This window comes from Bacillus sp. PK3-067 (genome assembly GCF_056738645.1).
Genome location: NZ_CP096490.1, coordinates 3,852,943 through 3,910,613 on the forward strand (window position 1 = coordinate 3,852,943; position 57,671 = coordinate 3,910,613).

General features: G+C 37.4%; 56 protein-coding genes (1 of these 56 running past the window's edge). 1 reads left to right on the plus strand and 55 read right to left on the minus strand.

Translation table 11 applies throughout. From position 1 onward, the window contains the following. From M1D73_RS19695 to M1D73_RS19890, 40 genes are all read right to left on the minus strand, one after another. On the minus strand, positions 1-2,457 hold the 5' portion of the coding sequence (locus tag M1D73_RS19695; RefSeq protein ID WP_000060005.1) for a PolC-type DNA polymerase III. It extends 1,845 nt beyond the left edge of the window; 2,457 of the gene's 4,302 nt are visible here — the first part of the coding sequence; the start codon lies at positions 2,455-2,457; its stop codon lies beyond the left edge, outside the window. A 124-nt stretch (positions 2,458-2,581) separates the two neighbouring features. After that, positions 2,582-4,282, minus strand: coding sequence for a proline--tRNA ligase (locus M1D73_RS19700; protein ID WP_000814299.1), 1,701 nt, complete (start codon positions 4,280-4,282; stop codon positions 2,582-2,584). Positions 4,283-4,391: 109 nt separating this feature from the next. After that, on the minus strand, positions 4,392-5,648 hold the full coding sequence (gene rseP, locus M1D73_RS19705; RefSeq protein WP_001090243.1) for an RIP metalloprotease RseP: 1,257 nt from the start codon (positions 5,646-5,648) through the stop codon (positions 4,392-4,394). 17 nt (positions 5,649-5,665) lie between these two features. After that, positions 5,666-6,808, minus strand: a complete 1,143-nt coding sequence (gene dxr / locus M1D73_RS19710; protein ID WP_000790373.1) for a 1-deoxy-D-xylulose-5-phosphate reductoisomerase — start codon at positions 6,806-6,808, stop codon at positions 5,666-5,668. 23 nt (positions 6,809-6,831) lie between these two features. Beyond that, complete coding sequence (gene cdsA, locus M1D73_RS19715) at positions 6,832-7,623, minus strand: phosphatidate cytidylyltransferase (RefSeq protein ID WP_000813592.1); 792 nt, start codon at positions 7,621-7,623, stop codon at positions 6,832-6,834. A 17-nt stretch (positions 7,624-7,640) separates the two neighbouring features. Beyond that, positions 7,641-8,417: an isoprenyl transferase gene (gene uppS / locus M1D73_RS19720; protein WP_000971296.1), complete on the minus strand. Its 777-nt coding sequence runs from the start codon at positions 8,415-8,417 to the stop codon at positions 7,641-7,643. An 85-nt stretch (positions 8,418-8,502) separates the two neighbouring features. Then, a complete protein-coding gene (gene frr, locus M1D73_RS19725) occupies positions 8,503-9,060 on the minus strand; it encodes a ribosome recycling factor (protein ID WP_000531501.1) in 558 nt (185 codons plus the stop codon). Positions 9,061-9,062: 2 nt separating this feature from the next. Beyond that, a complete protein-coding gene (pyrH, locus tag M1D73_RS19730; protein ID WP_000042668.1) occupies positions 9,063-9,785 on the minus strand; it encodes a UMP kinase in 723 nt (240 codons plus the stop codon). 66 nt (positions 9,786-9,851) lie between these two features. Then, on the minus strand, positions 9,852-10,739 hold the full coding sequence (gene tsf / locus M1D73_RS19735) for a translation elongation factor Ts (protein WP_001018578.1): 888 nt from the start codon (positions 10,737-10,739) through the stop codon (positions 9,852-9,854). 103 nt (positions 10,740-10,842) lie between these two features. Next, positions 10,843-11,544: a 30S ribosomal protein S2 gene (gene rpsB / locus M1D73_RS19740; protein WP_000111485.1), complete on the minus strand. Its 702-nt coding sequence runs from the start codon at positions 11,542-11,544 to the stop codon at positions 10,843-10,845. Between the two features lie 348 nt (positions 11,545-11,892). Beyond that, positions 11,893-12,672, minus strand: a complete 780-nt coding sequence (gene codY, locus M1D73_RS19745) for a GTP-sensing pleiotropic transcriptional regulator CodY (protein WP_000421290.1) — start codon at positions 12,670-12,672, stop codon at positions 11,893-11,895. 77 nt (positions 12,673-12,749) lie between these two features. Then, complete coding sequence (gene hslU / locus M1D73_RS19750) at positions 12,750-14,141, minus strand: ATP-dependent protease ATPase subunit HslU (RefSeq protein ID WP_000550078.1); 1,392 nt, start codon at positions 14,139-14,141, stop codon at positions 12,750-12,752. 22 nt (positions 14,142-14,163) lie between these two features. Then, positions 14,164-14,706, minus strand: coding sequence for an ATP-dependent protease proteolytic subunit HslV (gene hslV, locus M1D73_RS19755; RefSeq protein ID WP_000526272.1), 543 nt, complete (start codon positions 14,704-14,706; stop codon positions 14,164-14,166). 42 nt (positions 14,707-14,748) lie between these two features. Beyond that, positions 14,749-15,648 (minus strand): tyrosine recombinase XerC, encoded by a 900-nt coding sequence (gene xerC / locus M1D73_RS19760; RefSeq protein ID WP_001101243.1) that lies wholly within the window; start codon positions 15,646-15,648, stop codon positions 14,749-14,751. Positions 15,649-15,713: 65 nt separating this feature from the next. Then, the gene (gene trmFO, locus M1D73_RS19765) at positions 15,714-17,018 is read right to left on the minus strand and encodes an FADH(2)-oxidizing methylenetetrahydrofolate--tRNA-(uracil(54)-C(5))-methyltransferase TrmFO (protein ID WP_000213003.1); all 1,305 of its coding nucleotides are present in this window, start codon (positions 17,016-17,018) and stop codon (positions 15,714-15,716) included. A 48-nt stretch (positions 17,019-17,066) separates the two neighbouring features. Beyond that, positions 17,067-19,145, minus strand: coding sequence for a type I DNA topoisomerase (topA, locus tag M1D73_RS19770; RefSeq protein WP_001286963.1), 2,079 nt, complete (start codon positions 19,143-19,145; stop codon positions 17,067-17,069). Between the two features lie 144 nt (positions 19,146-19,289). Beyond that, the gene (gene dprA / locus M1D73_RS19775; RefSeq protein ID WP_000818060.1) at positions 19,290-20,159 is read right to left on the minus strand and encodes a DNA-processing protein DprA; all 870 of its coding nucleotides are present in this window, start codon (positions 20,157-20,159) and stop codon (positions 19,290-19,292) included. Between the two features lie 88 nt (positions 20,160-20,247). After that, entirely contained in the window at positions 20,248-21,150 is a 903-nt protein-coding gene (sucD, locus tag M1D73_RS19780; protein WP_000115178.1) for a succinate--CoA ligase subunit alpha, read from the minus strand. Positions 21,151-21,169: 19 nt separating this feature from the next. Then, positions 21,170-22,330: an ADP-forming succinate--CoA ligase subunit beta gene (gene sucC / locus M1D73_RS19785; protein ID WP_001020791.1), complete on the minus strand. Its 1,161-nt coding sequence runs from the start codon at positions 22,328-22,330 to the stop codon at positions 21,170-21,172. 194 nt (positions 22,331-22,524) lie between these two features. After that, entirely contained in the window at positions 22,525-23,298 is a 774-nt protein-coding gene (locus tag M1D73_RS19790) for a ribonuclease HII (protein WP_001194265.1), read from the minus strand. A gap of 56 nt (positions 23,299-23,354) precedes the next feature. Then, complete coding sequence (ylqF, locus tag M1D73_RS19795; RefSeq protein WP_000236704.1) at positions 23,355-24,245, minus strand: ribosome biogenesis GTPase YlqF; 891 nt, start codon at positions 24,243-24,245, stop codon at positions 23,355-23,357. Between the two features lie 20 nt (positions 24,246-24,265). After that, positions 24,266-24,817: a signal peptidase I gene (gene lepB / locus M1D73_RS19800; RefSeq protein WP_000711853.1), complete on the minus strand. Its 552-nt coding sequence runs from the start codon at positions 24,815-24,817 to the stop codon at positions 24,266-24,268. 101 nt (positions 24,818-24,918) lie between these two features. Then, positions 24,919-25,263 carry a 50S ribosomal protein L19 gene (gene rplS, locus M1D73_RS19805; RefSeq protein WP_001186516.1) on the minus strand — a complete coding sequence of 115 codons (345 nt, stop codon included), beginning with the start codon at positions 25,261-25,263 and terminating at the stop codon, positions 24,919-24,921. Between the two features lie 146 nt (positions 25,264-25,409). Beyond that, entirely contained in the window at positions 25,410-26,144 is a 735-nt protein-coding gene (gene trmD / locus M1D73_RS19810) for a tRNA (guanosine(37)-N1)-methyltransferase TrmD (RefSeq protein WP_000686903.1), read from the minus strand. Next, on the minus strand, positions 26,144-26,659 hold the full coding sequence (rimM, locus tag M1D73_RS19815; protein WP_000170278.1) for a ribosome maturation factor RimM: 516 nt from the start codon (positions 26,657-26,659) through the stop codon (positions 26,144-26,146). The genes trmD and rimM overlap by 1 nt, the downstream gene beginning before the upstream one ends. 121 nt (positions 26,660-26,780) lie before the next feature. Then, positions 26,781-27,008, minus strand: a complete 228-nt coding sequence (locus M1D73_RS19820; protein ID WP_000737401.1) for a KH domain-containing protein — start codon at positions 27,006-27,008, stop codon at positions 26,781-26,783. 14 nt (positions 27,009-27,022) lie between these two features. Beyond that, positions 27,023-27,295 (minus strand): 30S ribosomal protein S16, encoded by a 273-nt coding sequence (gene rpsP, locus M1D73_RS19825; protein ID WP_000268750.1) that lies wholly within the window; start codon positions 27,293-27,295, stop codon positions 27,023-27,025. A 101-nt stretch (positions 27,296-27,396) separates the two neighbouring features. Beyond that, entirely contained in the window at positions 27,397-28,746 is a 1,350-nt protein-coding gene (gene ffh, locus M1D73_RS19830; protein ID WP_000863460.1) for a signal recognition particle protein, read from the minus strand. A 12-nt stretch (positions 28,747-28,758) separates the two neighbouring features. Continuing rightward, the gene (locus M1D73_RS19835; RefSeq protein ID WP_000891062.1) at positions 28,759-29,091 is read right to left on the minus strand and encodes a putative DNA-binding protein; all 333 of its coding nucleotides are present in this window, start codon (positions 29,089-29,091) and stop codon (positions 28,759-28,761) included. A gap of 133 nt (positions 29,092-29,224) precedes the next feature. Next, a complete protein-coding gene (gene ftsY, locus M1D73_RS19840) occupies positions 29,225-30,214 on the minus strand; it encodes a signal recognition particle-docking protein FtsY (protein ID WP_000007655.1) in 990 nt (329 codons plus the stop codon). A 15-nt stretch (positions 30,215-30,229) separates the two neighbouring features. Beyond that, positions 30,230-33,799 (minus strand): chromosome segregation protein SMC, encoded by a 3,570-nt coding sequence (smc, locus tag M1D73_RS19845; protein WP_121868057.1) that lies wholly within the window; start codon positions 33,797-33,799, stop codon positions 30,230-30,232. Between the two features lie 146 nt (positions 33,800-33,945). Next, entirely contained in the window at positions 33,946-34,683 is a 738-nt protein-coding gene (gene rncS, locus M1D73_RS19850; RefSeq protein WP_001146875.1) for a ribonuclease III, read from the minus strand. A 58-nt stretch (positions 34,684-34,741) separates the two neighbouring features. After that, entirely contained in the window at positions 34,742-34,975 is a 234-nt protein-coding gene (acpP, locus tag M1D73_RS19855) for an acyl carrier protein (RefSeq protein WP_000786062.1), read from the minus strand. Positions 34,976-35,044: 69 nt separating this feature from the next. After that, positions 35,045-35,785: a 3-oxoacyl-[acyl-carrier-protein] reductase gene (fabG, locus tag M1D73_RS19860; protein ID WP_000911773.1), complete on the minus strand. Its 741-nt coding sequence runs from the start codon at positions 35,783-35,785 to the stop codon at positions 35,045-35,047. Then, entirely contained in the window at positions 35,785-36,729 is a 945-nt protein-coding gene (gene fabD, locus M1D73_RS19865) for an ACP S-malonyltransferase (protein WP_000515899.1), read from the minus strand. The genes fabG and fabD overlap by 1 nt, the downstream gene beginning before the upstream one ends. 14 nt (positions 36,730-36,743) lie before the next feature. Then, positions 36,744-37,736: a phosphate acyltransferase PlsX gene (plsX, locus tag M1D73_RS19870; protein WP_000684100.1), complete on the minus strand. Its 993-nt coding sequence runs from the start codon at positions 37,734-37,736 to the stop codon at positions 36,744-36,746. Continuing rightward, a complete protein-coding gene (gene fapR, locus M1D73_RS19875; protein ID WP_000747348.1) occupies positions 37,733-38,326 on the minus strand; it encodes a transcription factor FapR in 594 nt (197 codons plus the stop codon). Before fapR ends, plsX begins: the two co-directional genes overlap by 4 nt. Before the next feature lie 88 nt (positions 38,327-38,414). Then, positions 38,415-40,463, minus strand: a complete 2,049-nt coding sequence (gene recG, locus M1D73_RS19880; protein ID WP_001000816.1) for an ATP-dependent DNA helicase RecG — start codon at positions 40,461-40,463, stop codon at positions 38,415-38,417. A gap of 290 nt (positions 40,464-40,753) precedes the next feature. Beyond that, a complete protein-coding gene (locus tag M1D73_RS19885; protein ID WP_000027129.1) occupies positions 40,754-42,430 on the minus strand; it encodes a DAK2 domain-containing protein in 1,677 nt (558 codons plus the stop codon). Positions 42,431-42,452: 22 nt separating this feature from the next. Continuing rightward, on the minus strand, positions 42,453-42,815 hold the full coding sequence (locus M1D73_RS19890; RefSeq protein ID WP_000021109.1) for an Asp23/Gls24 family envelope stress response protein: 363 nt from the start codon (positions 42,813-42,815) through the stop codon (positions 42,453-42,455). Positions 42,816-43,191: 376 nt separating this feature from the next. Between M1D73_RS19890 and rpmB the strand changes: the two genes are divergently transcribed. Next, positions 43,192-43,380: a 50S ribosomal protein L28 gene (gene rpmB / locus M1D73_RS19895; protein ID WP_000124776.1), complete on the plus strand. Its 189-nt coding sequence runs from the start codon at positions 43,192-43,194 to the stop codon at positions 43,378-43,380. A gap of 73 nt (positions 43,381-43,453) precedes the next feature. On the opposite strand, the gene spoVM is transcribed toward rpmB, so the two are convergent. The 15 genes from spoVM to remA form a co-directional block, all read right to left on the minus strand. Continuing rightward, positions 43,454-43,534 carry a stage V sporulation protein SpoVM gene (gene spoVM / locus M1D73_RS19900; protein ID WP_001213599.1) on the minus strand — a complete coding sequence of 27 codons (81 nt, stop codon included), beginning with the start codon at positions 43,532-43,534 and terminating at the stop codon, positions 43,454-43,456. A gap of 66 nt (positions 43,535-43,600) precedes the next feature. Further along, the gene (locus tag M1D73_RS19905; protein ID WP_002026234.1) at positions 43,601-44,281 is read right to left on the minus strand and encodes a thiamine diphosphokinase; all 681 of its coding nucleotides are present in this window, start codon (positions 44,279-44,281) and stop codon (positions 43,601-43,603) included. A 68-nt stretch (positions 44,282-44,349) separates the two neighbouring features. Beyond that, positions 44,350-44,994, minus strand: a complete 645-nt coding sequence (gene rpe, locus M1D73_RS19910) for a ribulose-phosphate 3-epimerase (RefSeq protein WP_071741402.1) — start codon at positions 44,992-44,994, stop codon at positions 44,350-44,352. A 2-nt stretch (positions 44,995-44,996) separates the two neighbouring features. Next, positions 44,997-45,878 (minus strand): ribosome small subunit-dependent GTPase A, encoded by an 882-nt coding sequence (rsgA, locus tag M1D73_RS19915; RefSeq protein ID WP_065212078.1) that lies wholly within the window; start codon positions 45,876-45,878, stop codon positions 44,997-44,999. Between the two features lie 246 nt (positions 45,879-46,124). Further along, on the minus strand, positions 46,125-48,098 hold the full coding sequence (pknB, locus tag M1D73_RS19920) for a Stk1 family PASTA domain-containing Ser/Thr kinase (RefSeq protein WP_000904747.1): 1,974 nt from the start codon (positions 48,096-48,098) through the stop codon (positions 46,125-46,127). 8 nt (positions 48,099-48,106) lie between these two features. Continuing rightward, positions 48,107-48,859: a Stp1/IreP family PP2C-type Ser/Thr phosphatase gene (locus M1D73_RS19925; protein WP_000648703.1), complete on the minus strand. Its 753-nt coding sequence runs from the start codon at positions 48,857-48,859 to the stop codon at positions 48,107-48,109. A 4-nt stretch (positions 48,860-48,863) separates the two neighbouring features. Then, positions 48,864-49,952 (minus strand): dual-specificity RNA methyltransferase RlmN, encoded by a 1,089-nt coding sequence (gene rlmN, locus M1D73_RS19930; protein WP_000450540.1) that lies wholly within the window; start codon positions 49,950-49,952, stop codon positions 48,864-48,866. A 4-nt stretch (positions 49,953-49,956) separates the two neighbouring features. Further along, entirely contained in the window at positions 49,957-51,291 is a 1,335-nt protein-coding gene (gene rsmB / locus M1D73_RS19935; RefSeq protein ID WP_001249666.1) for a 16S rRNA (cytosine(967)-C(5))-methyltransferase RsmB, read from the minus strand. Continuing rightward, the gene (gene fmt, locus M1D73_RS19940) at positions 51,288-52,232 is read right to left on the minus strand and encodes a methionyl-tRNA formyltransferase (RefSeq protein ID WP_000598804.1); all 945 of its coding nucleotides are present in this window, start codon (positions 52,230-52,232) and stop codon (positions 51,288-51,290) included. Before fmt ends, rsmB begins: the two co-directional genes overlap by 4 nt. A gap of 23 nt (positions 52,233-52,255) precedes the next feature. Further along, a complete protein-coding gene (gene def / locus M1D73_RS19945) occupies positions 52,256-52,726 on the minus strand; it encodes a peptide deformylase (protein ID WP_000279455.1) in 471 nt (156 codons plus the stop codon). An 11-nt stretch (positions 52,727-52,737) separates the two neighbouring features. Continuing rightward, a complete protein-coding gene (priA, locus tag M1D73_RS19950; protein WP_121868058.1) occupies positions 52,738-55,143 on the minus strand; it encodes a primosomal protein N' in 2,406 nt (801 codons plus the stop codon). Then, positions 55,140-56,345 carry a bifunctional phosphopantothenoylcysteine decarboxylase/phosphopantothenate--cysteine ligase CoaBC gene (gene coaBC, locus M1D73_RS19955; protein WP_000911750.1) on the minus strand — a complete coding sequence of 402 codons (1,206 nt, stop codon included), beginning with the start codon at positions 56,343-56,345 and terminating at the stop codon, positions 55,140-55,142. Before coaBC ends, priA begins: the two co-directional genes overlap by 4 nt. 172 nt (positions 56,346-56,517) lie before the next feature. Then, entirely contained in the window at positions 56,518-56,730 is a 213-nt protein-coding gene (rpoZ, locus tag M1D73_RS19960; protein ID WP_000933960.1) for a DNA-directed RNA polymerase subunit omega, read from the minus strand. A gap of 2 nt (positions 56,731-56,732) precedes the next feature. After that, entirely contained in the window at positions 56,733-57,350 is a 618-nt protein-coding gene (gene gmk, locus M1D73_RS19965; protein WP_001257741.1) for a guanylate kinase, read from the minus strand. A gap of 13 nt (positions 57,351-57,363) precedes the next feature. Beyond that, the gene (gene remA, locus M1D73_RS19970; protein WP_001251456.1) at positions 57,364-57,627 is read right to left on the minus strand and encodes an extracellular matrix/biofilm regulator RemA; all 264 of its coding nucleotides are present in this window, start codon (positions 57,625-57,627) and stop codon (positions 57,364-57,366) included. Between the last annotated feature and the right edge of the window lie 44 nt (positions 57,628-57,671).

A 57,671-nucleotide genomic window follows, 5' to 3' on the forward strand; every position in this document is an offset into this window, starting at 1 on the left:
ATCAGCACCTTCAATTTTCGGTGTGTATAGATCGTCTTTTACTGGATGCACATCACCAATTAATGACGCAATCTTTTGTGTATTTGTTACAACAACTTCTTTCGCTTTATCTTCACCTAAGAATGAAAAACATTCTAACATTTCATCAGTTGTACGGAAATGTACTGGCGGTAATGAATGTCGATTTAACGGATTGGCTCCGCCCTGCGAACTGACTAAAATTTTACGATACATTGCATCCTCAGGGTCTAAATAATGCACGTTTCCTGTAGCAACAACTGGTTTATCTAACGTCTCACCTAGTTTTACTAAGTTAGAAATAATTGTTTTTAATTGACCTTCGTCTCGAACAAGTTCACGTTCTACTAAATGACGCAACACCTCTGGAGGCATTACTTCAATGTAATCATAGAACTGGGCAATTTCTTCTACCTCTTCAGGTGCCTTTTGCATCATTGCCTCGAAAACTTCACCTTTATCACAAGCCGTTCCTACTAAAATTCCTTCACGGTATTTTTTTAATAGTGACCTCGGCACACGTGGTACACGGTAAAAGTAATTAAGGTGAGAATATGAAACAAGTTTATATAAATTTTTCAATCCAACATCTGATGTGGCAAGTAACGTCATATGACTTGGACGGCCACGCTTATACGCATCCCCTTGTCCCATGCTATCATTTAATTGATCGTGATATTCAAATCCCTTTTCAATTACGTCTTTCAACATTTTCACAAGTAAATATCCCGTCGCTTCTGTATCATAAATCGCACGGTGATGTTGTGTTAATTCAATATCAAGTTTTTTACACATCGTATTTAATCGATGATTTTTCATTTCTGGGAATAAGAATCGTGCAAGTTCTAACGTATCAATAACGGGGTTATTCGTTTTTTCTAGTCCAGCCTTTTTAAAACCTACGTTAATAAAGCCCATATCAAAGCTCGCATTATGGGCAACAAGTGTATGGTCGCCCATCCATTCCTCAAACTTTTTAAACACCTCGTCCACTTCAGGTGCATCAGTTAACATATCATCTGTAATACCTGTTAATTCAATGATCGTCGCCGATAATGGTTGATGCGGATTTGCAAAAGATTCAAAGCGGTCAATAATTTCGCCACCCTTTACTTTTACAGCAGCCAACTCAATAACTGTATCGTATACAGCTGATAAACCTGTCGTCTCAACGTCGAAAACAACATACGTTTCCTCTGCAAGTAAACGATGCGCTTCGTTATATGCTATCGGTACACCATCATTAACTAAATTTGCTTCTACACCATATATAACTTTAACTCCAGCCTTCTTCCCCGCAGAATACGCCTCTGGGAAAGACTGAGCCACGGCATGGTCTGTAACCGCAATAGCCTCATGTCCCCATTTACCAGCTTGAGCAACAAGCTTAGAAACTGGAGTGACAGCGTCCATTTGACTCATCGGAGTATGGAGATGCAGCTCTACTCGTTTTTCGCCTTCTGGTGCTTTATCTTTACGAGACGGTCCTGTGATTTCATTAATATCATTTGCAATCATTACTAAATCTCGAACGAATGTATCGTTTTGAACAGAACCACGCGCTTTCACCCACATTCCTTTTTTCAAGGATTGCAGCATTGGAATATCTTCTTTGTCACGCGAGAACATTTTGATCATAATAGAATCCGTATAATCCGTTATTTTTAAAGTTAATAACGTACGTCCACTACGAAGCTCTTTTGTTTCTACATGGAAGACATATCCTTGAACCGTTTTTCTTCTTTCTTCATCTTGAATTTCTCGCATCGGTGTAATCTCTTCATCTGGCTTAATAAGATACCCGAGTGTAATCGGTCCTTCATACACAACGCTGCTTTCTTCAGCTTGCTTCTTCGCCATTTCTTCCATAGCTTGTATAACACGCTCGCGGTCTTCTTGCTGCGTTTGTTCACGAAACTTTTGCATTTCTTCTGTATTTTGCTGTATATGTGTGTCTAACTGAAAACGCGGGAATCCAAAAACTTCGTATTGATCCCCTACTGGTTTCGCAACGTTTTTCTTTAAAGCAGTAGACTCCAACTCGTTATTCACATTTATTAGCAACTTCACTCCATTCACCTGTGGAAGCTGCTTCTTTAAGTATGCGAACATAGGTGAAAATGTAATTCGTTCCGTACAAAGCGGCCAATACGCCCTCACTTCTTCTTCTGTAAATTGTTTATTCTCTGTTTCTAATGCAAATGTTGTTCTTGCAATATGAGAAAATGATTGCTTAAGCTTTGTTTCTAGCAATTCATATAATTCTGTAGGCAAAATACGTGGCACTTGTAAATCAAAATGCCAACTTTTATTCGCTTTATCAATAACGAGCCTTTCAATACCACCGCCTTGTAAATATTGATTTATAAGGTCGTCTGGTATTTGCAACTGCTGGAGCAAAATTTGAAATCGCTCTTGTTGTTCATTTGTTAAAGACATAAGCACTCTCCTTCCATTTGCTATTATAAATTGAAACGTACCACAAAGAAAGATTTCTCACCTCTTCTTTTACAAAATACGTTTACAAAGAAAGAGAAGGTACCCCATTACGAGGTACCTCTTCTTATTTTAAAATATTTGCAATATATGTCTGAAGTTCTTCTACTTTTACTTCTTCAGACTCACCTGTAGCACGTACTTTCACTTCTACAATACCTTCGTCTGCTTTTTTACCAACTGTAACACGAACTGGAAGACCAAATAAATCTGCATCTGCAAATTTAACACCTGCACGTTCTGCACGATCGTCTAATAACACTTCATAGCCTTGTTCTTGTAATGAGTTGTAGATATTTTCACCCATTTCACGTTGTGCATCCGATTTCATATTTACTGGAATTACATGCACATGGAACGGTGCTACAGCTTTTGGCCAAACTAAGCCGTTCTCATCGTTAAACTGCTCTGCAATTGCTGCCACTGTACGAGATACCCCGATACCGTAACAACCCATAATAAGTGGTTGTGTTTTTCCGTTTTCATCCAGGAATGTTGCGTTCATTGCTTCACTATAACGAGTTCCTAATTTGAATACATGACCAACTTCAATTCCGCGTGCAAAAAGAATTGTTCCGTTTCCATCTGGAGATTGGTCTCCTTCTTGGATGAAGCGTAAATCTGTATATTGACTTACTTTAAAGTCACGTTCTGGATTTACATTTACATAATGGAATCCTTCTTCATTCGCTCCTGAACATCCGTTAACAATTGATGCTACAGCATGATCAGCAATAATTTCGATATCACCTGTTACATTAATCGGTCCTAATGAACCAACTTCACAATTTAATAATGCTTTTACTTCTTCATGAGAAGCAAGCTCAACAACTGAAGCGCCGTATACATTTTTCACTTTCACATCGTTTACTTCGTGATCACCACGAACAAGTACCACTACTAATTTCTCATCTACTTTAAACACCATAGACTTAATGCACTTGTCAGCTGCAATGTTTAAGAATGCGGATACTTCTTCAATTGCTTTTTGGTCTGGTGTTGCTACTTTTTCAAGTGCTTTTTCTGCTTCGTCACTCTTCGTATACGTAGCTACAACAGGAGCCATTTCGATGTTTGCTGCATAATCAGATGTGTCAGAGTATGCAATTGTATCTTCACCAACATCAGATAATACCATAAATTCATGTGTATCTTTTCCGCCCATTGCTCCAGAATCAGCAATAACTGCACGGAAATTCAAGCCACAGCGAGCAAAAATGTTAGAGTATGCTTTATATAAACGATCGTATACTTCATCTAAGCTCTCTTGTGTAGCATGGAAAGAGTATGCATCTTTCATTAGAAACTCTCTTCCACGTAATAAGCCGAAACGAGGTCTTTGCTCATCACGAAATTTTGTTTGAATTTGGTATAATGTTAACGGTAATTTTTTATATGATTTCACTTCATCACGCACAAGATCCGTAATTACTTCCTCATGTGTCGCTCCTAATGCGAATTCACGAGCATTACGATCTTTCATACGCATTAATTCAGATCCGTAAGAATACCAACGACCTGATTCTTGCCATAATTCCGCAGCTTGCATAGCTGGCATTAATAATTCTACAGCTCCTGCGCGCTCCATTTCTTCTCGAACGATACGTTCTACTTTGTGTAATACTTTTAATCCAAATGGTAGAAAGCTATAAATACCAGAAGCATTTTGACGCATAAAACCTGCACGAAGTAATAGCTGATGACTCTTAATTTCAGCATCAGCTGGAACTTCACGTAATGTAGGACTGAATACCATACTTTGTTTCATTTATTTGCACCTCTTCATTTTACTCTTACACGCAGTAAAACCCCTCACCTCGAGTTAGGTGAGGGATTTTATTCTACGAGCTCTATTTCATTATAAGTTTCACTTTATTTTACAAGAAAAACTTACGAATGTCATTCCAAGTTACAACTAACATAAGTAACATTAATAATGCAAAACCAATAAAGTGAACCATTCCTTCTTTTTGGCGATCAATTGGTTTCCCTCGTAACGCTTCAATTAAGAAGAAGAATAAACGGCCACCATCTAAAGCAGGAACTGGTAATAAATTAAATAAACCAAGATTAATGCTTAGAACTGCAGCTAAACTTAGTACACGCGTAAACCCATAATCTACAACTTGATCTGTTAGATTATAAATTCCTACTGGACCTGATAACTCATTAATAGAAAATTGACCAGTTACTAATTTAACAAGAGATTCAAAAATTAGTTTCGTCCATTGGTACGTTTGTTCAAATCCTGATTTAATAGAACCCATTACTGTTTTCTCTACAGGAGAATACACACCGATTCTACCAACTTCGTCTTTTCCTTCTTTATCGAGTGTTGGCGTTACTTTCACATTAAACTGTTCATTATCACGCTTTACTTGTAACGTAATTTCTTTATTTGGGTTTTCACGTACAATAGTAACAACATCTTTCCATGTACTTGTGTTTTTCCCATCAATAGCTTGAATTGTATCATTCTCTTTCAATCCAGCTTGCTGTGCTGCACTGTTATCCATCACTTTTCCGACCATTGGTTTGTCAATAGGAACCCCTTGTACAAATCCAAGAATCACAAAAATAACAAATGCTAAAATGAAGTTCATTGCAGGACCCGCAAAGATTGTTAAAGCGCGTTGCCCTAGTTTTTTCGAGCCAAATTGTCTATTATACGGAGCAATTTGAATTTCTTCCCCCGCAGTAATAATACGAGCCTTTTCATTCACTCGGAATGTTTGAAGCTCTTCCTCGTACTCTTCATAGCCCGAAATTGTTAAATTATGCTCCAAATCAGCTTGTTCGACTTCAATAACACGAACATTTGGATACTTTTCATATCCATCAAAAACTAATTTCACAACTTCGTCTTTTTCATTTAATACAAGGCCAACCTTTTTCCCAGGCTTTAACTCAACTGTGTCCGCATCCTCGCCGGCCATTCTTACATAGCCACCAAGGGGCAGTAATCGAATCGTATACACCGTTTCATTCTTTTCAAATGAGAATATTTTCGGACCAAAACCAATCGCAAACTCGCGGCATAAAATACCTGCTCTTTTTGCGAAATATAGATGCCCTAGCTCATGGAAAAATACGAGTGCACCGAAAATTAATATAAAGGCAATCGCTGTATTCAATTCCATAACCACCTTTGCTAAATTTGTTCCATCACAAACCGTCTTGTGGCCGCATCAATTTCCAAAATTTCCTCTAAGCTCGGTCGTGCAATGACATTGTGATGGTTCATTGCTTTTTCAATGAGGTCTTCCACTGTTAAGAAACCAATTCTCTTTTGTAAAAAGGCTTCAACCGCTACTTCATTCGCTGCGTTCATTACAGCTGGCATACTTCCACCTGCTTTTCCAGCTTCATACGCAAAACGTAAACAACGGAATCGTTCTTGGTCCATTTTCTCAAAATGCAACGTCCCTATTTCCCATAAGTTTAACTGTTTTGTGTCTGAAAGAGGCAATCTATCAGGATATGTAAGTGCGTATTGAATTGGTACTCGCATATCAGGTGAACCAAGCTGCGCCATTACACTACGATCTTCAAATTCAACCATAGAATGGATAATACTTTCTTTATGTAAAACAACATCGATTTGCTCATAAGGGATACCAAAAAGCCAATGTGCTTCAATTACTTCTAGTCCCTTATTCATCATTGTAGCAGAATCAATTGTAATTTTCGAACCCATTGACCAGTTTGGATGTCGAAGCGCATCTTCTACGGTCACATGATGCAATTCATCCCTCGTTTTATCACGGAAACTTCCACCAGAAGCCGTTATAATAAGACGAGAAATTCTTTTTTCATTTTCACCATTCAAGCACTGAAAAATAGCCGAATGTTCACTATCTACTGGAAGTAACGAAACATTATGTTTTCGTGCTGCTTCCATTACAAGATGTCCTGCAGTTACTAACGTTTCTTTATTTGCAATTCCAATTGTTTTTTTCGCCTCAATTGCACGAAGTGTTGGTAACAACCCTACGCTACCTACAACAGCATTTACTACAATCTCCGCATCTGGATGTAATGCTACTTCTAAAAGTCCTTCACTACCATATACAATTTTTGTATTACCAGAAACAGATTGTAATTTTAAAACATCTTCCTCTCTTTGCACAGAGACGATTTGCGGAGAAAATTCTTGAATTACCTTTACTGCGTAGTCAATATTTTTCCCTACAGAAAAAGCAACGAGACGGAATTGGTCTGGGTGCGAGCGTAATACATCTAAAGTTTGTGTACCAATTGATCCGCTTGCACCTAATAAACTAATGTTTTTCATGACTCCAACCCCTCGTTCATTTATTAATTGTATTGTAATAAGAAGTAGAGAATTGGTAAAACGAATAACCAACTATCTGTTCGGTCTAATATACCACCATGCCCAGGTAAAATTGTACCTGAATCCTTTACGCCATAATGACGTTTAAAAGCAGATTGTACTAAATCACCAATTTGTCCAAAAATAGAAATGATAATTGTCAGCACAATTAAAATTACTACATTCGATTCGACTGGGAAGAACACGTTGTAAACAAGTGCCACAATAATTCCACAAACGATACCACCTAATGAACCTTCAATCGTTTTATTCGGACTAATTTCTGGCCACAATTTTCTCTTGCCCAATGCTTTTCCTACGAAATATGCGCCTGAATCAGTAGCCCATATAACAAATAATGCGCAAAATACATATTTAATTCCTAATATTCTCGTTTCATTTAAATATAAGAATCCCATTGCCACATATGTCGTTGCCATCAGTAAAAATGAAGCATTATCAAAAGTAAATGTATTCTTAGAAAGGACTGTATATGATAAAAGTAATAAAACAATCACAAATGTGATTTCCAATTTACCTAATCCAATCCATGTAAACAGTTCTGATGCACTACTTGGAATTAAAAGAATCCACAATAATACTGCAGCTAAAACTGTCGGTACTGAAATAAGCGTAAGCTTATTCATACGAATTAATTCATATAAACCTATAGAAGCAAGTGCATACACTAAAACCGTAAAAGGCACGCCACCGTATATTACGATGGGAATGAATAGCGCGGCAGCAACCACTCCAGTAATAATTCTCTGTTTCACTACCAAACCCTCTCTTTCTACACGCCTCCGAATCTGCGCCCTCTATGTTGAAAGTCAGTAATCGCATTTAGCAAATGTTCTTCTTTGAAGTCTGGCCAATACACGTCTGTAAACCAAAACTCCGAATATGCAATTTGCCATAACATGAAATTACTAATACGTAGCTCTCCGCTTGTTCGGATTAACAACTCTGGATCAGGTAAAGAACTCGTCATTAAGTAGGAGGAAAGCATTTCTTCACTTACCTCTTCAGAACGAATTTTTCCTTCCTCATTATCTTTCATCATATGTTGCACAGCAGAAACGATTTCATCTCGACTTCCATAGTTTAACGCGAAATTAAGAATTAATCCCGTATTCTCTTTCGTATCTTCCATGGCTTTCTCCATCGCTCTGCGTGTATGCGTAGGAAGACGATCTTTTTGCCCTATTACTCGGACTTGTACGTTTTCTTCAATCAATTCTGGTAAAAATGTACCTAGAAATTCTTCTGGAAGCTTCATTAAATAATCAACTTCCTTTTTCGGTCTTTTCCAGTTCTCAGTTGAAAAAGCATAGAGAGTTAACACTTTCACATTAAGTTTACTTGCAAATTTTGTAATTTTCTTTACAACTTGCATACCTTCATGATGTCCCGCAATACGAGGCATTGCTCTCCTCTTTGCCCATCTTCCATTCCCATCCATAATGATGGCAATATGTTCTGGGATATATCCTTTTTTCACTTCTTCAACGAGATGATCAAACGATGTGTCCTTTTTACCTTTAAAAAAAGGAAAGTTTTTAAACATCATTCATACCCTCCAGCAAGCAGACGTATGCCTAAAAGTGTAAAAAGACCCCCTTAAGAAGAGGGTCATATTTGCGAAGTTATCGCTATTACACTTCCATGATTTCTTTTTCTTTGTTTTTTGCGATTTCGTCAACTTTTGCAATATATTTATCTGTTTCTTTTTGGATATCTTCAGTATATCCTCTTAAATCATCTTCTGTAATCTCGCCAGCTTTTTCAAGCTTCTTAAGATCATCATTTCCGTCACGACGTACGTTACGAACAGCAACTTTTGCTTCTTCAGCATATTTTTTCACAACTTTTACAAGATCACGACGACGCTCTTCTGTTAGTGCAGGGAATGCAATACGAATTACAGTTCCATCATTAGAAGGGTTTAAGCCTAAATCTGCTTTTAAAATTGCTTTTTCAATATCACCGATAGAAGTTTTATCATAAGGTTGAATTACTAGTAAACGCGCTTCTGGAACTGTAATGTTCGCTAATTGCACAACTGGTGTTGGTGCACCATAGTAATCAACTTGTACCTTATCTAATACAGACGCGTTTGCACGACCAGCACGAACTGTTGCTAATTCACGAGAATAAGCAGCAACTGCTTTTTCCATTTTTTCATTTGAAGACTTCAATACTTGTTGTCCCATATTTATTTCCCCCTTACCACTGTTCCGATATTTTCGCCTAAAACGGCACGTTTAATATTACCTTTTTCCATAACTGAGAATACAATTAGTGGAATATCATTATCCATACATAGAGAAGAAGCTGTAGAATCCATTACACCTAAACCTTCTTTTAATACATCTAAGTAAGTAAGCGTTTCGTATTTTGTAGCCGTTGGATCAATAGATGGATCCGCATTATATACACCATCTACATTGTTTTTCGCCATTAAAATTACATCTGCTTCAATTTCTGCCGCACGTAATGCTGCTGTTGTATCTGTAGAGAAGTATGGATTACCTGTACCTGCTGCAAAAATAACAACACGTTTTTTCTCTAAGTGACGAACTGCTTTACGACGAATGTAAGGTTCTGCAACTTGACGCATCTCAATTGAAGTTTGTACACGAGTTTGAATTCCGATATTCTCCAAGCTATCTTGAAGAGCTAATGAATTCATAACTGTCGCTAACATGCCCATGTAATCTGCCCCTGCACGATCCATGCCCATTTCACTTCCAATTTTTCCACGCCAAATGTTACCGCCACCAACAACAACAGCAACCTCTACATCAAGTTCTGCAATTTCTTTTACTTGTTCCGCAACTGACTTAATAACAGTTGGGTTAATTCCAAATCCTTGCTCTCCAGCTAAAGCTTCTCCACTTAGCTTTAAAACGACACGATTATATTTCGGTTTACTCATAATGAACCTCCAATTGCTTACATCTTTATTTTAAAAAAGGGAACACAATGTGTTCCCTAATCTGTATTAGTTACTACCTTTTACTTGGTTCATTACTTCTTCAGCAAAGTTGTCTTCGCGTTTTTCGATACCTTCACCAACAGCATAGCGAACGAATCCTTTTAATGTTCCGCCTTTAGACTCAACGAACTGACGAACTTTCATATCAGGGTTTTTAACGAATGCTTGGTCAAGTAAGCAAATCTCTTCGAAGAATTTGCCTAGACGGCCTTCAACCATTTTCGCAACGATTTTCTCAGGCTTGCCTTCGTTTAATGCTTGTTGTGTTAATACTTGACGCTCATGCTCAACTTCTTCAGCTGTTACAGCATCGCGGTCGATGTATTTAGGGTTAACTGCAGCGATGTGCATTGCAACATCTTTAGCAGCAGCTTCATCAGTAGAACCTTCAAGAACTGTTAATACACCAATGCGTCCACCCATGTGTAGGTAAGCGCCGAATGCATCTGCATCAGTTTTTGATACGATTTCGAAACGACGAAGTGTAAGTTTTTCACCAATTTTAGCGATTGCTTCGTTGATGTGCTCTTCAACTTTTTTACCGTTTTCCATTGTTTGAGCCATAGCTTCTTCAACGTTAGCTGGTTTGTTAGTTAATAAGTGAGCAGCTAATTCTTTAATTAGTGTTTGGAAACCTTCGTTTTTCGCAACGAAATCAGTTTCAGAGTTTAATTCTAAGATTAAAGCGTCGTTACCGTTTGTTTCGATGAAAGTTAAACCTTCAGCAGCAATGCGGTCTGCTTTTTTAGCAGCTTTCGCAATACCTTTTTCACGTAAGAAGTCAATTGCCTTCTCCATGTCGCCGTTAGTTTCTGTTAAAGCTTTTTTGCAGTCCATCATACCTGCGCCAGTTTTTTCACGTAATTCTTTTACCATTTGAGCAGTGATTGCCATACTTTTCATCCTCCTAAAATATGTATTTATACCTTTTATAAAGGTGTTTATACCTTAAAAAAGGTGATAAAAGGCCGAACCCCTTATCACCTTTCCAACTTTGTTACGCAGTAACAGTTTCTTCACCTTGTTTTGCTTCAAGGATCGCGTCTGCCATTTTAGATGTAAGAAGTTTTACAGCACGAATTGCATCATCGTTTGCTGGGATAACGTGATCGATTTCGTCTGGATCACAGTTTGTATCAACGATACCGATGATTGGAATGTGTAATTTGCGTGCTTCAGCAACTGCAATACGCTCTTTACGAGGGTCTACTACGAATAATGCACTTGGAAGACCTTTCATATCTTTAATACCGCCTAAGAATTTCTCAAGACGCTCTAACTCTTTTTTAAGTTGAACAACTTCTTTCTTAGGAAGTACTTCGAAAGTACCATCTTCTTGCATTCTTTCGATGTCTTTAAGACGCTTGATACGCTTTTGGATTGTTTGGAAGTTTGTTAAAGTTCCACCTAACCAACGTTGGTTAACGAAGTACATACCAGCACGAGTTGCTTCTTCTTTAATAGCTTCTTGTGCTTGTTTTTTAGTACCTACGAATAAGATGTCTCCGCCTTCAGCAGCGATGTCGCGCATCGTTCTGTAAGCTTCCTCAACTTTTTTCACAGTTTTTTGTAAGTCGATGATGTAGATACCGTTACGCTCTGTGAAAATGTAACGCTTCATTTTTGGGTTCCAACGACGAGTTTGATGTCCGAAATGAACACCAGCTTCAAGCAATTGCTTCATAGAAATTACTGACATAATATAGTTCCTCCTAAATGGTTTTTGATATCCTCCGTTTACTTCATCTCTAAGCGAAACTACAAACGTAGCACCAACACTTAAATCAGTAAACGTGTGTACTTTGTACTGACACCACTGCTTACTATATCATACTGAAATATTACAATCAAGTCGAAAATGCGAACAATGTAAAACTTTCTTTGTTCATACTCGAATTCTAGTATTACCAACCTTCTTTTCTTTTAAGCAAAAAAGTAAATACAATTGATAGTTTTCCCAGAAAACACGCTTATGACACTTTTCACAAGCATCTTCTATCCATTGCACAAAAAAAACTCTCCTCAATTGAGGAGAGTTTTTTATAAATTAGTTTGTTTTTAATTTAGCAAGTTCTTGTAGAAACTTGTCGTTTAGCACTTTAATGTATGTTCCTTTCATACCTAAAGAGCGAGACTCAATAACACCAGCACTTTCTAATTTACGTAGTGCATTTACGATTACAGAGCGAGTAATTCCTACGCGATCAGCAATTTTACTTGCAACAAGTAAACCTTCTGTTCCATTTAATTCTTCGAAGATATGCTCAATTGCTTCTAACTCACTGTAAGATAATGAGCTGATTGCCATTTGAACAACAGCTTTACTACGCGCTTCCTCTTCGATTTCTTCTGCTTTTTCACGTAAGATTTCCATACCTACAACAGTTGAGCTGTACTCAGCAAGGATTAAATCATCATCTAAGAACTCTTGACCAAGACGAGCTAATACTAATGTACCTAGACGCTCACCGCCACCAACGATTGGTACGATTGTAGTTAAACCTTGACCGAATAATTCTCTGTTTTCTACTGGGAATGCTGTGTAAGCACTGTTCACATCTAAGTTTGAAGATGTTTCTGTAATGTTGAATAAGCTTTGTGTATATTCTTCTGGGAATTGACGTTCTGCAAGCATTTGCTTCATGCGTTCGTTTTCGATTTGTTGGTGAATTGCATAACCTAGTAATTTACCACGACGGCTAACTACGAATACGTTTGCTTCGATTACTTCACACATTGTGTCAGACATTTCTCTAAAGTTTACAGGCTTCCCTGCTGCGCTCTGTAATAACGCATTTAATTTTCTCGTTTTTGCTAATAATTCCATTTCAAAAGTTCCTCCTACATGTTACTCACATATTTTTTCATCACTTGGAAACTAGGGCGAGTCACCTGATGACACTATTACAAAATAAACTGGCTCACATCTTTATTTTTAGCAATTGTTGCTAATTTCTCCTCAACGTATTGAGGTGTTATCGTTATTTTCTCTAACGTAATTTCAGATGCTTCAAACGATAAATCTTCAAGGAGCTTCTCCATAATCGTATGAAGTCTTCTTGCTCCAATATTATCTGTATCCTGATTAACTTGATAAGCAATCTCAGCAATCTTACGAATAGCTTCGTCTGAAAATTCAATTTCTATACCTTCAGTCGCTAATAATGCCATATATTGTTTAATTAACGCATTGTCAGGCTCGATTAATATTTTAACAAAATCGTCTGTCGATAATTTTGTTAATTCTACTCGAATCGGAAATCTCCCTTGCAATTCCGGAATTAAATCCGACGGTTTAGACATATGGAACGCTCCAGCTGCAACGAATAAAATATAATCCGTTTTTACTGATCCGTATTTTGTCGCAACATTCGACCCTTCTACAATTGGCAGAATGTCACGTTGCACACCTTCACGTGATACATCTACGCTATTCGACTGCTTACCAGCAATTTTGTCAATTTCATCGATAAAAATAATCCCGAGCTGTTCAGCACGATAAACAGCCTCTTGTGTAACTTCATCCATATCAATTAAGCGCTGTGCCTCTTCATTTGTCAAGAGTTTTCTTGCTTCTTTTACAGAAAGTTTACGTTTTTTCGTTTTTTTCGGCATAAAACTTCCTAGCGCATCTTGGAAATTCATTCCCATTTGTTCCATGCCAGTTCCTTGTAACATATCAAACATGGAAGACTGTTGTTCAGTCACTTCAATCGATACAATTTCTTCTTCAAGAAGCCCTGCAGCAAGCTTTCTCTCCACATCTTGACGTTTCTTTTCGATTTCAACATCTTCTTGTGTATCAGACGTTTGATTCGAATTTTGAGCGCCTCCAAAAAGCATCTCTAATGGATTTTTGAATCCAGATTGCTTCTCCGGACTCGGCACTAAAATTTCAACAAGACGTTGATTCGCTTGCTCTTCTGCTTTATCTTGAACTTTCACTACCATTTCTTCTTTTACGATACGAACCGATGTTTCCACCAAGTCACGTACCATCGACTCTACATCTCTACCCACATATCCAACTTCTGTGAATTTTGTAGCCTCAACCTTAATAAAAGGTGCTCCAACGAGTTTCGCCATTCGTCGTGCTACCTCTGTTTTCCCAACACCTGTCGGTCCAATCATTAAAATATTTTTAGGCGCAATTTCGTCACGTAAATTTTCAGCTAATTTACTGCGGCGATATCGATTTCTCAACGCTACAGCAACCGCTTTCTTTGCGTCTTTTTGACCGATGATGTATTGATCTAATTTTTCCACAATTTGGCGCGGAGTAAAATGTAAATGCATATAAAATGCCTCCCTTACGATTCTACAATTCTTCAACAATTATGTTGTGATTCGTATAAACACAAATATCGCCAGCAATCTCTAAACTCGCTTTCGCAATTTGCTTCGCTGTTAAGTGTTCACTTGCATATTGCTTTAAAGCACGACCTGCAGAAAGTGCATAATTCCCACCAGATCCAATTGCTAAAATACCATCATCCGGTTCAATCACTTCTCCTGTACCTGAAACAAGGAGCATAGTTGTTTTATCCATGACAATGAGCATCGCTTCTAGCTGACGTAACATTTTATCGCCACGCCATTGTTTTGCCATTTCAACAGCAGCACGCTGCAAGTTGCCATTATACTCTTCTAATTTCCCTTCAAACATTTCAAAAAGAGTAAATGCGTCAGCAACTGATCCTGCGAAACCAGCTAAAACTTTACCTTGGAAAAGTTTACGAACTTTACGAGCTGTATGTTTCATTACAACAGCATTTCCCATTGTCACTTGGCCATCTCCAGCCATTGCACATTCTCCATTATGATGAACTGCAAATATCGTTGTAGCGTGGAAATTTCCCATAGAAAAAACTCCTTTATTTGTTTTTATAGCTTTTAAAGCAATTTATGCCCGCGGGTGATGCTTCATGTAAACAGAACGCAATCTTTCTTTAGAGACATGCGTATAAATTTGTGTCGTCGACAAATTTTCATGGCCTAATAGCTCCTGTACAGTACGTAAATCCGCCCCTTCATCTAGCATATGTGTAGCAAATGTATGCCTTAACATATGGGGACTTATCCGCATTGTCAGCGAAGCCTTTTTAATGAGTTCATTTAAAACATAACGAACCCCACGACTTGTTAGCGGTGTACCTTTCGCATTTAAAAATACCATATGAGAATCTTCGTCAGTCTTATTAACTAACTGTTTTCTCCCATTCTCTATATAAGTAATTAAAGAATCTTGCGCATAGCTTCCGAACGGAATATACCTTTGTTTTTTTCCTTTTCCCATTACTAAAATTGTTCCCACCGCAAAGTCAATATCGGTAAGTTGTAAATTGACACATTCACTCACACGGATCCCAGTCGCATACATCAACTCTAATAAAGCTTGATTCCTTTGACCTAATGGCGTTTCCGTGTCAGAAACTTCAAATAATTCCTCTAACTCTTCAGCATATAAAAACTTTGGGATTGACAATTCTTTTTTGGGGAGTGACGCAAGTGCAAACGGATTATCCTTTCGATAACCTTCACGCATCAAAAAACGATATAAACTTCGTAAGCTTGATACTTTTCTTGCGACAGATTTACGGGCTAACTTTTCATCGTGCAACGTCGTTAAGTACAAACGAACATCCGCGTATGTAACGTCTAAAAAAGAGGATATGCCTTCTCGTTCCATAAATTGCACAAAATGTTCTAAATCATTTTGATAACTTGCAATTGTATATTTTGAATAATTTCTTTCAATTTGTAAATATCCAACGAATAATTGTAACAATTTCTTCACATTCACACAACTCACCTCAATAAAGGCTACTAAATCGTATCACAACTTAGTAGCCTTTGCAAGAAATTTAACTAAATATTTACAAAATTTCGAATCGTTTCTAAAGCGCGTGCTGCGTACGCTTCATTTCGTTCTACTTTCTTTTTAATCTTCTTCTCTAACGGTGCAAATAGACCGAAGTTTGCATTCATCGGCTGGAAGTTTTTAGCGTTCGTTGCCGTAATGTAATTTGCCATGCTACCCATCGCAGTTACTGGCGGTAATACAACTGGCTCTTCACCTTGCACAAGACGCGCAGCATTAATTCCTGCTAATAATCCTGATGCTGCTGATTCAACATATCCCTCTACTCCAGTCATTTGACCAGCGAAGAATAAATCATCACGTTGTTTATATTGATATGTTGGACGAAGCAAATTAGGTGAATTAATAAACGTATTACGATGCATTACACCATAACGTACAATCTCTGCATTTTCCAATCCCGGAATTAACTGTAGCACTTCTTTTTGCGGTCCCCACTTTAAATGAGTTTGGAAACCTACGATATTGTATAAAGTTCCCGCTGCATCATCTTGACGTAACTGAACAACAGCATATGGCGTTTTCCCTGTTTTGGGATCTTCCAATCCAACAGGTTTCATAGGTCCAAATACTAACGTCTGTCTCCCTCTACTTGCCATAACTTCTACTGGCATACAACCTTCAAAGAAAATTTCTTTTTCAAACTCTTTTAAAGGCACTGTCTCAGCAGCAATTAGAGCCTCATAAAAACGATCAAACTCTTCTTCTGTCATTGGGCAATTTAAATATGCAGCTTCACCTTTGTCATAACGCGATTTTAAATACACTTTATTCATGTCAATGCTGTCTTTTTCTACGATTGGGGCTGCAGCATCATAGAAGTAGAAATAATCTTCTCCTGTTAATTCTTTCAATTTTGCAGAAAGATCAGGAGATGTTAATGGACCTGTAGCAATAATTGTCGGTCCCTCTGGAATATCTGTAATTTCTTCATTCATTACAGTTACATTTGGATGGTTCTTTACGTATTCTGTTACTTTAGCTGCGAACTCATGACGATCTACAGCTAAAGCACCTCCAGCTGGTACAGAGCACTCATCCGCCGCACGAATAATTACAGAATCCATTAAGCGCATTTCCTCTTTAATAACTCCAACTGCATTTGTTAAAGTGTTTGCACGAAGTGAGTTACTACATACTAATTCAGCGAATTTATCTGTGTGATGAGCTGGCGTTTGCCTTACCGGTCTCATTTCATATAATCTAACTTGGACACCACGTTTTGCAATTTGGTAAGCTGCTTCACTTCCTGCAAGACCTGCGCCAATGACGTTTACTACTTGTGTTGTCATTTATATCACCTTTCCTTTTCTTCCCGAAAAAAATGTGAGCAGTTACGCTCACATTTGTTGTTCTTCTTCATAATCGCACGAAATACATTGTACTTGCACGCCTTTTTTCAACTTTTTCTCTACAAGCATGCCTTCGCACTTCGGACACTTACGACCAATTGGCTTATCCCAAGATACAAAGTCGCATTCCGGATACGTACCGCACCCATAGAAAAGACGTTTCTTTTTATTACTACGGCGTTCAATAATTTGACCCTTATCACACTTTGGACAAGTAACACCGATTTCTTTCACAATCGGCTTTGTATTACGACAATCTGGGAAATTCGAGCAAGCCATAAATTTCCCGTATTTACCCATTTTAAAGACCATTGGGTGATTACATAATTCACAATCTTCCCCAGCTGGTTCATCTTTAATTTCCACTTCACGCATTTCTTTTTCCGCTTTTTCTAAACGCGGTTCAAAACCTACGTAGAAATCATCAACAATTTTTACCCAATTCGCATTTCCTTCTTCTACTTCATCAAGGCTTTGCTCCATATTGGCAGTAAATTCAATGTTAATAATTTCTGGGAAAAACTCTAAAATAAGTTCAATTACTATTTCACCAAGTTCAGTCGGAACGAAGCGTTTATTATCCAAACCTACATACCCACGCTTTTGAATTGTTTCAAGTGTAGGTACATATGTTGACGGTCTTCCAATTCCAAGTTCTTCAAGTGTTCTTACTAGGCGAGCCTCTGTATAACGCGGAGGAGGTTGTGTAAAATGTTGCTTTGGTTCTAAATCCTTTGAAAATACAGTTTCCCCTACTTCTAAAGGTGGCAACATCTTATCCTTTTCTTCAGCACCATCATCTTTTGACTCTACATACACTTTCATAAATCCTGGGAACTTTACAACCGATCCACTTGCACGGAACTGAACATTGTTATTAATGAGTCTCGCTGTCACAGTATCCATTATAGCAGACGCCATTTGACTTGCAACAAATCGCTCCCAAATCAATTTATATAATCGAAGTTGATCACGACCTAAGAAACTTTTTAGTTCCTCTGGCTTTCTCATTACTGAAGTAGGACGAATTGCCTCATGCGCATCTTGTGCATTTGACTTTTTCGTTTCTTTCTTCTTTTCTGTTCCTATGTATTCCGTACCATACGCTTCAGTGATGTAAGTACGAGCCTCTGTTTGAGCTGTTTCTGAGATACGTGTTGAATCAGTTCTCATATACGTAATAAGACCTACAGTTCCTTGTTTTCCAAGATCTATCCCTTCATACAATTGCTGTGCAAGCATCATTGTTTTCTTTGCTCGCATGTTTAACTTACGTGCTGCTTCTTGTTGCAAGGAAGATGTTGTAAACGGTAATGCAGGATTACGTTTTCGCTCTTTGCGCGTTACATTTTCAACTGAAAACGCATTGTCTTTCATCTGTTCAATTATTTCATTCACTTGCGTTTCATTTGTTAATTGAACTTTTTCACCATCTACACCGTAAAAGCTTGCTTCAAATGTGTCTTTTCCTTTTACAAATTCTGTTTTAATTGTCCAGAATTCTTCAGGTTCAAAGTTTTGAATTTCCCTTTCACGCTCGATGATTAAACGAACTGCTACAGATTGTACACGCCCTGCACTTAATCCTTTTTTTACTTTCTTCCATAATAAAGGACTAATATTGTAACCAACAAGACGATCAAGTATACGTCTTGCTTGTTGTGCATCCACTAAATCCATATTAATTGCACGAGGATGTTTAAATGATTCTTTGATTGCATCTTTCGTAATCTCATTAAACACAACCCGACAATCTGATTCAACGTCCACATTTAACGTATTCGCTAAATGCCAAGCAATCGCTTCCCCTTCACGGTCTGGATCGGCCGCGAGATAGACTTTCTTTGCTTTTTTCGCCGCTGATTTTAAATCTTTTAAGACGGGACCTTTACCACGAATGGTAATATACTTCGGGGTGAAGTTGTTCTTTACTTCTATCCCCATTTGACTTTTTGGCAAATCGCGAACATGTCCCATAGACGCGACAACTTTGTATTTTTTCCCTAAATATTTCTCAATGGTCTTCGCCTTAGAAGGCGACTCCACGATTACGAGGTAATCTGACATGCTAGTGCCTCCTTAAGAGGTGGATTCAAGTCTTCATTAATCTTATTGATTTCTCTTGTTTTTGTCAATCAAGAATGAATATACCATACAGTGCCAATCTACCATTTGTCAATAATTGTTTAATAAAAACATAAAAATATAAGGTTAATTTAAAATCTCTTCCAAGATATCTTCTGCATTTCTTACTAGTTTTGCTCCTTGCTGAATAAGATGATTCGTTCCCGATGCCCCCTCTACAAATATAGGTCCAGGAAGCGCAAACACCTCTCTATTTTGCTCTAACGCAAGGTCTGCAGTAATAAGTGTTCCACTTCTCGATTTCGCTTCTACAACTAAAACACCTTTACTTATACCACTAATAATCCGGTTCCTTTTTGGAAAATACCATTTTTTCGGTGCATAGTGCGGCGGATACTCTGTCAATAACAATATATATTCCTTCCACATTTCATATAAATGTCTATTTTCTTTCGGGTACATAAAAGACAATCCATGCCCTAATATCGCAATAGTCGGGCAATGATGCCTTACTGTAATCTCATGAGACATTGTATCTATCCCTTTTGCAAACCCACTGACAATAAGCCACTCTCTTTCTAATAAAGGGTGTAAAATAAACTTCAAACTCTCATAACCATATAATGATGGTTCTCTCGTTCCAACAACTGCTAATTTATTTACTTTATTCAGGAAATCTTTCTCTCCTTTTCCATATAAAACGAAGGGAGGGTCTTGTATTTCACGTAATAATTGCGGATAATCTTCATCCCATATCGTTATATAAAAAATACGATTTCTCTCTAAATAAGATATATATTGCGGAAGATTTGAATTTTGAAGAAATTTTACTAGTTCTGAAGATTTTTTCGAGGATATTCCAGTGTAGTGTTCCATTTGTTTTTCGTTAAAATTATATATGTTCTTTAATTCTGGATCGACATATAGTAGCCTCTCCATCGCTTTCCAATAATCTGCTAGCAAGTAATGAACATGTAATAATCTCTCTCTTTTCATCTTGATTCTCCTTACCCATAATTTTTATTATGTAAACAGAAAAAAGTGTAAAAAGACACCCTCAAGTAAGAAGGTGTCTTTCAACAGATTAATAGTTTTTACAAGTCTCAAATAAACCTTTTTCTTTTAAAACAGAGATTAGCGTTTCTCCCATAACTGCTGGAGTTTCAGCTACTTTAATGCCACAAGCTTCCATTGTTTTAATCTTTTCAGCAGCAGTTCCTTTACCGCCAGAAATGATTGCACCAGCATGGCCCATACGTTTGCCAGCAGGCGCTGTTTGACCACCAATGAAGCCTACGACAGGTTTTGTCATATTAGCTTTTACCCATTCAGCTGCCTCTTCTTCTGCTGTACCGCCGATTTCACCAATCATAATTACAGCATGTGTTTCTTCATCTTCATTAAATGCTTTTAACGCATCAATAAAGTCTGTACCGTTAACAGGGTCTCCGCCGATACCTACAGCAGTAGATTGGCCAATACCTTCTTGTGTTAACTGATGTACAGCTTCATAAGTTAATGTACCAGAGCGAGATACGATACCAACATGACCTTTTTTATGAATATATCCTGGCATAATACCAATCTTACATTCATCTGGTGTGATTACACCTGGGCAGTTTGGTCCAAGTAAACGTGTATGTTTACCCGCCATATATCTCTTTACGTTTACCATATCTAATACAGGAATCCCTTCAGTAATACATACTACTAAATCAATTTCTGCATCAACAGCTTCCATAATTGCATCTGCCGCAAAAGCGGGTGGAACGTATACAACTGAAGCGTTTGCGCCTGTTGCTTTCACTGCATCTTCTACTGTATCAAATACTGGTACACCTTCAATATCAGTGCCGCCCTTACCTGGTGTTACACCACCGACAATTTTCGTACCGTATTCAATCATTTGTTTTGTATGGAATAAACCTTGAGAACCTGTAATACCTTGAACAATAACTTTTGTATCTTTATTAACTAATACGCTCATTTTTCTCCCCCGCTTTCTATTAGCCCACTAGTGAAACAATTTTTTGTGCACCGTCTGCCATAGATTCTGCTGCAACAATATTTAAGCCAGACTCATTTAAAATTTTCTTACCTAGTTCTACGTTTGTGCCTTCAAGACGTACAACTAAAGGTAACTCAAGACCTACTTGTTTCGTTGCTTCAATAACACCTTCTGCAATAACATCACACTTCATAATGCCACCAAAAATGTTAACGAAGATACCTTTTACATTTTTGTCAGAAAGGATAATTTTGAATGCTTCTGTAACTTTTTCTGCAGTTGCACCGCCACCAACATCTAAGAAGTTAGCTGGGTCACCGTGGTAATGTTTAATGATATCCATTGTAGCCATCGCTAAACCTGCACCATTAACCATACAACCGATATTTCCATCTAAAGGAATGTAGTTTAAGTCGTATTTTGAAGCTTCAATTTCTTTTGAATCCTCTTCATCAAGATCACGAAGCTCTAAAATGTCTTTATGGCGATATAACGCATTAGAATCAAAGTTTAATTTTGCATCTAATGCCATAACTTTACCTTCGCCTGTTGTAACAAGTGGGTTAATCTCAGCGATAGAGCAATCTTTTTCGATAAACGCACGATATAAGCCCATCATAAACTTCACAGCTTGTCCTACAAGCTCTTTTGGAATATTGATGTTAAATGCAATTCGGCGCGCTTGGAAACCTTGCAAGCCTACTGCTGGATCAATATATTCTTTAAAGATTTTTTCAGGTGTTTTTTCTGCTACTTCTTCAATTTCTGTTCCGCCTTCTTCAGACGCCATTAAAACAACTTGAGAAGTTGCACGATCTAAAACTAGACCTACATAATATTCTTTTTTAATATCGCAACCTTCTTCGATAAGTAAGCGTTTTACTTCCTTACCTTCAGGACCTGTTTGATGTGTCACAAGTGTAGTTCCTAAAATGCTTTCTGCATATGTACGAACTTCATCTAAATTTTTCGCAACTTTTACTCCGCCAGCTTTGCCGCGTCCACCAGCGTGAATTTGTGCTTTCACTACACATACATCTGTTCCTAATTCTTTCGCTGCTTCTACAGCTTCTTCTACTGTAAACGCAACCTTCCCGTTCGGAACGCTAACCCCATAGCTTCTAAGGACTGCCTTACCTTGGTACTCATGGATATTCATGGTCCCATCCTCCCCTGTTTTCCTGTTTTACTCGAAAAGTTTTTTAATGTTTAAAAAACATTACATTGCCATTGTATAAGATGATTGGCACGCTGTCTACAATAAAGTGTCAGAAAACTGAAATCGCTTTATTCTTTTTCGAAAATAGTAATGTTTATATGCCAAAATAAAAAAATAAGCTGTATATTTACAGCTTATTTTTGAATCATATCTTTAATTGGTGCGAATGACTTGCGGTGTTCATCTAGTACTCCATGCACTTCAATTGCCTCTAAATGTTGCTTTGTGCCATATCCCATATGTTGCTCAAATCCATATTCAGGATACTTCTCTCCCAGTTCTTTCATCATACGATCTCTCGTTACTTTTGCTATAATGGATGCTGCTGAAATCGAAACACTTTTCGCATCACCTTTAATAATTGATGTTTGCGGAATTGGTGTAGGAAGCTTCATCGCATCAATTAATAAATGTTGAGGTGTACAAGATAAATTTGCAACTGCATCTAACATCGCTTGTTTCGTTGCTTGGTAAATATTAATGTCATCAATAACTTGCGGTGATACAATTCCTACTCCAATTGCAATTGCTTGTACTTTTATTTCATCATAAAAACGCTCACGTTTCGCTTCACTCAACTTTTTCGAGTCATTTAACCCTGGAATATAAAAATCCTCAGGAAGAACGACAGCTGCCGTCACAACAGGCCCAGCCAATGGCCCGCGCCCTACTTCATCAATACCCGCGATATATGTGACCCCTTTTTCACGCAAAGCATTTTCATACTTGGACATTTCAAAAAACTTCTCTTTTTCTTTCTGTTCTAACTCTTTTTGTTTATACCACTTCAAAACGAGCTTTTGAACACCTTTTCGATCATCTTTCATTAACAGTTGAAAGCGATCATCTTCTTCATTCATAATTTCTTTCAATACATTTTCCGCTTCTTTTATCGTCATAGTTTGCATTTATACAAGCTCCTTTTTAAACATATCCAAAAAGAAAAGACGCACAAACGCACGTCTTATACTTCTTCTATTTTTTCCACATCTTCCACTTGCTCTCCAAACTCTTCCGGTGTTTCAAACGTCATTTTTCCAAGTTTGCCACCACGAAGCTCACGAAGCACAAGCTCAGATGTCTTATCATAATCAATCATTCCGCCGCCCATTAAGCAGCCTCTATTTTTTCCAATTGCATCGAATAATTCCACAATATCTTCTGGAATCTCATTTAAATTATAGCGTTCTTTCAAGCGTTCTGGATAATGTTTCTCCATAAAACGTAATGCGTAAACAGCTACATCTTGTAAATTTAAAATTGAATCTTTAATTGCACCCGTTGTCGCTAAACGAAGACCCACTAATTGATCTTCAAATTTAGGCCACAGAATACCTGGTGTATCTAACAATTCCATTTCCTTCCCAACTTTAATCCATTGTTGAGCTGTTGTCACACCTGGACGATCTCCTGTTTTAGCAATATTTTTCTTTGCCAATTTATTAATCAATGTAGATTTACCAACATTTGGTATACCTACAATTAATGCACGAATCGCTCTCGGTCTAATACCTTTTGCAACCATTTTATCAAATTTTTCTTTAACAAGCACTTTACAAGCTGCTGCAATTTCCTTCATACCTTGTCCAGCTTGCGCGTTAATCGAAATTGCCATATGGCCTTTTTCTTTAAAATATGCGATCCATTGTTTTGTTAAACGATCATCCGCCATATCCGCTTTATTTAAAACAACAAGCCTTGGCTTATGTGTAATGATTTCATCAATCATTGGGTTTCGAGATGATAATGGTAATCGAGCATCTACAAGTTCAATTACAACATCAATTAATTTTAATTTCTCCGTTACTTGGCGTCTAGCCTTCGCCATATGCCCTGGAAACCATTGAATTACCATGTTGCCACCTTCTTTTTCATTTATTTCACAATACGTGCGTCTTCTAACGGCCAATATAACATATTAGCTTTACCAATTACTTGATCCATTGAAATCGTACCGATTGAACGGCTATCTTTACTAAAACGACGATTATCACCTAAAACAAATAATTGATCTTTTGGAACGGTTTTCTTGCCTGTCATTTCTTCAAGATTAAAATCATATGTAAGCGGTCCGTCAGCAATTTGCTTTTTCTGCTTGTCTAAATACGGCTCCTCATAAGCCTTTCCGTTAACATACAGTTTATCATTACGATACTCTATTTCATCGCCTGGCAGGCCTATAATGCGCTTAATGTAATCTTTATCTTCTGTTGCTCGAAATACGATAATATCAAAGCGTTTTGGATCTCCAATGTGATAACCAATTTTATTCACAATCATTCGATCACGATCATGTAAAGTAGGTGCCATCGATACCCCGTCTACGAGAATTGGCGCAAAGAAAAACTGTCTAATAACACCAGCTAATACAACAGCAATCAAAATTGCCTTAATCCATTCCCAAAGTGAACTCTTCTCTTTTTTCATGCATTTCCCCTCCACGGTTATGTAAACTGCTCGTATTATACCAAAATTTCATATAGATTGGAAAAAGGGAGCTTGTGCATTTACAAGCTCCCATACATGTCTTATCGAATTTCTTTAATACGTGCTTTTTTACCGCGAAGGTTACGTAAGTAGTATAACTTAGCACGACGTACTTTACCACGGCGAAGTACTTCGATTTTCGCGATTCTTGGCGTGTGAACTGGGAATGTACGCTCAACACCTACACCGTAAGAAATCTTACGAACTGTGAATGTTTCACTGATTCCGCCACCACGACGTTTAATTACAACACCTTCGAAAAGCTGAATTCTTTCACGAGTTCCCTCAACAACTTTTACGTGTACACGTAAAGTGTCACCAGGACGGAATGAAGGAAGGTCAGTTTTTAATTGGCCTTTTGTAATTTCTGCGATTAATTGTTGCATATTAAATTCTCTCCTTTAAACAGATGCTCTTATAAAGTCTTAATAAATTACAGCGGAACATCGTTAATACGGCTACTGATTTCAGTAGCACAAATGTTATAATAGCATATTACTAGGCCTGTTGCAATAGCAAATATATGAAGTTATTACTGCTCTCGCTTTATTTCCTCAAGCCATTTTTTCTCTTGTTTAGATAACTCTCTCTCATCTAACAAATCCGGTCTACGCGTATACGTTCGACGCAAAGATTCCTTATGTCGCCATTCATCAATGTTTTTATGATTCCCTGACATTAATACATCCGGTACCTTCATACCACGAAAATCAGCCGGACGTGTATAATGAGGATGCTCTAATAAACCTGTACTAAACGAATCCTCTACTTGTGAAGCATGATTTCCTAGCACACCTGGCAAGAGACGTACAACACTATCAGTAATAACCATAGAGGCTAATTCTCCGCCCGTTAATACATAGTCACCAATAGAAATCTCATCCGTTACGAGATGCTCACGAATTCGTTCGTCATACCCTTCATAATGCCCACATACGAAGATCAAATGTTCTTCCCCTGCAAGCTCTTCCGCTTTCTTCTGCGTAAATCTTTCGCCCTGCGGACACATTAAGACAACTCTAGGCTTACGCTCTGTCTCTTTCGTCAAATCTTCTACAGCATCAAAAATAGGCTGAGGAGTAAGCACCATACCAGCTCCTCCGCCGTAAGGATAATCGTCTACACTATTATGCTTACTTGTTGTATAATCACGAAAGTTAACAACACGAAGGTTTACCGCTTCTTTTTCTTGTGCCTTCTTTAATATAGAAGATCCAAATACACCGGTAAACATGTCTGGGAACAACGTTAAAATATCAATTTTCATTATAGCAGCCCTTCCATTACATGAATGGTTACTAATTTATTTTCAATATTAACTTGAAGTACAACGTCATCGATATAAGGAATTAAGAGATCTTGACCCTTCGGGCGTTTAATTACCCAAACATCATTTGCACCAGGAGATAGAATCTCTTTGATTGTCCCTAGCGCTTCTCCTTCTTCCGTTACAACACTGCAACCAATAATTTCATGATAGTAGTATTCACCTTCAGCAAGTTCACCTAACTGCTCTTCTGGTACTTTTATTAAAGAACCTTTAAACTTCTCTACTTCATCTACATTGTTATATCCTTCAAATGTTAATAAATCGAATGTCTTATGTTGGCGATGAGAAGTTACCTTCACCGGAAGGTAGTCTGTGCCTTTCTCATTCGATATGTATAACGTGTTTCCTACTTTATATCGCTCTTCTGGAAAATCAGTACGAGAAATAACACGGATTTCTCCTCTTACGCCATGAGTATTTACAATTTTCCCTACGTTAAACCATTTTGTCATAAATAGTATGTCACCCCTGGTTTCTATATAAATTAAGCATCTCCATTTCACAGATGGAACATGCACTCTCTATTTAAATGTTAAAAAAGGGAGAGGAATAACTCCTCGCCCTTTTTTACGTTTATTGAATTTCCAGTGTTACTTTTTCATCATTATGATGTCCCACTGAATACAAGAGCATTCGAATCGCTTTCGCAACTCTCCCTTGCTTTCCAATGACTTTTCCAACATCCTCAGGATGTACAGTTAATCGATACTTTATCTCTCCGTTGCAAAGTTCCTGTGTAACTTTTACATCTTCAGGATAATCGACAAGAGGCTTGACAATCGTCTCGACTAACTTCTTCATAGTCATTGCCTCAATTACTTACCTTGTTTAGATAAGTGGAATTTCTCCATGATACCTTGGTTAGAGAATAAGTTACGAACTGTATCAGATGGTTTAGCACCATTTCCTAACCATTTTAATGCTGCTTCTTCGTTGATCTTAACTTCAGCTGGTTGAGCAACTGGATTGTAAGTTCCGATTTCCTCAATGAAACGTCCGTCACGAGGAGAACGAGAATCTGCAACAACTACACGATAGAAAGGAGTTTTTTTAGCTCCCATACGTTTTAAACGAATTTTAACTGCCATTTATAAAGCACCTCCGAATTTATTTCACACAGATAATTATATTAGCAAAAAGACTATTGCTTTGTAAAGTATTTTTTCTTAACAGAGCCATCTTTTTTTCCTTACATGAATGGAAACTTCAATCCACCTAGTCCTTTTTTCTTACCTTTTTGCATTCCCGTCATCGTCTTCATCATTTTTTTCATGTCATCGAATTGTTTAATTAGACGATTGATTTCTTGTACAGTTGTACCGCTACCTTTGGCAATGCGCTTTTTGCGACTAGCATTGATTATTTCCGGTTGTTCTCGTTCTAATTTAGTCATAGAACGAATAATTGCCTCAATATGCCCAATTTGTTTTTCATCAACTTGTGCATTTTTCAGCCCTTTAATTTTATTTGCACCAGGAAGCATTCCTAACAATTCATCAAGCGGCCCAAGTTGACGCACTTGTCCAAGTTGTTCTAGGAAATCGTCAAGCGTAAACGAAAGCGTACGCATTTTTTGCTCAAGTTCTTTCGCTTTCTCTTCATCAACTGTAGCTTGCGCTTTTTCAATCAATGTTAAGACATCGCCCATCCCTAAAATACGGGATGCCATACGCTCTGGATGGAACGCTTCAATTGCATCTAGTTTTTCACCCATACCAGCAAATTTAATCGGCGTGTTTGTTACAGCCTTAATAGATAATGCAGCACCACCGCGCGTATCACCATCTAATTTCGTTAATACAACACCTGTTAAACCTAACTGTTCATGGAAACTTTGCGCAACATTTACCGCGTCTTGTCCCGTCATCGCATCGACAACAAGGAAAATTTCATCCGGTTTCGCAACTTCTTTAACTTTCGCTAATTCATCCATTAGTTCTTCATCAATATGCAGGCGACCCGCTGTATCGATTAAAACATAATCGTGATGATCTTCTTTTGCTTTTGCAATCGCTTGTTTCGCAATTTCAACAGGACTTACTTGATCTCCTAAAGAGAATACAGGCATGTCCAATTGCTTCCCTAATGTTTCAAGCTGTTTAATCGCTGCTGGACGGTAAATATCCGCTGCAACAAGCATCGGTTTACGGTTATGCTTTTTACGAAGCAAATTCGCAAGCTTACCTGTCGTCGTTGTTTTACCCGCACCTTGCAGACCAACCATCATAATAACAGTCGGTGGCTTATTAGCAACAGCAATTTTGCTTTGCTCTCCGCCCATAAGTTCTGTAAGTTCTTCCTGTACAACTTTAATTACTTGTTGTCCAGGTGTCAAACTTTTCATTACATCTTGTCCGACAGCACGTTCAGACACACGCTTCACAAAATCTTTTACTACTTTAAAGTTAACATCTGCTTCTAAAAGAGCTAGACGAACTTCTCTCATCATTTCTTTCACATCGGCTTCAGAAACTTTTCCTTTGCCGCGGATTTTTTGCATTGTCTGTTGAAGTCGGTCGGCTAATCCTTCAAATGCCATATTGCCGCCCTCCTAATCTAATTTTTCGATAGCTTCAACAACTTGTTTCATTTCTTCATTTACATGCTCTTCTTCGCTGATTAGCTGTTTTAGCTTTGCAACAAGTCGCTGTCGCTCTTGAAACTTTTGAAGTAATACTAATTTTTCTTCATATTCTTCAAGCATCGCTTCAGTCCGTTTAATGTTATCATACACGGCTTGGCGACTTACATCAAATTCTTCCGCAATTTCACCAAGAGATAAATCATCTAGATAATAAAGCGACATATAACTTCTTTGTTTTTGCGTTAACAACGATTGATAAAAATCAAATAAATAGTTCATTCTCGTTGTTTTTTCGAGCATGTTGGATCATCCTTTGTTAAGTGATTTCCCTTTACATGAATTAGTTTACATGTAGTCCAAAAGAGTGTCAAGTTTTTTTCTTAACATCATATATTTTTTATAGAAAAAGAAGCGGAAATACCGCTCCTTTCACTTATACTTCTTCTGTTTCTACTAAGTTCGCAAATAAACCATACACATATTGTTCTGGATCAAACTGTTGCAAGTCATCCATTTGCTCTCCTAATCCAACAAACTTCACTGGTACATCCATTTCGTTACGAATCGCTAATACAATACCACCTTTAGCAGTTCCATCTAACTTCGTTAAAACAATACCAGTTACATTCGTTGCTTCACGGAATGTTTTCGCTTGGCTTAAACCGTTTTGTCCTGTTGTTGCATCAATAACAAGTAATACTTCATGAGGAGCACCTGGTACTTCACGCTCAATTACACGCTTCACCTTCTCTAATTCTTTCATTAAATTTACTTTATTTTGCAAGCGTCCTGCTGTGTCACATAGTAATACATCTACCTTACGTGCTTTCGCAGCTTGTACAGCGTCATACATAACCGCCGCTGGATCAGATCCAGATCCTTGTTTAATCACTTCTACACCAACGCGATCGCCCCATACTTCTAATTGTTCAATCGCTCCAGCACGGAATGTGTCTCCTGCCGCTAATAGGACTGACTTACCTTCTGATTTAAACTTATGCGCCAGTTTACCAATTGTCGTCGTTTTTCCTACACCATTAACACCAACAAATAAAACAACCGTTAATTGGTCCTCTTGCATATTAATTTCGTTACTAAAATCGCTGTCGCCTTTGTAAATTCCTACTAGTTTTTCTGAAATAACAGCTTGTACTTCTTTTGGATCTTGAATGTTACGACGTTGTACTTCTTCTTTCAATTGGTCAATTAATTCCATTACCGTCGCAACGCCAACGTCTGCACCGATTAAGATTTCTTCTAACTCTTCGAAAAAATCTTCGTCCACTTTACGGTAACGATAAACTAAATCATTCACTTTATCCGCAAATGAATTTCTCGTTTTTTCTAATCCTTGTTTAAATTTCTCTGTAACTGTATCCGTTTGTTTTGAAATTTTTTCTTTTAGTTTTTTAAAAAAACTCATACTTTCCCATCCTTCCTATTCACTTGCAATAAGTTCTTCTCCGGCGTCTAAACGAACCGAAACAAGTTTAGATACCCCTGATTCTTGCATTGTTACACCGTACAACACATCAGACTCTTCCATTGTACCTTTTCTATGTGTAATTACAATAAACTGCGTCTCATTACTGAATTTCTTTAAATACTGTGCAAAACGAGCTACATTCGCCTCATCAAGGGCTGCCTCTACCTCATCTAGTACACAGAATGGTACTGGGCGTACTTTTAAAATACCAAATAAAAGCGCAATTGCTGTTAAAGCACGCTCTCCACCTGAAAGTAAACCTAAGTTCTGCAGTTTCTTCCCTGGCGGTTGTGCTACAATATCAATACCCGTATTTAGTAAATCCTCTGGATTAGTCATTACTAAATCCGCTCTACCGCCTCCAAATAATTCAGAGAATACCGATTGAAACTCCATTCTAATGCCTTCAAACGTAGTAGAAAAGCGTTTTTTCATTTCTTCATCCATTTCGGTAATAAGCTGGTGCAATGTCGCTTTCGCTTCTTCTAGGTCGTCTCTCTGTTCTAGTAAGAATGTATGACGCTCCGCTACACGTTCATATTCATCAATTGCCCCTAGGTTCACTGTACCTAACTCTTCTATAGATAATTTGATTAATTTTACTTTCTTACGCGCATCTTCTGCAGGCATTGTCATTGTATATTTTAGTTTTGCCGCTTCAAATGAAATCGTATATGTTTCACGTAAATGTTGTAATCTATTTTCCAACTCTACATCAAGTCGATTTATTCTCACTTCTTGATCTTTCAACATTTCAAGAATATATTTATGTTTACCTGTCGTTTCTTTCAAATTGCGCTCTAATTGTTCTACCCTCTCTTGCAACGATACACGTTGTTCACGACGAGAGCGAATTAATTCTGAAGTTTGATTACGATCATATGCTTTCTTCTCAATCATATTCGTAATTTGCTCTTCACCACTTGAATTAGATGTCATTTCTTGTTTTAAGAACGCTAAATCCTCTTTCGTTTTTACAAGTGTCGCATCCGTTTCTTCTTTTTCCTTCGTCAATCGTTCAACTTTTTCTTTTTGATTAAATAAGCGTTGTTGCTTTTCAGCTACCAGCACTTTTAACTCCGTCATTTCTTTTTGAACTTTTTCTTTCGAAGAATGTTGCTCACTTTTTTGTTTTGTTAAAGCTACAATTTTACTATCTAACTTAGTGATATCAGCTTGAAGATTCGTTAAAATCCCTTCTAACTCCTCTTTACGCCCTTGCATTTTTACTCGATCTTGTAAAAACCCTTCAATCTCTAAATCATAAATAGACAATCGATCATTAATACGATGTTCTTCTAATTCTAGACGATTAATCTCTTCTCTTAATTTCTGCTCATCTACACGATCTACTTCTACAGTTTGCCTTAGTTCGCGTATTTTCACTTCTTTTTCTTGAATCTCTTGTTTTACTGCTTTAACAAAGTTTTCTAACTTCATTGTTTTTTCTTCCATATCAGTTAACTTGCGAGTCCACTCTTCCAGTTCACGTTGGCGTCCTAATAAAGAAGATTTCGCTTGCTTTACCGCCCCACCAGTCATAGAACCGCCAGGATTCACTACATCACCTTCGATTGTTACAATGCGATAACGGTATTGCAGTTGTTTCGCCAACTCATTTGCTCCGCGTAAATCTTTCGCAACAATAACCGTACCTAATAAATTTGAAACTACATTTTCATATTTATTGTTGTACTGCACAAGTTCTGCCGCCACACCTACAAACGATGGGTGTTGATTTGCAATGCGTAATTGCTCAAATGATAAAGACCTGCTTTTAATAACAGCTTGCGGTAAAAACGTTGCACGTCCATGTTTATTTTGCTTTAAAAATGCTATCGCATTACGAGCATGCTCCTCTGTTTGTACAACAATATGCTGCATCGCTGCACCTAGAGCAATTTCCATTGCAACTTCGTATTCTTTCGGTACCGTTAACAGTTCCGCAACAGCACCCTCGATACCTTGCAACCTATTTTCTCTAGCTTTCAATACTTCACGTACACCTTGATAGAATCCAGAATAATCTTCTTGCATCTCTTCAAGCATTTCTTTTCGAGAACGTGCCTGTTGCACAAATTGATATGCTTGATACAGTTTTGTTTCATTTTCACTATACTGCGTCTTACATTTCCCAAGCGCCGCCTCTGTCTTCTGTATGTTTGAGAGTATGCCAGCTACTTTTTCTTTCGCTTGTTCGTAACTTTCTACAAGTTTCGTCTTTTTCGCTGTAATTTCCATACGCATTTCTACATATTTCGCATTCTCTTCATCTAGACGCTCGTTTTTAGACGTTTGCTGTTTAGATTGTTCTTCAATCATAGATAATTCATTACGATGACTAGCTTGTTGATTTAAAAGCTCAATATAGTCACCTTTTAAATTCTCAATCTGTTCCTCTAAATTGTCAGCAAAAGTAGCAAGCAGTTGCTCATTATCATGCAATTTTTGCTCCAACTCTTTTACTTCATTCACAAATTGCATTAAAGCTTCTGTACTTGACTCAATCTCACCATCGTAACTTTTAGCTTTCTCTGTTAATTCAACAATTAACTGCTCAAGTTGCGCACAATGCGTCGTAGCATTTTGCTTTCTCTCTTTTAACAACTCGCGCTGCCCTTCAAGTTTTTCTAGCTCTTTACTAGAAAGAAGAAGTACTTCTTGCAACGAGTCTACAGACTCATCTACCGCTTGTAATTGTCCTCGTAATTCCTCAAGCTCTTCTTCACTTTTTTGTAAATTCGTTGACATTTTAGCTTCTTCGTTTTTATTATGCCCAAACTGATTTCGAAGCGCTTCCCATTTCTCGTGCAATTCTTCAATTTCATGGACAATAAGCGCAGCTTCTACTTTCTCTAATTCTTCTTTATTCTCAAGATAATCTTTCGCAATAGAAGCTTGTCTTTCTAAAGGTTCTACTTGACTACTTAATTCATGAATTATATCTTGTACACGATTTAAGTTTTCTTGTGTTTCTGCTAATTTCCCTTCAGCTTTCTTTTTGCGAAGTTTGTATTTTAGTACGCCTGCCGCTTCTTCAAATACACCTCGACGCTCTTCTGACTTACTACTTAAAATCTCTTCCACTTTCCCCTGGCTAATAATTGAAAAAGCTTCTCTTCCCATACCAGAGTCCATAAATAAATCGATAATATCTTTCAATCTACATGATTGTTTATTAATATAAAAATCACTATCACCTGAACGAGATACACGACGTGTTACACACACCTCATTGTATTCAATTGGTAAACGTTGATCTTCATTATTTAAAGTTATTGTTACTTCAGCAACATTAACCGCTCTCCTCGTATCACTGCCTGCAAAAATAATATCCTCCATCTTTGCACCACGTAATGATTTTGCAGATTGTTCACCAAGTACCCAGCGAATTGCATCAGTAATATTACTTTTCCCGCTTCCATTAGGTCCTACTACAGAAGTTACACCTGGGACAAAATCAACAGATACACGCTCAGCAAAAGACTTAAACCCTGCTATTTCTAATCTTTTTAAAAACACGAAAGGCCTTCCTCCTATTCTCCGTCGTTATAAATGTTCTCTATACAAAAACAAGTATTATACGGATTTACCTTCTTTTTCATTATAAACAAAAAGAAAGTTTCATTCTATGCACAAGGAATCCCCCTCATTCAAAGGGGGATTCCTTATAGTTGTTCTTTTAATTTTTTCAATGCTTCTGCAGCAGCTTGTTGCTCTGCTTCTTTTTTCGACTTACCACTACCAAGACCTAAAGCTACGTTATTTAACGTAACACGTGACACAAATTCTCGATTGTGAGCTGGTCCTTTTTCTTGCAAAATTTGATACTCAACATTGCCACTGCCATCACGCTGAATCAATTCTTGCAACTGACTCTTATAATCCATCACATGAGAAAAAGCACCCTCATTAATTTTCGGATATACAATTTCTTTTAAGAATTCCCAAACTGTTTCTAGCCCTTGATCAAGATAAAGGGCACCAATAAACGCTTCAAAGACATCCGCTAATAAAGCTGGTCGTTCACGTCCACCTGTCATTTCTTCACCTTTTCCTAATAAAACAAGGCTACCAAATGACAATTCGTTCGCAAAACGAACAAGAGATGGCTCACATACAATAGCTGCACGTAGTTTTGTTAACTCTCCTTCGCTCATTGTCGGATATTTTTGAAACAGATACTGCGATACAGTCAGTTCCAATACTGCATCTCCAAGAAATTCAAGACGCTCATTATCTTCATGCGGTTTTTTTCGATGCTCATTCACATACGATGAATGCGTAAATGCTTGAATCAATAATTTTTCATCTGTAAACGTAATACCTATCTTTTCTTGAAACACTTTAAATGCTTCACGATATTTTGTTTCGTATTTTTTTTCTCTATATTTTCGGTACGGCATAGGTCCCTCCAGATATAAGCCAGAAAGCCCCGCTAAAAAACGGGACTTCACTTAAGCATTATAGATGACTCTCTATGTAAGTCACAGCATCGCCAACAGTAGCAATCTTTTCAGCATCTTCATCAGAAATTTCCATTTCGAATTCATCTTCTAATTGCATTACAAGTTCTACTACATCTAGGGAGTCTGCTCCTAAATCTTCCTTGAAGCTTGCAGCTGGTACTACCTCAGTCTCTTCTACTCCTAAACGATCAACGATGATTTTTGTTACGCGCTCTAAAACATCTGCCATTCCATTCACCTCCCCTCAAATATTATATTAAATATTGACCAAAAAAACTAGGTGAAATCGATTCTTTTATTACATTACCATACCGCCATCAACATTTAACGTTTGACCTGTAACATATTTGCTTTGATCAGAAGCAAAAAACGTTACAGCATTCGCGATATCTTTCGCTTCACCAAATTGAGCAGCTGGAATAACTTTTAACATTTCGGCTTTAATATTCTCATCTAGTACATCCGTCATATCAGTCGCAATAAAGCCCGGCGCAATTGCATTCACTGTAATATTTCGACTTGCTAACTCTTTTGCAGATGTTTTTGTTAATCCAATAACACCCGCTTTAGCAGCAACATAGTTAGCTTGTCCTGGGTTTCCTATAACACCAACAACCGAAGCGATGTTTATAATTCTACCGTGACGTTGACGCATCATATAACGAGATACTGCTTTTGTACATAAGAATACACCTTTTAAGTTTGTATTAATAACTGTATCCCATTCTTCTTCTTTCATACGCATTAATAAATTATCTTTAGTTACACCAGCATTATTTACAAGAATATCAACTTGTCCAAATGTATCTACTGTTTGTTTCACCATATTTGTAACATCATCAGCATTTGCAACATCTGCTCTTACCGCAATTGCATCAGAACCTAATTTTTTAATTTCATCTACTACTTCATTTGCTTTTTGTTCATTACCAGCATAATTTACTACTACATTTGCCCCTTGTTTCGCTAAATCAATCGCAATCGCGCGACCAATTCCACGTGAAGCGCCAGTTACTAATGCTACCTTCCCTTTTAACATCAGTTTTCTCCTCTCAAATTTGAAATGGTATCTTTTAATGTCTCTTCATCGTATATCGCATATGCTTTTACTGATGAATCAATTGACTTCATAAGTCCAGCAAGTACTTTTCCAGGTCCAATTTCAATAAATGTATCTACTCCCTGGTTCACCATATATTCAATAGACGGGTACCATAATACAGGCGAATAAAGCTGTTCGATTAACTTTTCTTGAATGTCTGCACCACGTGTAATAACTTCCGCCGTAACATTTGCAATAACAGGAATATTCGTGTCATGAATTGTAATTTCATTTAAAACACTTTGGAACTTCTCAGCTGCCGGCTTCATAAGTGAAGAATGGAATGGCCCACTTACTTTTAGTGGAATCGCTCTCTTTGCACCATTTTCTTTCGCTCTTTGAGAAGCAACCTCTACGCCTTGCTTCGTTCCAGAAATCACAATTTGCTTCGTACTATTCATATTAGCGATTTGCACTGCATATCCTTCACTTGTTACTTCTTCTGTAACTTGTTTCAGCATATGTGGGTCAGCACCTAATATAGCTGCCATTGCGCCTTCCCCGCCCGGAACAGCTTCTTCCATATATTCGCCACGTTTCCTTACAGCATATACAGCATCTTCAAAAGTTAATGCACCAGCTGCTACAAGAGCACTATATTCACCTAAACTATGACCAGCGACAAAGTCAGGTGTAATGTCATACTCTTTCAAAGCTGTCAAAATAGCAAAACTCGTTGTTAATAATGCAGGCTGCGCATTTGTTGTTAATGTAAGCTTTTCCTGCGGTCCTTCAAAAATCACTTCTGAAAGTGAATCTTCCAACACCTCATCTGCTTTTGCAAACACTTTTGCAACCTCTTTATTATTCTCTGCTAATTGTTTACCCATTCCAACTGCCTGTGAACCTTGGCCCGGAAAAAGAAATGCTATTTTTCCCATTTCAAATCCTCCTCTTATTGGAGTGACTCTTTCTCCATTACGCTTGAAATCGTAGGAATTACTTCTTTCGCTACCATTTCTCTCGTTTGACGAATCGCACTAAATATCGACTGATCATTAGAAGAACCGTGAGCCTTAATGACAGGTGCTTTCAATCCAAATAATGCAGCTCCTCCATACTCCGAATAATCCATTTTATCTTTTAATACCATAAGTTTTGGCTTTAATACCGCCGCTGCTAATTTGCTCGTAAATGAACTCATTAACTGTTCTTTCAACATAGAGAATAGCGCAAGTGCTGTTCCCTCTAATGATTTCAACGCTACATTCCCTGTAAAACCATCACATACAACAACATCTGCTACACCTTGCAATAAATCTCTTGATTCAACGTTCCCCACGAAATTAATTGGCGCATCTTTAAGCATTGCAAATACTTGCTTTGAAAGCTCGTTTCCTTTTCCATCCTCTGTTCCAACGTTCAATAGTCCAACGCGAGGATTTTCAATTCCTCTTACCTTCTCAGCATAAACAGATCCCATTACTGCATATTGATATAAATGAATTGGTTTTGCATCAACATTTGCTCCAACATCTAACATAACAAAACCTTTTCCATCTACAGTTGGCATTGTAGGCGATAAAGCTGGTCTCTCAATTCCTTCCATACGACCGACTACAAATAATCCAGCTGCCATTAAAGCTCCTGTACTACCTGCGGATATACAAGCGTCTGCTTCTCCATCCTTTACTTGTTGTGCCGCAAGCACCATTGAAGCTTGTTTTTTTCGACGAACCGCTCTTACTGGTTCCTCCGTTGATTCTATTTTTTCGTCTGTATGAAGAATAGTAATTCGTTCATCACTCGTTAAGTATTGACGAATTTCCTCTTCTTTCCCTACTAACGTAATATGTAAATCAGAATATTCCTTAATAGCTTTCATTGCCCCTAATACTACAGCCTTTGGAGCGTGATCTCCGCCCATTGCATCTATTGCGATTTTCATAAGTTGTTACCTTCCTCACTATAATTACTAGATCGATACATTTCAAAAGTGCCTGTAAAAACAAGTTCTTCTCCAACGAAGCTACGCACTTTGACAACCGTCCGTCCTTTATCATTCTCTACATCTTCAACGCGCGCTTTTGCAACAACACGCTCTCCTAATTTTACAGGGCGAATGTATCGAATGGTAGACTTTGCAGTTAAAGCTAATTCTTCATCAATAACCGCAACAGCTAGTGAGTTTGCTTGCGCAAACAGATGATGCCCACGAGCGATTTGATTTCTTTTAAATACATGTTCTATCTTTACTTCAAAGATAGAGATTGCATGTCTATCTAATTCAATATCAATAATTTCTCCAACAACCTCTTCTAACGGTAAAGATTTCACATCTTCTTCATGTTGCTTTGTAGCTACATGTTTAATTCTCTCTCTTAATTCAGGAATAGACAATTCCATACGATCAAGTCGTACCGTTTGTATACTCACTTGAAATTTTTCCGCTAAATCTTCATCCGTAATAAAAGGATTTGATTCGATTGTTTGTTGTAATAACTCTTGTCTTTCTTTTTTACTTCTTCTTTTTTTCATACCGCACCATCCATTTTTATGACTAGGTACTAACAGTAGTATATAATCATTAAAAGTAGAATGCAACAAAAACTTTTGTTGACTCCCTTTAATCGAGCTTCTCTCCTTGGAACACACCTGTCCCATCAAGATACGTACGCAAGGCAGCATACTGATCATTGTGCCAAAACGCTTCTGAATCTACTAGTATCGCCGCATCTTGCCTTGCCGTTTCTAACGCTCGATAATCATGTACCATGTCAGCAACCTTAAATTCTGGTAAGCCACTTTGCTTACTCCCAAAGAAATCTCCAGGACCTCGTAATTCTAAATCTTTTTCTGACAATACAAATCCATCATTTGTTTCAGTCATTATGCGCATTCTTTCTTTCCCTGTTTCTGATTTAGGGTCTGCTATTAATAAACAATATGATTGTTCACTACCACGGCCGACACGCCCTCTAAGCTGATGAAGCTGCGATAAACCGAAACGTTCTGCATCATAAATAACCATTACAGTCGCATTCGGTACGTTCACACCTACTTCAACAACTGTTGTCGATACAAGAATTTGTACTTTATTTTCACTAAACTGTCCCATTATCTCTTCTTTTTCCTGAGACGATAATCTCCCATGCATCAATCCAACTTGGCATTTCCCTTGGTAATGATGCGTCAGCATACTATGTAAGTCGATAGCATTTTGCACATCAAGTTTCTCAGATTCTTCAATTAGAGGACAAATAACGTATGCCTGTCTTCCTTTTTTTATCTCCTTTTCAACGAAGCCGAGAACGCGATCTAACATATCATGTTTTGCCCAGTATGTTTCAATCACCTTTCTACCTGCTGGCATCTCATCGATTATCGAAACATCCATCTCTCCAAATGCAGTAATTGCAAGCGTACGCGGAATTGGTGTCGCTGTCATAAATAATACATCTGGACTTTCACCTTTCTCCCGTAAAACTCGGCGCTGCGCTACACCAAATCGATGCTGTTCATCTGTAATAACGAGACCCAACCTATGAAATATAACTTCATCTTGAATTAAGGCATGCGTTCCAACAAGAATATCTATTTCTCCTTGTTCTAACTTCGCTAAAATTTCTCGACGTCTCGCCCCTTTAACAGAACTTGTTAACAGTTCCACCTTCATACCAAAATGCGAAAACGTTTCAGCAAGCGACTGATAATGTTGCTCAGCTAAAATTTCTGTAGGAACCATTAAAGCACCTTGATAATGAGCTAATTTCGATGCATAAAGACCAATCGCAGCAACAACTGTTTTCCCAGAACCAACGTCACCTTGCAATAGTCGGTTCATCCGATAAGGAGATGTCATATCTTTCAAAATTTCATCTACAACTCGGCGCTGCGCACCCGTTAACGGAAACGGCAGTGCATCGATAAATTCTTGTAATTCTGCTGACGGAATCTCTTTCTTCGTCCCTTTTGAATTTTCCCTCTCCATTTTCCGGAGCGTTTGCATTTTCAGCTGAAATAAGAAAAATTCTTCATATACAAAACGGCGACGCGCTTGCTTCAAATCTTCCTGTCCTACCGGAAAATGCAATGCCCTGAGCGCTTCATATCTTGGTAATAATTTATATCGCCCTAACAAACCATCCGGTAACACTTCGACTATAGAATCTCCATATTCCTTTAACGCTTGAGCAATAAAACGACGCATCTGTTTTACTGTAAGTTTCCCCTTTACTGAATAAACAGGTTCCACTTCTTGTTGACGTACAACCGGTCCAAAATGAAGTTCTGATACAGCAATTGTTTGACGATGTTGATCCCATTTACCAGTAATCGTTATCGTTTCATCTAACTTTAATTTTTGCTTATAGTAAGGCCTATTAAAACATACCGCCGTAATTAAATAACGACCGACGAGAACACGAACTGTTAAACGCGATTTCTTCTTACCATAATATTGCAGCAAAGGAGCACTATGAACCTTCCCTTCAACCGTTACACGTTCATCATGCTTTACTTCAGCAAGATCTTTCATCGCATAATCTTCATAACGGTACGGAAAATGTTCTAATAGATGAGAAACTGTATAAATACCCATCTCATGTAGTAACTCAGATGTTTCTCCTCCGATCCCCTTTACATCCGTAACAGGAACTTGTACAACATCATTCAAGATTCTCACACCCCGTCACATTATTTTCTTTATTGCATTTTATTTGAGTACCAATTAGCATCTGTAATCGCTCTCTTTCACCTTATATATTCTATCATAGGCATTCTAAGAGAAACTACTCAAATCCCTTATATAAAACAAGTAAAAAAGAGCCTCACTATTAGCAGCAAGGCTCTTTTCTCTCTTCAATATGCTAGCCTTTTGAATAAAAACTAGTAATAAACTTCATATTACTACTTCTTATCCATTAGCAAGTAAGTAATCCATTTATTTTCAAAACGAATCTTATCTTATTCTACAGAGAAGATGAAAGAATACACTGGTTGGTTTCCAGCATGTACTTCTACTTCTGCATCTTCAAATTTCTCTTCTACAAATTCAACTAACTCCGCTACTTCTTCATCAGTTGCATCTTCCCCTTGTAGAATCGTTACGATTTCAGAATCTTCATCAATAAGCGCTTCTAGTAATTGCTTCGCAGCTCCTACTTTTTCAGCATTTGTAGATACAATTTTCCCATCTGCAATACACATGAAATCATCTTTTTGAATTGCTACACCATCAATTTCCGTATCACGTACAGCATACGTAATTTGACCTGTTTTCACATGAGATAAAGCTTCTTGCATGTTTTCTTCATTCTCTTCTAACGTTCCAACTGGGTTAAATGCTAACATTGCTGCCATACCTTGAGGAACTGTTTTCGAACGAACAACAATAACTTCTTGATCTACAACTGATGCCGCTTGTTCTGCTGCCATTACAATATTTCCGTTATTCGGTAAAATAATGATTTTTTCAGCATTTGCTTCTTCAATTGCCTTCACGATATCCTCCGTACTTGGATTCATCGTTTGACCACCTTCGATAACTTTCGTTGCGCCAATGCTCTCAAATAAAGTTTTAATACCAGAACCCATAGCTACAGTTACGATACCATATGGTTGTTTTTCTTTCGATTGAGCTGGTTGCTCAGGAACCATAGTAGGTTCATCTAACAAAGCAGTATGCTGTTCACGCATATTTTCTACTTTAATCTTAATTAAACTACCGTATTTTTGCCCGTAGTTCATAGCGTCTCCAGGATGTTCTGCATGGATATGAACTTTTACAATTTCATCATCAGACACAACTAGTAGAGAATCACCATATACACTAATATCTTCACGGAATTTTTGTTCAGAGAAATTATGCTCTTTCACCTTTTCAGCCTCTAATTTCACCATGAACTCCGTACAATATCCATACTTAATATCTTCTGTACTCAATTGGCTTTGTACACTACGGTGATGTTCTGCGCGTACCATTTCATTCATAGATGGTTGCGTCGGTGCATCAGAAGAAATCGTTTCTCCTTTTAAGTCAGCTAAAAACCCTTCGTATACCACTACAAGACCTTTACCACCGCTATCTACAACGCCAACTTGTTTTAATACAGGTAATAAATCTGGCGTACGATTTAACGATGCGTTTGCTTCTTTCACAACGTCTTCCATAAACAAAACAAAGTCGCGCTGTTTTTTCGCAACTGTTACTGCATATTTACCCGTTTCTCTTGCAACCGTTAAAATCGTTCCTTCAATCGGTTTCATAACCGCTTTATAAGCCGCCTCTACTCCAGCTTCTAGTGCTGCAGCAAAATCAACTGTTGTTAATTCTTCTTTTTGTTCAATGGATTTAGAGAAACCACGGAACAACTGAGATAAAATAACTCCAGAGTTACCACGAGCTCCCATTAATAATCCTTTGGCTAAACTTACGCCGACTTTACCAGCATGCTGTGAAGGATTTGCTTTCACTTCACGCGCACCTGAAGTCATAGATAAGTTCATGTTTGTACCGGTATCGCCATCTGGAACTGGAAATACGTTTAATGCATCAACAAGCTGAACATTATTTGTTAAATTATTCGCTCCTTGCATGATCATTTGTGATAAACGTTTTCCATCAATTTTTTGAATTGACACAGATTTTCCTCCTTAATGCACATTACAAGTTTATTACTTTAACTCCTTGTACGTAGATGTTTACAGAATCTACTGCTAGTCCTACAGTTTGATCTAATGTATATTTCACTTTCGTCTGCACATTATGTGCCACTTCTGAAATTTTCGTACCATAGCTCACAATAATATACATATCAATATGTACTTCATCTTCATCTTTACGAACAATAACACCTCTAGTGAAGTTTTCTTTTCGTAAAATGTCTGTTAATCCATCTTTTAACTGATTTTTTGATGCCATACCTACGATACCGTAGCAATCTACCGCGGCACCTCCAGCAATTGTTGCAATTACATCTGTACTAATATCAATTTGACCGTACTTCGTTTTAATTTCAATTGACATCTCGTTTCCCCCTTCATAAATGGTGAAAGTGAGCTAGACTACTTTAGTTACTATCATATAATCTTTTTAAAGAAAATTCCATCGTTCTTTCTTTTCACTCTCATATTTTATGTTTTAAATTACACTTTTTTATGATGAGCAAAATAGTCCATTGTTATTATACAACATGTACCACTATAATATGTCAAGCAATTTTTATGGATTTCAACTTTTCTTCATTGACATATAGTGTCAAGTAAATTTTCTTGATTTCTTTTTTCTACGGTGTTGCATTCTCTTTTTAGTTGTGTTAAATTATAGTAGTGTTTTTAGCATCGCATAAAAGACTAACATTGAAAAATTACGTATGGTAAGGTATCAAGGGAGGGAAATATAAATGGCTCGTGTTTGTGCTATTACTGGAAGAAAAGCTCGTTCTGGTAACTCTCGTTCTCACGCAATGAACGCTACAAAACGTAAGTGGGGCGCTAACCTTCAAAAAGTTCGCGTACGCATCGACGGAAAAGTTCAACGTGTTTACGTTTCTGCTAGAGCATTAAAATCTGGCAAAATCGAACGTGTTTAATAATAAAAAAAAGAGCCGATAGGCTCTTTTTTTACTATAACAATGGAAAAAGCACCGGTGATAGGTGCTTTTTTTAATCTTTTTTGAAGGTATTTAACATTGCACGAACAATTCCACCAAGAAATTTAGGTAACTTAATTGTATAAAATCTCATGGTTTCCCTCCTAATCCCCATTACTCCACTTGGTCACTATATGATGTAAGGAGCAAAATTGTTTCTTCAATCAGTGCTTCTTATCAACATTAATATGCCAGAAGTAAATGAAAAAGTACCTTTTTCCTCAACGAGTTCGTTACTAATACAAAGTGTTGATCCCCACTCTATTGTTTTATTAGTAAGCGGGTACTTAAAACCAAACAATGTAATCCCTTCCACTATTTCAGTAACTGGTACAAAAGATACATAAGGAAAATTTTTATTTTCTTCAATTATATGTGTACCCACTTTTTTAACTGTTATTTCATTTTTATTGTCCACAATACACATTTCTATCTCTACTTCTAACCCTTTTAAAAGCATCTGTATATTTGCCAAACCGTGATCAAGCCTTCCACCGGTAGCACCAAAAATACGAATTAGTGCCGGCTTCTGTCCTAATGCCCAGTTAATTGCAATTTCTAAATCCGTTTGATCTTTTTCTCGCGGAACAATATGTAATTCGTTCGTTTGCTGTCCCATCCATACTAATTCTTCTTCGGTAACTGAATCGTAATCTCCAAACGCAACAGCCGGTGTAATCCCTTTCTTTAATAGACGGTATACTCCCCTATCAACCGCTGCCCACACTACTTCCTCATCCTCATATCGAGCAAAATCTGCACAATATTCCGAAGGTCCTCCTGCCAAAATATGAATAATCATTTTTTCTTCCCCTTCCATTGTAAAAAGGCAATCTGCCATTCGGTAGATTGCCTTTTTACATATTTTTACGCTATCCTATGAATACCTTACTAGGATAAAGTTCATCACTACCCACGAATTAAGCGAATTGCTTCACCGCGGTCTTTTTGATTGTATACTGCTGATCCAGCTACAAGTACATTTGCTCCTGCTTCCACACAAAGTCTTGCTGTTTCAGCATTTACACCACCATCAACTTCAATTTCTACTTCTAGATTGCGCTCTTTCACCATGTCTGCAACTTGTTTAATTTTCGGTAATACAGAATGGATAAACTTCTGTCCACCAAATCCAGGGTTTACTGTCATAAGTAATACCATATCTATATCTTCTAATACATGCTCAATTACTGAAACTGGCGTATGTGGATTTAATACAACGCCCGCTTTAATACCATGAGATTTAATTAACTGAATTGTACGATGTAGATGTGGACACGCCTCTACGTGAACAGTAATAATATCCGCTCCCGCTTGTGCGAAAGTCGGGATATAGTTATCAGGATTTTCAATCATTAAATGTACATCTAATGGTAATGATGTAATTGGACGGATAGCTTCTACAATTAACGGTCCAATCGTAATATTTGGTACGAAATGTCCATCCATTACGTCAACGTGAATGTAATCCGCTCCACCCTTTTCTACATCTTTAATCTCTTCCCCTAATTTTGAAAAATCTGCTGATAAAATCGATGGTGCAATTTTAATCATAACTAATACCTCGGCTTTCTCTCTCTAATTTCTTCTACGAATTGTTTATAGTTCTTATAGCGATATTCTGTAATCTTCCCTTCTTCAACCGCAGCTTTCACCGCACATTTCGGTTCAGAAAGATGTGTACACCCTCTAAATTTACAGTATTGGCTCGCTTCTTTCAACTCTGGAAAACAATATGTAAGATCTTCTACTTCTATATCAATGAAATCTAGTGAACTAAAACCCGGTGTATCTGCTACTAGTCCACTTCCAATTGCAATTAATTCTACGTGTCTTGTCGTATGCTTCCCGCGTCCTAAATGGGAGGAAATATCATTTGTTTTCAGCTCTAATTCTGGACGTAGCACATTAAGCATTGAAGATTTCCCCACACCAGATTGACCCGCAACGACAGAAACACAATTTTCTAAGTATGGTTTTAATATATCAATACTTTCTGACGTATTAATAGAAGTAAATAAAACATCATAACCCATCTCACGATAATCATTCGCATAAGCTTCAACAGTTGCTTTCATCTTTTCATCTACTAAATCCATCTTGCTAATACAAATAATTGGCTTAATGTTATGATATTCAATCAGCACTAAAAATCGATCTAACAGTCCAGGATTAAAATCTGGTTCTACTGCAGAGAACACAAGGATCGCTTGATCGACATTAGCAATAGGAGGTCTAACAAGTTCATTTTTTCGATCAAACACTTCAAGCACATAACCATCAGTTGGATTATCTGCCTGAAAAACAACTTGGTCTCCTACAAGTGGTGTAATTTTATTTTTTCTAAATACACCTCGTCCACGACATTGCGTAACCCCTTCTTCATGCTGCACGTAATAAAACCCACTTAAAGCTTTTATAATTTTTCCTTCTGGCATAGAATTCTCCTTTTTTGTATAAGGTGATGCTGAATTTAAAAATGAATGGATTTAAATTTTCTAAATAACGATTTCAAAACCTACCATATATACTTTCGCTAATATACATTAAATTTCCCATTAAATGCAAAAAAATATTTACAGCTGCATCACTTTACTAGCTTTTTGAATCATATATTTTTGCCTGCTATACCGTCCACTTTGTAGACAGCATAACAGGCAATAATAATAAGTAGACTTTCACTATTATTGAGTTGGATATGGTACTTCTTTATCAATAATCGTTACTCCATCTCGTACAATTTTATAGTGTCCCTTTGAACCCTCTTGAATTACAAATTCTAAAGAAATAGTCGCTGATTCAGTAATTGTTCTCGTTTCAACCGGTCTATCCATTTTTTGCTGCATGTCTTCTTTATAAATTTCTATTGTTTGCGGCTTTTTTTCACCTGTTACAGCAGGCTCATATGGGATAGAGATATTGTCCAATTTTACCGTTTTAGTCACTTTAGGCTTTTGACCATCAGAGATAATAATAGTTACTTTATCTCCCTCTTTTAATGGTGTACCTGGTTTTGGAAATTGCGAAATTACAAGTCCTTTTTCGACTGTATCTGAATACTCTCGTTTTATATCTGACGTTAGTTTTCTCTCATTCAAATAACCAGTTACACTATTTTCAGTCCACCCCGAAAAGTCACCTGGTCTAATTTGATAAGGACCTTTACTTACCCAGATTTTCAGTTCTTGCTCCGCTTCTATAACCATTTGATCAGGCGTCGGAATTTGCTCTACAATTTCACCTTTCGGCTTATCATTTTCAATATAATTTACTGTAACTTGTTTATATTTTTCTTCTAACTCAGCTTTTACACTCTCAAAGTTTTGCCCTGTGAAATTCGCCATCTTACTTTTCTTTTTCCCACCTGATTGATAGATAGTAATTTTAGCGTTTTCTTTTACGACTCTTCCTGCTACAGGGTCCGTTTTTATTACATCCCCAACTTCAACATCATCTGTATATACAATATTAGGCTCCGTCACCTCAAAGCCCTTTTCTACTAATGTATTTACAGCTGTCGTGTATTTCATACCAGCCACATCAGGAACTTTCACATCTTTCGGAATAAATAATCCTGGAATAACCGTAAGCGCTAATGTTATTCCTATTGCTAAAAATAAAAATGTTGAAATTAAAACTTTAAGCCACTTGTTACTCCGTTTTTTCTTCTTATCTAACTCAGCTGCTTCTGCTCTTATCGGTTCTTCCACCTTACTCCCTTTTAAAACAATCGTTTCATCACTTACATTTTCAAATAATTGTTCTTGTTGAATAATTGGAATCGCTTTCGTCGCTTCCATATCTTCTGGTATGTAAAACGGTTGCTCATTTATCCTCTCTGGATATAGCGCAGTTTCAATATCTCGCTTCATCGCATTGGCAGATTGATATCGATGGAACGGATCTTTTGCAGTTGCTTTTAATATAATATTTTCAACACTTTGCGGAATATTTTCATTCCATCTTTTTGGTGATGGGATTTCACTTTGTAAATGTTTTAAAGCTATAGCAACAGCAGATTCGCCAGAAAACGGTTGTCTTCCTGTTAACAATTCAAACATAACTATCCCAAGAGAATAGATATCTGATTGTTTATTTGCTATCCCGCCACGTGCCTGTTCTGGTGATAAATAATGGACTGAACCGAGCACTGAATTTGTATGTGTAATTGTTGTTGCACTTGTAGCTGTCGCAATTCCAAAATCTGTTACTTTTATTATTCCATCAGCTCGAATTAAAATATTGTGCGGCTTTATATCACGATGCACAATTTCAAAATGATGGGCGTGTGCCATAGCGGATGTTAACTGCTCCATAATATCAAGAGCTTCTCCTATAGGTAACATCCCTCGCTCAATTATGTATTGCTTCAATGTTTGCCCTGGTACATATTCCATGACAAGATAGTATATACCATCTTCTTCTCCGACATCATACATATTCACAATATTTGGATGCGACAACGTTGTAACAGACTGCGCTTCTCGATGGAAACGTTTAATAAACTCTTCGTTATTTGAGTAGTCGAGTCTTAATATTTTTACCGCTACATCTCGGCCAAGTATATCATCATGAGCTAAATATACATTGGCCATTCCGCCACCACCAATCATTTTCAGCAGCTTATAACGGTCATTTAAGCGTTTTCCAATCAGCACGTTGCACTTCACCTACTTTCGTTTGTCGAACCCGCATAATCAATAAGAACAAGTGTGATATTATCTTCTCCACCGCGATCATTTGCCAATTGAATGAGACACTGCCCTTTACCTTCAAGCTGTTCATTTAACTGTAAAATTTGTCGCATATCATCAATAGAAACTTTGTTTGATAACCCATCAGAGCAAAGAAGTAATTGATCATCTTCCTCAATCACCAACGTTTTAACATCTAACCCAACTTTTTCTTCTGTTCCTAATGCTCTTAATAACACATTCTTTTTCGGATGATACTCTGCGTCTTCCTTTGAAATTTCACCATGTTTCACAAGCTCATTTACAAGCGAATGATCTTCCGTTACTAGCGTCATTTCTCCTTCTGATACCATATAGCAACGACTATCTCCTATATGCCCTATTGTCACAAAGCTTGGTGTACAAACAGCTATTATAAGCGTTGTTCCCATACCATTACATTCTGCATTTTGCTGAGCATATTCATATATACGCTCATTAATAATCCCAACACTAGTATGTAACCATTGTTCTACTTTTTTCGGCTCATTCATATTATGTGTTTGCTTCCAATAATCATGGAATAATTGAATGGCCATCGAGCTAGCTACATCACCAGCTCGATGACCTCCCATTCCATCTGCTACTACCGCTAATACATTTCCATCTAAATTGTGAAAAACTCCTGCACTATCTTCATTATGTTGACGAACTTTTCCTTTATCCGATAGAAATACGGCTTTCATCTCGTCACCTCGTCTCTTCTTTGCGCTCCTTCGCACGCAACTGACCGCAGGCTGCATCAATATCATGACCTTGTTCACGGCGAATCGTTACATTCACTCCACGATCTTTTAACGTTTTTTCGAACAAGAAAATTTGTTCACGTGGCGTACGTACATAATCACGTTCAGGTACGTAGTTTACCGGAATCAAGTTCACATGACATTTTACACCTTTTAAGAGCGCAGCAAGCTCTTCAGCATGCTCTACTTGGTCATTTTCTCCTCCAAATAATCCATATTCAAAAGTAATACGACGCCCTGTTCTATTTACATAGTATTTAATAGCTTCCATTAAATCTGGTAATTTATAAGCACGGTTAATCGGCATTAATTTTGAACGTAATTCTGAGTTTGGAGCATGCAATGAAATCGCAAAATTAATTTGTAGATCTTCTTCAGCAAACTTATAAATTTTCGGGATAATTCCACTCGTCGAAACAGTCATATGTCTCGCACCAATATGAAGTCCTTTTTCATGGTTAATGATGCGTAAGAATCCCATTAAATTATCATAGTTATCAAATGGTTCTCCAATCCCCATAACAACAAGAGAACTTACACGTTCTTCTGTTTCATCAAGCGCACGCTGAACTTCTACTACTTGCGCTACGATTTCTCCAGCTTCTAGGTTTCGCTTTAATCCACCAAGTGTCGAAGCACAGAACGTACACCCAATACGACAACCAACTTGCGTTGTTACACAAATGGAATTTCCATATTCGTGTCGCATTAATACCGTTTCAATAGAATATCCGTCATATAATTGGAATAAGAATTTAATTGTTCCATCCGAAGACGTTTGTTTTACTAACGTTTTTAAAGTAGTAATATCAAAGGAATTCGACAATTTATCACGCAATCCTTTAGAAAGGTTTGACATATCCTCATAATTTTTTACACGTTTTTTATATAACCAATCAAAAATTTGTCCAGCACGGAACTTCGGTTCTCCTTGTTCCTTTAACCAATCTTGCATTTCATGAAGTTGTAAAGAGTAAATTGATGGTTTCTTCGTTTCTAAATTTTTCTTTTGTTTTCTTACAGTCGTTTCCATGATGCTACACCTTCTTCCTTAAACAAGCAATATAAAAGCCATCCGTCGCAAAATAATGCGGTAAAATTTGCACTTGACCTTCATCAATATACGGAGTTAATTTTTCTGGCATACGCTCTTTAAGCGTAGTATCCCATTCAAATTCAGGATGTTCTTGTAAAAATTTCTCTATTACTTGTTCATTTTCTATTTTCTCAATTGTGCACGTACTATAAACAAGACGACCGCCTTGTTTTAATAATGGTGCTATTTTTTCTAGTATTGCAATTTGAATCGTCGATAATCTTTCACTATCGCCTTTATCTTTTCCTAACTTAATATCAGGTTTACGTCTAATTACACCAAATCCAGAACACGGTGCATCTACCAATATTTTATCAAACGTTTCATTTGCAAAGTGCTCTTGCACTTTTCTAGCATCTAGCGCTTTAGTTTCGACATTTTCTAGACCAAGTCGCTCTGCTTGCTGTTTAATTAAACGTACTTTGTGTGCATGTAAATCAAGGGACATGACCTTACCAGTTCCCTTTAATCGTTCCGCGATATGCGTTGTTTTTCCGCCTGGAGCAGCACAACTATCAAGAACTGCATCTCCCGTATTCGGTTCTAAAGCGCGTGCTACCAGCATAGAACTTTCATCTTGAATAGAAAGAAATCCTTTTTTGAACGCTTCTGTATGCGCTACATTTCCTCTTTCAATCTGAATAGCATCATCTGATAAGTCACCACGTTTTGCTTCTATACCTTCACTTGCTAACAACTCAATCGCTTCTTCTACAGTTACCTTATCAACATTCACACGCGCTGTTGGTACAGGGGGTAACATGTTTACTTCGCACATTTTTTCTGCAGTTTCTAAACCGTATTCTGAAGTCCACTCTTGGACAAGCCAAACTGGATGACTTGTTGTAATTGCAAGACGTTCTACTGGATCCTTGATTTCATCTACAGAAGGTACACCTTCTCTCTGAATCGAACGTAATACACCGTTCACCATACCAGCAATTCCTTTATGCCCGCGACGCTTTGCAATCTCAACCGCTTCATGAATAGCCGCTCTTTCTGGCACTCGGTCTAAATAAATCATTTGATATAAAGATAAGCGAAGCAATACTCTTACCCACGCCTCAACCTTCTTTTTTAAAAAAGGCTGTAAATAATAATCTAATGTGTCACGACGTTGAATCGTTCCATATACAATTTCAGTTAATAAACCAATATCTTTTCTATCAATTGCACTTTTTTCAATTAGATTATTTAAAAGTAAGTTGCTATATGCACCACTTTTTTCCACTTGAATTAAACCATCAAGAGCTAATTCACGAACATTTTGTCTCATGCATTTTCTCCTAACTTCGTTCCAATTTCAGGTTTTGTTCCACGTAAAAATTGTGAACAACTCATACGCTTTTTACCAGAAGGTTGCAATTCAGTAATTTTAACACCTGTTTCATTACTCGTTGCTACAACAAAACCATCTTCTTCGATTGCAACAATCGTACCTGCTTCAGCCGGTTCAGTTATAGGCACTTTTTCCCCCCACCATACTTTAACAACTTGTCCTGCTAAAGTTGTATAAGCAACTGGCCATGGATTCAATCCGCGAATGTGATTGTATACTTCTTCACCTGTTTTTGTCCAATCAATTTTCTCTTGCTCACGTTTTATATTGTACGCAAACGTTACTTCTTCTTCGTTTTGTTTAATCGGTTCTAACTTACCTTGAATTAATAAAGGCACTGTTTTAGATAGAAGGTGTGCTCCTGCTTCACTTAATTTATCAAATAATGAGCCTGTCGTTTCACGCTCTTCAATTTCAACTTCCACTTGCGTTAAGATATCACCAGCATCCAATTTTTCTACCATATACATAATTGTAATACCTGTTTTTTCTTTACCTTCCATAATTGCATAATGAATTGGTGCACCACCACGAAGTTCAGGAAGTAAAGAAGCGTGAACATTAATACACCCATACTTTGGTGCTTCTAAAATTTCATTTGGTACAATCTGCCCAAATGCAGCTGTTACAATTAAATCTGGCTCTAATGCCAATACTTTTTCATATTCATCTTTTTCACGAATTTTTAACGGCTGTAACACAGGGATACCATGTTTTTCCGCTTCAACTTTAACAGGTGTAGGTGTTAATACTTTTTTTCTACCTACTGGACGATCAGGTTGCGTCACAACACCTACTACCTCATAGCCATCTTCAATAAGACGACGAAGCACCGGCACTGAAAAGTCCGGTGTTCCCATAAACACTACTTTTATCATTTAAAAACCGCTCCTTTTAACACCTATTCTAGTTCGTTTTCTTCATAATATCTTGTCACTTTCGATGTAAATAAAACACCGTGTAAATGATCAATTTCATGTTGAATTGCACGCGCTAAAAATCCTTCCGCTTCTAATAAGAATACTTTCCCACGGCGATTTTGCGCTCTTACTTTAATATAATCGGCACGTTCTACTTCACCATAAAGTCCCGGGAAGCTTAAACAGCCTTCGGGACCTACTTGTTCACCACGTTTTTCTAATATTGATGGATTGATTAACTCGATTTTCCCAGTATCATCATCGACATCAACAACCGCTACTTGCAAGCTTACACCTACTTGAGGCGCAGCTAAACCGACTCCGTCCGCAATTAACATTGTTTCATGCATATCTTTCAACAATTTCACTAACTTTTTATCAAAGTTAATTACTCTTTCGCATGGTGTTTCTAACACTTCATTTGGATGCTTTATTATTTCTAAAACTGCCATATTTCCCTCCGCTACATTAACATTGTTGGATTAAAATCAATTGAGATTTGTAGCTCTTTTTGCATTTCTGCTTGATAATGTTCATTTACCATTTTGAGCACGTTCTTTAAGTTTGGTTCCCGTTTGTATTTTATCATGCATTGATAACGATATCTATCTTTTATCCTTGGAATCGCTGAAGCAACTGGTCCTAGCACCATTGTTTGCTGTGAGCAATGCGTTCGTAAATACGAGGCAATTTTTTCCGTCACTTGTACCGCTTTTAATAATTCTGGATGAGATACAGTTACGAGTACAACATAGTAATATGGGGGATATTGTCTTGTTCGTCTCATTTGCATTTCTTGGTCAAAAAACACATCATATTGTTGGTTCTTCGCTAACTCTATACTGTAATGTTCTGGCGTATACGTTTGAATCACAACTTCCCCTGGCAATTCATGTCTACCCGCTCGTCCACTTACTTGCGTCAATAACTGATATGTCTTTTCACTCGCCCGAAAATCAGGTAAGTGAAGCATCGTATCTGCAGTTAAAACCCCAACGAGCGTTACTTTCGGAAAATCTAATCCTTTAGCAATCATTTGTGTTCCAAGTAATATATCTGCTTTTTCTTCCCCAAACGCCTTTAATAATTTTTCATGCATTCCTTTTCGACTTGTCGTATCTACATCCATTCGAATGACTCGCGCCTCTGGAAATAGTTTTGTAATTTCTTCTTCTACCTTTTGTGTACCTGTACCAAAGAAACGAATGTATGTACTTTGACAAGCTGGACACTCAGTTGGCATATTCTCTTCGTAACTACAATAATGACATTTTAAACGATGATTCATTTTATGATATGTCAATGAAATATCACAATGCGGACATTGGACAACATACCCACAATCACGGCACATAACAAATGTAGAATGACCTCTTCTATTTAAAAAGAGTACCATTTGTTCTTTCTTTTCTAATCGATCTGCTATTTTTTCATGCAGCGCCTTAGAAAACATTGATCGATTCCCGTCACGAAGTTCTTCTCGCATGTCAACAATCTCTACCGTTGGTAAAGCTTGTTCATTCATACGTTTTTCCATTGTTAATAGTTCATAAACACCTTTTTTCGCCCTTGCAAACGATTCAAGTGTTGGTGTCGCACTACCAAGAACGATAGGACATTTATGATATTGTCCTCTCCAGACAGCTACATCTCTTGCATGATACCTCGGATTATCTTCTTGTTTGTAACTTGATTCATGCTCTTCATCAATAATAATAATCCCTAAATTCTCAAAAGGCGCAAAAACAGCTGAACGCGCACCAACTACAACTTTCACTTCTTTTCTTAAAATCTTACGCCACTCGTCATACTTTTCTCCAACAGACAACGCACTATGAAGAACTGCAACTTGCGAGCCAAACCTACCTTTAAAACGATCCACCATTTGGGGCGTTAGTGCAATTTCAGGAACAAGAACGATAGCTTCTTTTCCTTTCTTGAGCACTGCTGCTATAGATTGTAAATATACTTCTGTCTTTCCACTTCCTGTAACACCATATAGCAAAAATGGATTATAAGTTTCATTTGTAATTGATGATAAAATCGGTGTAATAACTTGTTTTTGTTCCTCCGTAAGTGGAAATGGTTTTGTTTGTTCAAAATCATCATCGTCATACGGATTTCGGTATACTTCCACATACTTTTCTGAAATGAATCCCTTTTTAACAAGTGCTTTTATTGGAGCATCTGTTATTTGTAACTCTTCTGTAATTACTTTCAACGGTGTACTTTTATAATTTTCCACAAAATAATAAAGTACATCTTGTTGTTTTTTACTTTTCAGTTCAAATGCCGCTAATTCCAATTTATCTTCTGGCAACTCCGGCTGAACCACTCTTTGCTTCTTCTTTTGTACTTTATCTTTCACTTGATAAACGACTTCAACCGTACCATTTTTAATTTCTTGCTGAATAGTTCGGTATAAATGTGGCTGTTGCTCGATTACTTCAAAATCAATTGCTTCTTTATCCTGAAATAAATATAGTATTTCTGGTGCTATTTCTTCCTGTTTACAAAGTTGTAGACGTTTTTTATACGTTGCTTTTATCGCAGTTGGAAGCATCACTTGAAAAGCTGAAATCATGTAGCATAACGTTTCACTTGTAAGCCAATATCCAAGCTTTAATAATTCATCATTTAAAACCGGTGTTACATCTAATATTTCATGGATTGTCTTTAACTTCTTACTTTCTACATCCACCGAATCTTTAATCCCAATAATAAAACCTTGCAATTTTCTTGGCCCAAACGGAACTACCACACGCATTCCTGTCTGTACAATACCTTCCCATTTTTTAGGAATAATGTAATCAAATGGTCGATCTGTCTGACGGGCAGGTACATCAACAATTACACTTGCAAATTTCATAAACGATCATCTTCTAACATCATTTCAATTTGCTTCAATATTTCACGAGCTACCTCTTTTTTCATTAAAAGTGGCAACTCAATAACTTTTCCATCTTTTCTATACATTGTTACAATATTCGTATCCGTGCCAAATCCAGCTCCTTGCGCTTTTACGTCATTCGCGACAATCATATCTGCATTTTTCTCACGTAGTTTTTTCGTTGCATATTCCTCTACATTTGTCGTTTCAGCAGCAAAACCGATAAGTAACTGTTTATCCTTTTTCTGACCTAATGTTTTTAAAATATCCACCGTTCTTTCAAGTTCAATGACAGCATCACCATTTTGCTTTTTCATTTTATTCTCATGCACATATTTCGGACGATAATCTGCAACTGCTGCTGTTTTAATGACAACGTCTACGTTTTGATAATGTTGAAGAACTGCTTCTAACATATCTTGTGCAGATTCCACTTGCACTGTCGTTACATGTAACGGTGGATTTAATGCTGTCGGTCCTGAAACGAGTATAACATCAGCGCCTAAATTCGCTGCCACTTCCGCAATCGCATACCCCATTTTCCCAGAAGAAAAATTCGTCATAAAACGAACTGGATCAACCTTTTCACGTGTTGGGCCAGCAGTTATTAATATTCTTTTTCCCTGCAATGGTTTGTGTTCTGAGAAAGCTTCCTCTAACCGTGCAATAATTGCTTCAGGTTCTTCTAGTCGTCCCTTCGCTACATATCCACATGCTAAAAAGCCTTCCCCAGGCTCAATAAATGTATATCCTAGCGTTTTCAATGTCATCATATTTTTTTGAACTATTTTATTTTCATACATATGCACATTCATAGCAGGCGCAATCCATACCGGAGCTGTAGTAGCTAACAAAGTAGTTGTAATCATATCATCTGCAATACCACCAGCTAACTTTCCAATACAATTGGCAGTAGCAGGTGCGACAAGTACAACATCCGCCCAATCTGCTAAATCAATATGAGCAATAACAGCTGAGTCTTTCTCATCGAATGTATCCGTATATACATCATGGCGAGAAAGCGCTTGGAATGTAAGAGGCGTAACAAACTTCATTGCCGACTCACTCATCATTACTTTGACAATCGCGCCAGATTGTGTCAATTTACTCGTTAACGCAGCTGCTTTAAAAACCGCAATGCCTCCTGTTACACATAAAAGTATCTTTTTCCCTTTTAGCATATGACTCGTCCTCTTTCTTTTTCAAACTTATAATACTGAAATAGAATTCTCAGCTCGTCAGTACCGATATTTCATTCCTTTCGTAAAAAAATAACAACCTACTTGTAAATAGGTTGTTACCGTTACATAGAAAATTATAAAGTCTATGTTTTATTTTGTCGAAGGCAAAGGCTTATTCAGCTACTTTATCTTCACTTGGTACGTAGCTTAATGCTTCTGCATCGATTTCTTCTAATGCTTTACCTACACATTTATGAGAAACAGGTTTTTCTACAACACAGTTATTAGCAAGTTGCATTTCACGTGCGCGTTTTGCAGCCACTGTTACTAAAGTGTACTTAGAATCGATTTTTTGTAGTAATGAGTCAATTGATGGATTTAACATAATTATAGACCCTCCGTCATTTCTTTATAATATTTTGCTACCCTTTCGCGGCGGCAATGTTCGCCAACCACAATTGCTTTAATTCTATCACAAGCTAATTCAACTTGATCGTTTTCTACTACATAGTCGTAAGCGTCCATCATCTCGATTTCTTCTTTCGCTACAGTTAAACGATTTTCAATAACATCTTCAGTCTCTGTACCACGTCCGACAATACGGCTCTTTAGTTCAGATAAACTTGGAGGTGCTAAGAAAATAAATACACCTTCTGGGAAAGCTTTCTTAACTTGAATTGCTCCTTGCACTTCAATTTCTAAGAATACATCTTTTCCTTCTTGTAATGTTTTTTCAACATAGTCAATCGGTGTTCCGTAATAATTACCTACGAACTCAGCCCACTCAAGTAATTTTTCATTACGAATCATTTCCTCGAATTCTTCTCTTTCTTTAAAGAAATAATCCACACCATCTACTTCACCTTCACGCGGCTTACGTGTCGTTACTGAAATAGAGTACTGAAAACGTGTATCCTCATGGCTAAACAGCTCTTTACGAACCGTCCCTTTTCCAACCCCAGAAGGCCCTGAAAGAACGATGAGCAATCCTCTTCTACTTCTCATAAATATGTAAAACCTACCCTTCCTCACTTAAATCTTCTTTATTATTCAAACGATGTGCAATCGTCTCTGGTTGAATTGGACTTAATACAACATGCCCATCATCCATAACAATAACCGCCCTTGTTTTTCTCCCATACGTAGCATCAAGCAAAGCATTATGTTCGCGTGCTTCTTGTACTGTTCGTTTAATAGGAGCTGACTCCGGACTTACAATAGCAATAATTCGATGAGCAGATACAATATTTCCGTATCCAATATTTAAAAACCGCATGGCCATAGTTTGCGCCTCCTAGTAAGTCTATCCGATTTCTCCACCACGTA

Excerpts from the sequence above, each read along its gene's own strand:
- M1D73_RS19700 (WP_000814299.1), bottom strand. The coding sequence starts at position 4,282 with ATGAAACAAAGTATGGTATTCAGTCCTACATTACGTGAAGTTCCAGCT.
- dxr (WP_000790373.1), bottom strand. The coding sequence starts at position 6,808 with ATGAAAAACATTAGTTTATTAGGTGCAAGCGGATCAATTGGTACACAA.
- uppS (WP_000971296.1), bottom strand. The coding sequence starts at position 8,417 with ATGATGTTTAAAAACTTTCCTTTTTTTAAAGGTAAAAAGGACACATCG.
- frr (WP_000531501.1), bottom strand. The coding sequence starts at position 9,060 with ATGGGACAACAAGTATTGAAGTCTTCAAATGAAAAAATGGAAAAAGCA.
- pyrH (WP_000042668.1), bottom strand. The coding sequence starts at position 9,785 with ATGAGTAAACCGAAATATAATCGTGTCGTTTTAAAGCTAAGTGGAGAA.
- tsf (WP_001018578.1), bottom strand. The coding sequence starts at position 10,739 with ATGGCAATCACTGCTCAAATGGTAAAAGAATTACGTGAAAAAACTGGC.
- rpsB (WP_000111485.1), bottom strand. The coding sequence starts at position 11,544 with ATGTCAGTAATTTCTATGAAGCAATTGCTTGAAGCTGGTGTTCATTTC.
- codY (WP_000421290.1), bottom strand. The coding sequence starts at position 12,672 with ATGGAATTATTAGCAAAAACGAGAAAATTAAATGCGTTATTACAGAGC.
- hslU (WP_000550078.1), bottom strand. The coding sequence starts at position 14,141 with ATGCATTTACATTTTACTCCGCGCCAAATTGTGGAAAAATTAGATCAA.
- hslV (WP_000526272.1), bottom strand. The coding sequence starts at position 14,706 with ATGGGAAATTTCCACGCTACAACGATATTTGCAGTTCATCATAATGGA.
- trmFO (WP_000213003.1), bottom strand. The coding sequence starts at position 17,018 with ATGACAACACAAGTAGTAAACGTCATTGGCGCAGGTCTTGCAGGAAGT.
- topA (WP_001286963.1), bottom strand. The coding sequence starts at position 19,145 with ATGTCAGATTACCTCGTAATCGTGGAGTCGCCTTCTAAGGCGAAGACC.
- dprA (WP_000818060.1), bottom strand. The coding sequence starts at position 20,159 with ATGAAAAGAGAGAGATTATTACATGTTCATTACTTGCTAGCAGATTAT.
- sucD (WP_000115178.1), bottom strand. The coding sequence starts at position 21,150 with ATGAGCGTATTAGTTAATAAAGATACAAAAGTTATTGTTCAAGGTATT.
- sucC (WP_001020791.1), bottom strand. The coding sequence starts at position 22,330 with ATGAATATCCATGAGTACCAAGGTAAGGCAGTCCTTAGAAGCTATGGG.
- M1D73_RS19790 (WP_001194265.1), bottom strand. The coding sequence starts at position 23,298 with ATGCAAACTATGACGATAAAAGAAGCGGAAAATGTATTGAAAGAAATT.
- ylqF (WP_000236704.1), bottom strand. The coding sequence starts at position 24,245 with ATGGTAATTCAATGGTTTCCAGGGCATATGGCGAAGGCTAGACGCCAA.
- lepB (WP_000711853.1), bottom strand. The coding sequence starts at position 24,817 with ATGAAAAAAGAGAAGAGTTCACTTTGGGAATGGATTAAGGCAATTTTG.
- rplS (WP_001186516.1), bottom strand. The coding sequence starts at position 25,263 with ATGCAACAATTAATCGCAGAAATTACAAAAGGCCAATTAAAAACTGAC.
- trmD (WP_000686903.1), bottom strand. The coding sequence starts at position 26,144 with ATGAAAATTGATATTTTAACGTTGTTCCCAGACATGTTTACCGGTGTA.
- rimM (WP_000170278.1), bottom strand. The coding sequence starts at position 26,659 with ATGACAAAATGGTTTAACGTAGGGAAAATTGTAAATACTCATGGCGTA.
- M1D73_RS19820 (WP_000737401.1), bottom strand. The coding sequence starts at position 27,008 with ATGAAGAAGTTAGTCGAGACGATTGTCAAGCCTCTTGTCGATTATCCT.
- rpsP (WP_000268750.1), bottom strand. The coding sequence starts at position 27,295 with ATGGCAGTTAAAATTCGTTTAAAACGTATGGGAGCTAAAAAAACTCCT.
- ffh (WP_000863460.1), bottom strand. The coding sequence starts at position 28,746 with ATGGCATTTGAAGGATTAGCCGACCGACTTCAACAGACAATGCAAAAA.
- M1D73_RS19835 (WP_000891062.1), bottom strand. The coding sequence starts at position 29,091 with ATGCTCGAAAAAACAACGAGAATGAACTATTTATTTGATTTTTATCAA.
- ftsY (WP_000007655.1), bottom strand. The coding sequence starts at position 30,214 with ATGAGTTTTTTTAAAAAACTAAAAGAAAAAATTTCAAAACAAACGGAT.
- rncS (WP_001146875.1), bottom strand. The coding sequence starts at position 34,683 with ATGCCGTACCGAAAATATAGAGAAAAAAAATACGAAACAAAATATCGT.
- acpP (WP_000786062.1), bottom strand. The coding sequence starts at position 34,975 with ATGGCAGATGTTTTAGAGCGCGTAACAAAAATCATCGTTGATCGTTTA.
- fabG (WP_000911773.1), bottom strand. The coding sequence starts at position 35,785 with ATGTTAAAAGGGAAGGTAGCATTAGTAACTGGCGCTTCACGTGGAATT.
- fabD (WP_000515899.1), bottom strand. The coding sequence starts at position 36,729 with ATGGGAAAAATAGCATTTCTTTTTCCGGGCCAAGGTTCACAGGCAGTT.
- plsX (WP_000684100.1), bottom strand. The coding sequence starts at position 37,736 with ATGAAAATCGCAATAGATGCAATGGGCGGAGATCACGCTCCAAAGGCT.
- fapR (WP_000747348.1), bottom strand. The coding sequence starts at position 38,326 with ATGAAAAAAAGAAGAAGTAAAAAAGAAAGACAAGAGTTATTACAACAA.
- M1D73_RS19890 (WP_000021109.1), bottom strand. The coding sequence starts at position 42,815 with ATGTCAATTGAAATTAAAACGAAGTACGGTCAAATTGATATTAGTACA.
- rpmB (WP_000124776.1), top strand. The coding sequence starts at position 43,192 with ATGGCTCGTGTTTGTGCTATTACTGGAAGAAAAGCTCGTTCTGGTAAC.
- spoVM (WP_001213599.1), bottom strand. The coding sequence starts at position 43,534 with ATGAGATTTTATACAATTAAGTTACCTAAATTTCTTGGTGGAATTGTT.
- M1D73_RS19905 (WP_002026234.1), bottom strand. The coding sequence starts at position 44,281 with ATGGCAGATTGCCTTTTTACAATGGAAGGGGAAGAAAAAATGATTATT.
- rpe (WP_071741402.1), bottom strand. The coding sequence starts at position 44,994 with ATGATTAAAATTGCACCATCGATTTTATCAGCAGATTTTTCAAAATTA.
- rsgA (WP_065212078.1), bottom strand. The coding sequence starts at position 45,878 with ATGCCAGAAGGAAAAATTATAAAAGCTTTAAGTGGGTTTTATTACGTG.
- M1D73_RS19925 (WP_000648703.1), bottom strand. The coding sequence starts at position 48,859 with ATGAAAGCCGTATTTCTATCGGATAAAGGAAAAGTTCGTCAACATAAT.
- rlmN (WP_000450540.1), bottom strand. The coding sequence starts at position 49,952 with ATGGAAACGACTGTAAGAAAACAAAAGAAAAATTTAGAAACGAAGAAA.
- rsmB (WP_001249666.1), bottom strand. The coding sequence starts at position 51,291 with ATGAGACAAAATGTTCGTGAATTAGCTCTTGATGGTTTAATTCAAGTG.
- fmt (WP_000598804.1), bottom strand. The coding sequence starts at position 52,232 with ATGATAAAAGTAGTGTTTATGGGAACACCGGACTTTTCAGTGCCGGTG.
- def (WP_000279455.1), bottom strand. The coding sequence starts at position 52,726 with ATGGCAGTTTTAGAAATAATAAAGCATCCAAATGAAGTGTTAGAAACA.
- priA (WP_121868058.1), bottom strand. The coding sequence starts at position 55,143 with ATGAAATTTGCAAGTGTAATTGTTGATGTACCTGCCCGTCAGACAGAT.
- coaBC (WP_000911750.1), bottom strand. The coding sequence starts at position 56,345 with ATGCTAAAAGGGAAAAAGATACTTTTATGTGTAACAGGAGGCATTGCG.
- rpoZ (WP_000933960.1), bottom strand. The coding sequence starts at position 56,730 with ATGTTAAATCCATCAATTGACTCATTACTACAAAAAATCGATTCTAAG.
- gmk (WP_001257741.1), bottom strand. The coding sequence starts at position 57,350 with ATGAGAAGTAGAAGAGGATTGCTCATCGTTCTTTCAGGGCCTTCTGGG.
- remA (WP_001251456.1), bottom strand. The coding sequence starts at position 57,627 with ATGGCCATGCGGTTTTTAAATATTGGATACGGAAATATTGTATCTGCT.